The organism is Aliiglaciecola sp. 2_MG-2023 (assembly GCF_030548145.1).
GTDB lineage: Bacteria > Pseudomonadota > Gammaproteobacteria > Enterobacterales > Alteromonadaceae > Aliiglaciecola > Aliiglaciecola lipolytica_A.
In genome coordinates this window covers 57,672-115,342 of record NZ_JAUORY010000009.1, presented here as the reverse complement: position 1 = coordinate 115,342, position 57,671 = coordinate 57,672, and the positions used below count along the sequence as shown (strand labels likewise).

Below are 57,671 nucleotides of genomic sequence, written 5' to 3'. Positions count from 1 at the left end.
CAGCAATTTTATAGGCAATCAAACCCTGTTTAACATCTTCCTTATTGGGTAACCCTAAATGCTCTTTAGGAGTGACATAACACAACATGGCCACCCCATACCAACCTATCATCGCTGCGCCAATGCCAGAGGTAAAGTGATCGTAGCCTGGAGCTATGTCGGTTGTTTGCGGGCCAAGGGTATAAAAAGGCGCTTCGCTACAAATTTGCAATTGTTTGTCCATGTTCTGTTTGATCAATTGCATTGGAATGTGGCCTGGGCCTTCAACTATGGTTTGCACGTCATATTGCCAAGCTATTTTGACTAACTCTCCTAAGGTTTCTAACTCGGAAAATTGTGCTTCATCGTTAGCATCGGCGATACACCCAGGGCGCATACCATCGCCTAATGACAGAGAGACATCATAGGCGGCGCATATTTCGCAGATTTCCTGAAAATGCTCATATAAAAAGCTTTCTTGGTGATGGAATAAACACCATTTCGCCATAATCGAACCGCCCCGTGACACTATGCCCGTCAAGCGCTTCGCGGTCATTGGTACGTAACGCAGCAATACCCCAGCGTGGATAGTAAAGTAGTCTACTCCTTGCTCAGCCTGTTCTATCAATGTGTCACGGAAGACTTCCCATGTGAGGTCTTCGGCCACGCCATTTACTTTTTCCAGCGCTTGGTAAATAGGAACTGTGCCAATAGGGACAGGGGAATTACGAATAATCCATTCACGGGTTTCGTGGATATAGCGTCCCGTGGATAAGTCCATTACTGTGTCAGCTCCCCAGCGTGTTGACCAAACTAATTTTTCAACTTCTTCTTCGATGGAAGAAGTAACCGCAGAGTTTCCAATATTGGCATTCACTTTAACTAAAAAATTACGTCCAATGATCATAGGTTCGGATTCAGGATGGTTAATATTGGCTGGGATAATGGCACGTCCTCGTGCTACTTCTTGGCGCACAAATTCTGCGGTGATAGGTTGTCCCACTAGAGCACCGAAGGCATTACCTTGGGCTTTTTGACGCAAAACAGGGTCTGTTACATCTTCTCTGGCCATATTTTCACGGATTGCAATATATTCCATTTCTGGAGTAATGATTCCCGCTTTGGCATAGTGCATTTGAGTTACACGTTTGCCAGATTTGGCTTTTAATGGTTTCACTGAGCGGTTGAACCTCAAGTGCTCGAAACCATCGTCGGCGATGCGCTCTTGACTGAACTCAGAGCTGACTTGCTTTAACTGTTCAACGTCTTGCCGTTGCAGGATCCAGTCGCGACGCAGTTTGTTTAAACCTTGGTGTAAATTGATTTGAGCCTTAGGATCCGAATAGGGCCCTGTGCAGTCATACACCAGAATATCCGGATTTTGTTGGGTGATAGGGGCCTCTTTACTACCACCTAAAATCGTATCTGTTTGTGTTATTGCGCGCATACCCACACGAATATCGTGTTGCTTGCCTGATAAATATATTTTGTTCGAATTGGGGTAGGAAAAAGGTGTAAAGTTATCTATAAATTGTTTCGCATTAGCGCGAGTTTGACGACGATTTGACATTAGCAATCTCTCATATTGTTAAAAAATGAAGTTGCTTGTCTGGAGAGGTTTGGTGTTGAAAAGCGCCAATTATCTTAATAAGGGCAGATTGCGTCTAACAACCTAGAATAGCCCCCCAATTGGCAAAATAAGCGGTAAGATTAAGCCGCAATAAAAGCGCCTTAATGGTTACAGCGTTACGCTTGTTTCCTTCGCGGGTACTAGCCCGATCAGGTTCAACGGATCCCGAATAAACGGTCTCAGCCCACACAACTTAGTCAACTAAATCGTGCTAGCACTCCGACAAGAGTGCAGTAATATAAACACATTCATTTGATTTAACAAGTAGAACCAGCGAGTAATAAACTTCCCTTCCAAAAACAACGGCGAAGTTAGGGTTACGCTGTGTGAGCCGTCCTAAATACTGTTGACACTTTTCGAATTGGTTTGGGACAGTGCAATGAAATTCCCGTTAAGACTACTCGAGGTGACTATTTCCGCGGTTTTAAATTGGCGGTTGTCGACCAAATGGGAAAGGCGAATTATTACTCTACAAACCACAAAATCTCGAGCAAGCAAAGGTTATGCTGGCTGAACTTGTTGAGACATAGCATAGTCGACGACGACACTTGGCCGTTAAATACAAAACGCCCGATGAAATTCACCGGGCGTTTCAAATGAAATAAGAATCAACCTATTTCAGGACTAGTCACTTAATTATACAATTATTGAGGCGTTCTCAATACCATCAAACGTAGCTCTGTCATGTCTTCAATAGCAAAGCGAATACCTTCACGACCTAATCCAGACTCTTTAACACCACCATATGGCATGTTGTCTACTCGCCAGCTTGGAACATCACCAATTACGACACCACCAACATCTAACACATCCCATGCTTTATGCGCTTTATAGATATCTCGCGTGAAAACACCCGCTTGCAGGCCAAATTGGCTATTGTTAATTTCTTCTAGAGCATCGTCATAATCACTAAAAGGAGCGATAATTGACACTGGGCCAAAGGCTTCATCAGCGCTAATGCTGGCATCGCTTGGTACGTTTTCTAAGACAGTTGCCTGCAGCATAGCTCCGTCACGTTTGCCACCACATAATACACTAGCACCTTTAGATTTGGCTTCGGCAATCCAATCATCAAGACGAGTTGCTTCAGATTCTGAAATCATAGGGCCGATAAATGTATCTTCACTTAGCGGATCGCCATGCACCAAATTCGCGACTTTTTCGACGTAACGCTTTTTAAAATCAGCATAAATAGATTCATGCACTAATACTCGCTGCACACTAATACAACTTTGACCAGACTGGTAATAAGCTCCAAATACAATGCGTTCAATGGCATCATCTAAATCAGTATCATGATCAACAATACAACCAGCGTTACCACCTAGTTCAAGTATTACCGGCTTCTTGCCTGCGCGAGCTTTAAGATCCCAACCCACATCAGGAGAACCGGTGAAACTAAGTAACTTAAATCTGTCATCGGTTGTAAACAGATCAGCTCCGTCACGACTACAAGGCAAGATTGAAAACGCACCTTCTGGCAAATCAGTTTCAGCCAAGATTTCGCCAATAATCAATGCACCTAATGGCGTGCGACTTGCTGGTTTCAACACAAAAGCACAACCAACAGCCAATGCAGGAGCAACTTTGTGAGCCGCTAAATTCAACGGAAAGTTAAACGGGGAAATAAATGAACATGGACCAATCGGAACTTTTTTATACATCCCCTGATAGCCTTTGGCGCGAGGGGTAATTTCCAAATTCATCACTTCGCCACTGATTCTGACGGATTCTTCGGCCGCAATACGGAAAGTATCAATTAAGCGCGTCACTTCGCCTCGAGCATCTTTAATTGGCTTACCGGCTTCAATACACAAAGCATATGCCAGCTCTTCAAAGCGCTCTTCAAAACGTTTTATACAGTGATTTAATATCGCTTGACGCTCGTATGGCTTCATTGCCGTTAACGCAGCTTGGCTTTTATCTGCAGCTTCAATTGCTTGGTCAATCACATCAGCTTTGGCCATTGCCACTGTAGTAGCAGCTTCGCCTGTGTACTTGTTAGTTACAACTAAATCTTGATTGGCATAAACGGCTTTATTCGCTAAATAATAAGGATAAGCTTTTTGTAACATGGTTGTTCCTATAGTTTTTGGCTAAGTTCGCGAATGGTTTTATTTAATGTTTGGTCATTCAAAGAATAGTCAACAGGCACATCAATTAGATGTACAGCTGGCTCAGCTAAACAAGCCTGTACTCTTGGTAACAATTCTTCGGCTGAATCAATCCGCCAGCCTTTGGCACCATAGCTTTGAGCGTATTTAACAAAATCGGGATTACCGTAATCCAAACCAAAATTATCAAACTCCATATGCGCTTGTTTCCATTTGATCATTCCATACGCATCGTCACGTAAAATAATCACCACTATATGCAATTTAAGGCGCACTGCGGTTTCCATTTCTTGACTATTCATCATGAAACCACCATCACCACACACGGTAATAACCGATTTATCGGGGTTTACAATCTTAGCCGCCATAGCTGACGGCAGCCCTGCCCCCATTGTTGCCAAAGCATTATCAAGCAACAATGTATTGGGTAGATAAGCAGGATAGTTCCTAGCAAACCAAATTTTATATACGCCGTTATCGAGGGTCACTATGCCGTCTTTTGGCATTGCGGTACGAATATCTCGTACAAAACGTTCCGGCAATATAGGGAAACGGTCATCATCTTCTGACACTTTACGATGAGCAATGTATGCATCATGAACATCGCTATAAAAATCAAGTTTCCAATTATTGGATGGCGTAATTTTTTGTTTAATTTGCCAAATGCTATTGGCAATATCACCGACCACTTCCAATTGAGGGAAATACACAGGATCAACCGCAGCGGAGGCGAAATTAATATGAATGACTTTTTTGCCATCATTACCCATGAAAAATGGCGGCTTCTCTACCACGTCATGACCGACGTTAATGATCAAATCAGCGCGTGAAATCACTCGGTGTACAAAGTCACCATCGGATAATGCGGTATTGCCCATGAACAATTTACCGCTTTCATCTAAAACCCCTTTCCCCATCTGTGTGGTGATGTAAGGAATACCGGTTTTTTCAACAAACTCTTTGAGCATCTTAGCGGTGAGTTTACGGTTTGCAGCAGCACCAATGAGTAAAACCGGTGACTTAGCTGTCTCTATCATGTTAACCGCACCGTCAATCGACTTATCTTCAGCGATGGGACGTCTTACGGCGCTAGCTTTGATTAATTTTGCGTTGGTTTTTTCAGCGGCAATATCTTCCGGCAATTCAATGTGAACAGCACCAGGACGCTCTTCATGGGCCAATCGAAATGCTTCACGAACTATGGATGGAATGCGATCACCACTCACCACTTGGGTGGTGTATTTGGTTAAAGGACGCATCATATCAACCGCATCTATTACCTGAAAGCGACCTTGTTTACTGGTTTTAATTGGTTTTTGGCCAGTAATCATCAACATCGGCATAGCACCAAGTTGCGCATAAGCTGCTGGTGTCACTAGGTTAGTCGCACCAGGGCCAAGGGTGGATAAACACACACCGACTTTTCCAGTTAAACGGCCATATGTTGCGGCCATGAAGCCTGCACCTTGCTCATGTCTGGTAAGAATTAGTTTGATAGGTGACTTTCTTAAGGATTCTAATAAATCGAGGTTTTCTTCGCCAGGGATACCGAATACGTATTCGACCCCTTCCGCTTCTAATGCTTGTACAAATAAATCTGATGCTTTCATATTTTTCCCATTAGATTATTGGCAAGAACTACTAGTGTAAATCTTTAAAGATAGTCCATCATTCCCATCAAGCTAAATAACAGATATTTTCCAGCCATTCAGATTTAACGCTTTAAGGGTTCGAGATTGTTCAGCATAGCTGATTGATTGTCACTCGAACGACTACTCGTTATTTTGTAGTAGATCTCATTAAATGTTGGTTTTCGTAATTATTCTCAAAAACAAGATTGAGTGTACACACAGAACTGATTGAACTTAAATGTTTAAATGTGATTACTTTAATCGATTAATTATATCAAACGAAAAAAACCACAAAACAGATTGTCAGGCGAGTTACTTTGCGGTCTTAGGTGGATTGACTTTGACAGGTCCTGCACTTTTGTTTTTATCTCGATTGCCCATTAAGCCTATGTATCTAACAAATACATTGCTCAAGTACTTTTCGGAATTAAACCCTAGTCGCTTGGCCACACTAGTCACCTTTTGATCAGTGCGCATAAGCACCTTTTTCGCGTATTCCAATCGATAATGATAGACAAATGCACGAAAATTTCGTTTCAACACGAATCTGGTGGCCAATGCTAAGGCTGCGGGTTCTACTTGTGCTGCGTCTGCAACCTGTTTAATACGAAGTCCTTTGCGTTTATAGGCTTTATGCTGAATGATCGCTTTTTCCGCTTGTTTTAAAGTATGCCTGAGCTGATCCTCAGAGTAGTTCCCTTTATCCATTTGTGAATAGGCAAAAGGTGTGGGAGAGTATTTTCGGTTTTGCACCAGAAGTAATATCAAATACAAACATCCAGTCGCATTTAGCATATTCACTAAGGTTTGCCATTGCACAATGATAGGCAACAAATCAAAGGCGGCTAAGCCGATGACACAAATAGATAAAAATGCGGTAAACATTAATACATAACAGCCGTTGCTGGTAAAACGCATTTCGAAAATATCGATATCAACTACTTGATCTGATAAGTAATAATGATAAGAAGCAAGGTATTCAGCGGCGTGAACCGCAAAACTTAATGTCACGAAGGCGCTGAATAAATAGGTCGCATAGAACGGCCAATTTAGCAATATGTCACCCATCGGCGGCGACTGTAGCATCCCAATTCTGAGCTCCGTTGGTGCTAACCAAAGTGGTAACTGCCCAGCTAAAAGCAGCACTGTGGGTATAAAAAATAGGACATTATTATTGGCAAACTTTGCCAACGTAAGTTGTCGGATACTCAGTACTAAACAGGCAATGATTAACGCCGAAAAGAATGGCGAGGAGCCTACCAAAAAATTAAGTTGAGATTGATATCCTGATAACTTTAACCACTCGTCTAAAAGTAGCAATGGCCACACCAAGATGGCGGTTAAAATTAATTTGGCGTGGGGAAATTGCTCGTAACGAACCCAGACTAAAATAAGCCCAATAAACCAGCCAACTAGCATTGAGCTAATCGCGATTTGATAGAGACTCATATCACCCATTACGTATTCACCAATATGTTTCCATAGACATTGCCACTCCTTTACTTAACTCTATAACGGTCAGAAGACTGTTTTTCTTAACCTCACTCCATTGCAAAAGCTCAGATTTATCTTCCACATCTGAATCCAATAGCTTGGTTTGAAACACATTGAGTTTGCGTAATTCCTGTATGCCCTCCAACACATCGCTCCAAGGATCAAGAAATGGCTGGCGTCGATAGTTATCCAAACACGACCCTAACAGCAAATCAGTGTTTAACGCACTAAGTAACTGTTCATAATGTTGCAGATACTCTTCCATGCTGCCAACTTCGGCGTTGATACCAGCCAATACGCTCTGCCATTTTTGCTGCAAAACTGCCTCTGCATGTTCTTTTAGCGGTTTAGTGTGGGCATCAGATTTTTGTCGCCAAGGACAAGTCACAAGTAGTCGCGATAAACCAAGTTGCAATAACGAATTATCTTGGTGGGTAATTAAATAATGGGGACGAGATAGATTTAGTGTTCCATCTTGTAATCCTCGTAAATAACTGACCAATGCATCATGCTGAGCTAAACGTTTACTATACATTCCGCGTTTTGAACGTAACGCTCGAATACTTTTTAACTGTTCAATCCAAGCCCACTTATTTAACCGCAAGTTAAGCGCTCTGCTGAGATCTTCTATGGCTTTGCATTGGAGCGCTTTGGAATATATGTGCACACAATCTCTGGTTAATCGCAAACCTACGTATATATCAATTAAATCAGTGACTTTTTTGGTTTGCATGTAGCGATATTCAGCTTTTTGCCAGAACGACAACGCGTAGCCTAAGCCTTTAATAAAGCCGCTTTCACAATCATCCGAATCTGATAAAGTGACACTGCTAATTTTTTGAGGTTCTGGCGAAAGAGCATTACGGGCAAGGGTAAAGCCGCGCCCTGCTTTACTTAAATTACACAATTGACTAGGTGCTAAAGTTGCCATTTTTTCTGCGATATCAAATAACACGGCAACATCACCACTTTTCAGTTCCAACTCTATTTCACAAATGTCGGCGCTATTATCGGCAGTGCTTACTGAGCCTTTATCCAACACCAATTCTACATCAGTGCCGTCGGATAACCGCAGTAAATAGGCTTTACGTTTAAAGTCAGTGTGAAAAATCTGGATGATCTTTTCTTGTAGTTCAGCAACTGAAATATCTCGAGGCCAAATACTGGGATCAAATAATTCTAAAGAGGGAGACAATGAATCTATGGAAACATTATATTCAGGGCGCTGATGCAAACCGCCGATACTTTTGCCAGCAGTCTTAACCGTTTGTTCAATACCTTTATCACTACTTCGAACCCGTAACCCTATGCCATTCGCACTTAACAACCATTCAGGAGTATCAAAGTATTGATTAAACAAGGTAAATTCGGACGTTTCAATATTCGCTGAAAACTGTCCCAAGGTCGATAATAAGTCAGATTCGTCAATGCCATCGGGCAATAACAACTTTAATTCAATTTCTTTTTCCATTAAAACACATGTCCAATGAGAGGATAAATTAGCGGGTAATCAATGGCATAAACAATACTCCGAACAACAAACCAAGGCAATCAATCAAACCATGACTTGCCTTTGGGAATACAAGACCATACCATTTGTCTAAATTTATATTTAACATTGATGAATTATGGGCAAGCTTTCAACCACAATTTTTATTATTTTCACGTTGGCAATTAGCAACGTAAGTGCACAGCAAGAACCTAACGACAGCTCTGGTGATATTCGCTATATCACTGACGACCTATCTGCATTTATGCATACCGGTCCGACTAGGAATTACCGTATTCTAGGCTCGATTACAGCCGGTACACGTATTACGGTTTTACAAGAGAATAAAGAGACTGGATTCACCGAAGTGATCGATGATAAACAGCGCACTGGGTGGGTAGAATCTCAGTATGTTAGCAATGAACAAAGCATTCGTGAACTCGTTCCCGGACTGCAACAGAGTGCCAAACAATCTACCTCTCAAATTGCGCAACTTAACAAATCAAATGATTTATTGAGTCAGCAGCTTTCTGATTTAACTAGCCAAAACAAGGTGTTAGTTAAAGACTTAGAAAGTCAAAAGAAAGAAACTCAGAAACTGCAAAGAGAACTAGATATGCTAGATCAAAGTGCCCAAATGAAGTGGTTCACTCGAGGCGGCATTATCGCGTTAGTGAGTATTCTGCTGGGTGTAATCATTGCCTATTTACCGAAAAAGCGTAAACGCAGTGACCAATGGATGTAATTATTTAGTATGAAAAATGCACTCCTCAAACGGAGTGCATTGATGTTTGATCCCAACGCCAATCTTCAGCGTAATATCCTTTTAGTATCGAACCGACGCTTCTTCTTCCAAAGTGGTATAAACACGTCTACATTTTGACTGTATTTACACTCTATCAATCTATACACTCGCCCGATTATTAATCGCTAATCCCTTAACGGAGGTACAGTATGCTTTTTCAAGGTAATTTGGTTACTAGTTGTCCAATTCGACAAAAGATAAGAGATTTTTATCGTATAGACGAAAATTTGGCTGTGGATCATATTCTGCCTGATGCAGAAGTATCTGTCGGAGCCCGCAGTCGGGCTTGGGAACGTGCTCGAAAAATGGTTTTGCGTATACGCCGTGAACAAGAGGGACACGGCGGTGTAGATGCGCTGCTAAATGAATATTCATTGTCGACGGCTGAAGGCGTCGTGCTGATGTGTTTAGCAGAAGCACTATTGCGGGTGCCCGATAAAAAATCACAAGATGCGTTAATCCGTGACAAACTTTCAAAAGGTGCTTGGAGTTCACACTTAGGCACCAGTGATTCGATTTTTGTGAACGCTTCTTCTTGGGGCTTGTTGCTAACGGGCAACATGGTCTCATATACCGATCATCGTAAACGCAACAGCATCGGTCTATTGAAAAAAACCCTTGGAAAAATGGGTGAGCCGGTAATTCGTAAAGCCATGAACATTGCGATGAAGGTAATGGGCAAACAGTTCGTCATGGGTGAAAACATTGATGATGCATTGAAACGGGCAGCCGAAAAAGAACAACAAGGTTATGTGTATTCATATGACATGCTTGGTGAAGGGGCGCGCACCGCTAAGGACGCTCAGGCATATTACGATGCTTATGAAGAAGCTATTCATGCAATTGGTAAAGCTGCCAACAAAAAGGGGCCTAAGCGCAGCCCGGGTATTTCAGTAAAATTATCAGCCATTCATCCTCGTTATGAATTTACCAATCGTGAAGAAGTGTTGGAGGTCATTCCTAAACTTTTAAAACAACTATGTATGTTGTGCAAAGATTATGACATTGGTTTAACGGTAGATGCAGAAGAAGCAGATCGTTTAGATATCTCGTTAGATATCATTGAAAAAGTATTTTCAGATCCAGATTTAGGTGATTGGAGCGGCTTCGGTTTAGCTGTTCAGGCATACCAGAAACGCTCTTTATATGTACTTGATTGGCTCAGAGACTTAACCTTAAAAACGGGTCGCACTATGATGGTACGACTAGTGAAGGGTGCCTATTGGGATACGGAAATAAAAAATGCCCAACAAGCTGGTTTGGAACACTTTCCGGTCTTTACTCGTAAATCATCCACAGATGTTTCATACCACGCCTGTGCAAACCGCTTGTTAGCTTACAAAGACACCATATACCCGCAATTTGCTACGCATAACGCATACACAGCTTCGGTTATTCTAGAACTGGCTGGAGACGATAAAGAAGGTTTCGAGTTCCAATGTCTTCATGGCATGGGCGATAGTTTATATGACCAAATTGTGGTTGAAGAAAAAGTACAATGTCGTGTTTACGCTCCCGTTGGTGAACATGAAGATTTGTTAGCCTATTTAGTCAGAAGACTATTGGAAAATGGGGCTAACTCATCGTTTGTAAACGCCATTGTAGATGACAGCAAACCGGTTGAAGACTTGCTCGAAGATCCGGTTGAAAAAACCCAACGATTAAAATTCAAATATAACCAGCAAATTCTTAAACCGATAGATTTATACGGTGCTGAACGGGCTAATTCGAAAGGCCTAGATTTAACCGATATCAATCATATTGCGCCGCTTAAATTAGCCCTTGATCGTTGGCAGTCAGAAAATTGTGTTGCTCAGCCAGAAGAAAATGAGACCATCCATGTGGTTCGAAATCCAGCCAAGCAAGATGAAGCTATCGGCCACTTGGTGTATGACTCACCTGAGCAAATAAAACATAAGTTGGAATTAGCCGAACGCGCTTTTCAAAAGTGGTCAAACACGCCCGTCGAAACCAGAGCAGAAGTATTAAGACGCACTGCTGACGCACTTGAGCGTAACTCCGATGAATTAATGGCATTATGCTTAAAAGAAGCGGGGAAAATAGCCCAAGACGCCATCGATGAGATTCGTGAAGCCGTTGATTTTTGTCGCTATTATGCAGCAAGAGCTGAAGAGTTATCTGAAGATAATCGACTTAGCCCTCGGGGTGTAGTGCTGTGCATAAGCCCTTGGAACTTCCCGTTAGCCATTTTCTTAGGGCAAGTAGTTGCGGCTTTGGTTACAGGAAATACGGTACTCGCCAAACCTGCAGAACAAACCAGTTTGATCGCCATTCGAGCGGTGGAACTGATGGAAAACGTTGGACTTCCAAAAGGTACATTGCAAACCCTTGTGAATAAAGGTCCGGTTATTGGCGATGTGCTACTCCCTGATTCACGGATTAAAGCAGTGATATTTACCGGCTCAACGCAAACCGGTAGCTTAATCGCCAAAGAACTAGCTAACAGAGGCACTGAACAGGTGCCACTGATTGCAGAAACTGGTGGTCAAAACTGCATGATTGTTGATTCAACAGCGCTGCCAGAACAAGTTATTGATGATGTTATCGCATCTGGATTTCAAAGTGCCGGACAACGCTGTTCCGCATTGCGAGTATTATTTTTACAAGAAGACATTGCCGATACCATTATTGAAATGTTAATTGGTGCCATGCAAGAGCTAAGAGTCGGCGACCCATCCATGCTATCTACGGATATTGGTCCTGTTATTGACCAAAAAGCGCTAAACAGTCTGCAGCAGCATGTTATTGATATGCAAGGAAAAGCGAAGTTACTTTACGACGCACCTTTGCCGGAAGATTGTAAAAACGGTTTCTATTTCACACCTAAATTATATGAAATTGATAACATCGATGTGTTAACCCGAGAAGTGTTTGGTCCTTGTGTGCACATTGTTCGCTTTAAAGAAAAAGACACCCTTAATGTCATTCAACAAATTAATGGAACAGGCTTTGGCTTAACCATGGGCGTGCACTCAAGAATTGATGAAAAGGCCATGGAATTAGGTCGCTTGTCCCGTGCAGGTAATGTGTACATCAACCGCAATATGATTGGTGCGATTGTTGGTGTTCAACCTTTTGGCGGCAGAGGACTGTCCGGCACTGGACCTAAAGCAGGTGGCCCTAATTATCTACCTAGATTGATGATCGAAAAAGCCACTCCGTTGAAGAGTGAAGTCAAAGATGAATTACAAATTCAACAAGTTTTTGAAGCATCAGGGATTGATGAAAGCGGTGCGCTGAAAATAATGAATAATGCCGCAGAGGCAGAATTTGATTGGCGTTCGACTAATCTTACTTCTCGTATTTCTTGGGTTCGACAGCTACTTGCTAAGCTAGCAAGAGTCGATATTCTCGATGATTTGGCTGAAGATTTAGATCAAACTTTAGCGGTTTCTAGAGCTCAACTGATTAAAATTCAAAAAATGCTCAAAGCGCCTACTGAGTTGCCAGGACCAACAGGTGAATCCAATACCCTCTATCTAGAACCAAGAGGAGTGCTGTTATGTTATGCCGATGAGCAGGTAACATTTGAATATTGGGCATTATCTATTGTAACTGCGTTGGCTACAGGTAACGTAGTAATCGCGGTTGTTTCTGATTTGTTTTACGATGAAGCCACCGAATTCGTTAACAAATGGCGTTCAATTGGCGCACCAGAAGCGGTACTTCAGGTAGCTAAATTATCCCATTTGCAAGCGCTATTAGATGCGCCGCAACTTGCCGGTGTGGTAATAGATAGTCAAAGTCATAGCAAGGCGTATTTGGCGCAAAAATTGGCTCAGCGTGAAGGCGCTATTTTACCTGTCATCACTTCTGAGTATTCTGACAATCTTATTCAACGGTTATTAACTGAAAAAACCATTAGTATCGATACCACTGCATCTGGCGGTAACACTAAGCTAATGACCTTAGAAGAGTCAGATGATTAATTTGCTATTTGCGGCATAATTATCACAAAAAACAATGAACCCAAACCTGTGAGCCCTGTCTCACAGGTTTTCTGGGTTATTTTTACTCAGTTATTGCATTTTTAGCTTGGCTGCTATATTCACTCTAGTGACAGCCTAGTTTGTGTGATTGCACTTTCAATCGAAAATTATTATTCATACAAGGAGTTTGCACGTGTTTGTTTTCGCAAAATTATTGAAGGCCTTACATTCAGATGCCGGCCCTTGGTCCCTAGCCTTTGGCATTATGTTAGGAATGATTTTCGGTCTAACCCCACTGATTAAACTGCACAATCTGATCATTTTATTTGTGGTGTTATTTTGTCGAGTCAACCTTTCCACATTTATCCTTTCCTGGGGCGTGTTTTCAGCATTAGCGCTAATACTCGATCCGATGATGATGAACATCGGCGAAGCCATTTTAACCAGCGAAAATTTACAGAGCATATGGACGAGTTTTTATAACACTGGATTTGGCCGGCTAAGTCAGTTCTACAACACCTTGACCATGGGCAGTCTGGCGCTGAGTTTGGCATTATCACCTTTGGTACTTATTGTGAGTCGTATATTAGTCGTCAAATACCGTGAACACTTTTTAGCATGGGTCGAACAATGGCGAATATTACAAATCATCAAAGGTAGCCGTGTGTATCAAATGTATCAGCGCTTTGGAGGTTAATCATGAATAAAATTATTCGTTGGCAAGGACTGGTAGGCTTTATAGCGATAGTAGGCTTAATAAGCGCTATTTTGATTCTTTTTTTAGATACATGGATAAAACTGGCAACGACCATTGGTTTGGAAGAAGTCACAGGTGCAGAAGTGAATATCGAATCTGTATCTCACAGCTTTTCGCCATTTGGGGTTACTTTTGAAAATATACAATTAACCGATCCGAATCAACCTACTCATAACCAAGTTCAAGCAGACAAACTAACCGCACAAATCGAGTTAGCGCCGCTGTTATTAAACAAAATTATCATCGACGATATGACTATCTCTGGAGTGGCTTTTAGTCAACCAAGAGAAACTGAAGGTAGTGTTTATAACGTTTCACGTATTGAAGCGGGAGCCAAATCGATTGTTGATCCGCAAAATATTCCCAGTGTCGACGAAATATTAGCCCGTTCACCTTTGAAAACAGACAAAGCCATAGAAGAAGTTCAGAACTCATACGCTCTACACAGTGAAAACGTAAAAGCAAAATATGCTGAACTTCCTAGTAAAGAGAAACTTCAAGATTACAAAACTGAAATAGAGTCTCTTACCCAAACAGATTATAAAGATCCAATTAAACTTGCTGCCGCTAAAAAACAATTCGATGCCCTACGGGAAGAAATCAACCTAGATAAACAAAAGATTGAGGCCTTCAACGAGGCAGTAAAAGCTGCACAAAAAGATTTATCTCCCAAGTTAGCCGAACTGAAATCTGCTCCAGGACAAGATTATAAGCAATTACAAAATTTGATTGCCGGTGAGCAAGGCGCAATTCAAGACGTTACTCGAATGATCCTTGGCGATAAAGCCGCCGTTTGGAGCAACTATCTATTAAGTGCATACCAAATCGCCGCGCCATTAATGGGCAATGCTCAAAGCGAACAGCAGCAGCAGCGCGCCGAAGGTAAGTGGATTGAATTTGCTGATGCCGCTGAACTCCCAGACATCTGGGTTAAAAAAGCAGACATTTCCCTTACATGGCAACAAGAAACCATTGCTTCTAAATGGTTAAACATCACCCACCAACATAACAGAATAGGCCAACCAACTACTTTTAAGATTGATTCAAGCACGAGTTCGTTATGGCAATCGTTGAAAGTAGACGGAGATTTTGAATTTTCAGATCTCGGTATGGTTGCACGTCAGGAGTGGGATCTGAAAGGCATTAAACTGCAGGAAATTGCGCTGCTAGAAGAACAAAAGCTATCAACCAAAGTTGAAAGTGCGTTAATGGGCAGTAGCGGTAATTTAGCCGTTGCCAATGGCATAATGAAAGGCACGGGTAACATTGACTTCAAGCAATTGAGCATGGCCGCAACAGGCACCAATAACCTAACAAAAGTGATCGCAGAAACCCTAACCGGCTTGAGCAACCTTAACATTAATACCAAGATTGCTGGCAGTTTCGAGCATCCCGATGTTTCCTTTAGTTCCGATTTAGATCAGCAAATTGGCAAAACCATGTTAACCAACCTGACTGCTGACCAAACCTCTAAACTAGGAGAATTGCGCACTAAACTTGATAGTAAAGCACAAAATGTTTTAGGCGACAAAAATGCCCAATTAACTCAATGGATTGATTGGCAGAGTGTGTCGGATGGCGATTTGGGCAGCATGGAAGAAATGTTAAACGCGCAGTTTAATAACGTCCTTGAAAAACAAAAAGATAAGCTCAAAGATAAACTAAAAGATAAATTATTCGGCAACTAGTTATCATTCCATGGTGGGTTAGTGCTGGCTTTGGCTGTGGATTCTCGGCATAATATTGACATTATTGCAGTGGCGAGGGCAGACAAATATGAAATGGATCACGTTAATTCTCGTGAGTTTATGTTTATTACTGCAATATCGTCTTTGGTTCGGTAAAAACAGTATTCCCGATTATATTGAAATTAAACAGTTAGTCGAAGAACAACAAGCCAGAAATGCTGATTTAATCCAGCGCAACAATTTGCTTTTAGCCGACATTCACGACCTTAAAATAGGTGTCGATGCGATGGAAGAGCGGGCCAGAAATGAGCTAGGATTGATTAAACAAGGTGAGACATTTTACCGCATTCTGCCAGCTCAAGATTAAATGAGTTAAAGCAAAGCTGCCGACTCTAATTTATTGAAAATATAAAATTTGTTGGTTTGAAATCTACATAATAGATTTCAAACTAGTGCGAACTTAAACTGCAAACGACTTATGAATCCATGACTCAACATTTCCCCAGTTTTAGCGTAATTGTTCCTGCAGCAGGAGTCGGTAAACGCATGCAGGCAGACAAACCCAAGCAGTATTTGAAAATTGGCGATAAAACTGTGTTGGAACACACTGTTGAAAAGTTAATTACCCATCCTAGAGTCTCCCATATTGTTATCGCACTGGATCCGCAGGATCCTTATTTTGACTTGCTACCCTTAAGTCAGCAAGAATGGATAACGAGAGTGGACGGAGGTTCAGAGCGTGCAGATTCAGTGTTGGCCGGTTTACGCGCAGTCAATAATGCAGATTGGATTGCCGTTCACGATGCCGCTCGCCCTTGTGTAAGTCATGCTGATTTGGACCAACTTTTCAGTCTTTACGAGAAGAATAATGGTGGAGGCATACTCGCGAATACGGTTAAAGATACGATGAAACGTGCTCAACAAGCGCATCCAAATCGTGTCGCTAAAACCGTCGATAGAGATGGGCTATGGCATGCTTTAACACCGCAGTTTTTTGCACTTAAGCAACTTAGACAATCACTCACTGAAGCACTAGAGCAAGGTGTGACTATCACCGATGAAGCGTCGGCGATGGAATGGGCTGGATGGCCGGTTAATTTAGTTGAGGGAAGCGAACGCAATATTAAAATAACCCGTCCCAATGATTTAGCATTGGCGAGGTTTTATTTATCTCAGGAAAAATAGCAATGCGAATTGGTCATGGTTACGACGTACATAAATTTGGTGGTGAAGGCCCCATAGTCATTTGTGGTGAATTCATCGATTATGAAATGGGCTTGGTCGCACACTCCGACGGTGATGTTGCGCTACACGCTTTGTGTGATGCTTTATTAGGGGCCTGCGCCTTAGGTGATATTGGCAAGCATTTCCCCGACACAGACTCAGCTTATGCAGGTGCAGATAGCCGAGAATTACTAAAACATGTATATGACCTGATTCGCCAAAAAGGCTATCAATTGGCTAATTTAGATATGACGATTGTGGCACAAGCACCCAAAATGGCGCCGCATATTTCCGCCATGAGGCAGAATATTTGTAGCGATTTGCAAGTGGATATTGAACAAGTGAATGTGAAAGCCACAACCACTGAAAAACTCGGGTTTGCTGGTCGAAAAGAAGGCATAGCCTGCCACGCTGTAGTGTTATTGCAAGTAGCCAATACATGATTGCTTTGGGCACTGAGCACTGGCTGCATCAACAATCGGCACCAACCGCATCGGGTACAATTAAATCGAGTTTCGCTGATTTTGTAGTACGTGAAGAACTCGGATACGAACTGACAGGTGAAGGTGAGCATATTCATTTGTGGGTGCAAAAAGAAGGTTTAAACACCGCTTTTGTCGCGGAACAGTTAGCCAAATTTTGCGGTCTTCCTTTGCGCGCTATTACTTATGCTGGGCGCAAAGACAAACACGCATTAACCCAGCAATGGTTCGGTGTTCACGCCCCTGGGAAACAAACCTTTGAATGGCAAGACTTACAATTAGATGGTTTGCGTATCCTTGAATCTCAACGACACAACAAGAAGCTGCGAGTTGGGGCGTTAACAGGTAATCGCTTTGAACTAGTTGTACGCGAGATAACAGATACTTCACAGTTAACCCAAAGATTAGAGTATATTCAGCAAAATGGTGTACCGAATTATTTTGGCGCCCAGCGTTTTGGTGAATCTCGCCATCATCAGGCGGGGGGAAATTTATTACTAGCACAAACGATGCTAAACGGTGAAACCATTCGCAATCGAAATAAGCGCTCAATGGCAATTTCAGCGTTACGTTCTTGGTTATTCAACGAATTTATACACCAACGGTTATTGCAAAAAACCTATGCTACACCACTACCTGGCGAGGCCTGTATTTTAACTGGCAGCAATAGTTTTTTTATTGCCCGACAAATAGATCCCGAGACGCGGTTGCGCTTAGAAAAAAATGATATTGTATTATCTGCGCCAATGTGGGGAACCGGTGAGCTAACCACCGAAGGTCAAGTAAAAGAATTTGAGCAACAAGTCGCAAAGCAACAACTCAACGTATGTCAATTACTTGCGGCATTGGGCTTAAAACAGGAGCGTCGAGCTATTTGCTTGAAACCACAAAATTTACAGTGGCAAATTAGCTCAGATACGCTGAATATACAATTTTCGTTGCCTGCAGGATGCTTTGCAACGTCAGTATTAAGAGAGTTAATAAATGCAAATACTGCTGAGCAATGATGATGGTTTTTTTGCCGAAGGCTTAGAAACCTTATACGCCCATTTAAGTGAACTCTATGATGTAACAGTGATCGCGCCGGAGGAAAATTGCAGCGCGTTTAGTAATGCCCTATCGATACGAAAACCGTTGCGAATCGAAAAACAAAATAACGGATTTTACGCAGTTAACGGAACACCTTCTGACTGTGTGCATTTGGGCATTAACCAGTTTCTAGCAAAAGACCCCACCTTGGTTGTTTCTGGGATCAACCATGGCCCCAATTTAGGTGATGACGTTATCTATTCAGGCACAGTCGCGGCGGCAACAGAAGGGCGATTCATGGGTTTACCTGCTATCGCAGTGTCACTAGCAAGTCACGAATGTAAACACTTTGAAACAGCAGCCAAAGTAGTAGTAGAAATTATTCAGCGTTTGCACAAACATCCATTGCCGGCAGACCAAATTCTTAATATTAATGTACCCGATGTTCCCTACCAAGCTCTGCAAGGCATCGAAGTGACTCGTCAAGGGCGTCGCCATCGGGCTGAAAGCATGGTAAAAGATAAAGACCCTCAGGGTCAGGACGTTTATTGGTATGGCGCAATAGGCCAAGAACAAGACGCAGGCCCGGGAACCGATTTTTACGCTGTGGCGCAGAACCGTTGCTCTGTCACTCCCTTGAGTGTAGATATGACAGCTTACAATAGTCTAAATGACATGAAAAAATGGTTAGATATAGAAATCACATAACAATAAGATGAAGTACAAGGAATCACATGAAACGCGCCACTAGAAAAGGTCAATCTTTAGCTCAATTGATACATGCTGAAGGAATACAGGAACAACGAGTATTGCAGGCCGTTGCCGCAACACCTCGAGAATTGTTTCTGCCAGATGCATTGCATCATAAAGCCTATGAAAACACGGCATTACCGATTGGCCAAGGGCAAACCATTTCACAACCCTACATAGTCGCTAAAATGACCGAACTTTTGCTTAGTTCTGATGCTCAAAACCATTCAGTATTAGAAATTGGCACAGGCTCAGGATATCAAACCGCTATTTTGGCGCAATTGTTCAATAAAGTGTTTAGTGTTGAACGAATTAAAGCCTTACAGTTCCAAGCTAAACGCAGAATGAATCAATTGGATTTACACAACGTATCGATGAAACATGGTGACGGCTGGAAAGGCTGGGCAAATAAAGGTCCTTTTGACGGAATTATCGTTACCGCAGCGGCTAGTCATATGCCGACGGAACTTTATCAACAACTGAATGATGGCGGCATGTTAGTGATTCCCGTTGGAACCGACGATCAAAAACTACATGTGGTCGTGCGTAATAAAGATGAGTTCAATACCACGATTGTGGAATCTGTGCGTTTTGTTCCACTCGTCGCCGGCGATATCATTTAAGGTTTGTCAATTACCAAGGAAGTAAATTAGTGAAACCAATTAGTAGAAACACTAAGCAGTTTGTTGGCCTAGGGTTAAAAGGTGCTCTGATGGGAGCTGCAGACGCTATTCCAGGCGTGTCTGGCGGAACTATCGCTTTTATGACAGGCATTTATGAAGAATTAATCTATTCTTTGAAGCAATGTGGACCTGAAGCGCTAAGCATCTTATTTAAACAAGGAATCTTAGCCGCTTGGCAACATATCAATGGCGCTTTTCTAGCGTGTGTTTTTGGTGGCATTCTAGTCAGCGTGATTAGCGCCTCACACCTTGTTATATTTTTACTCGATAGCTACCCTAGTTTACTCTGGTCATTTTTCTTTGGCTTAATTTTGGCCGCAGTTTGGTCGGTAGTGCGACATATCGACAAATGGCGTGCTAGCATATTAGTTGCTTTTCTTTGCGGGGCTATCTCGGCTTTTTACATCACTACTATAACCCCAACACATGTTGAAGCTACCAGTCTTATGGTATTCCTATCAGGCATGATCGCAATTTGTGCAATGATACTTCCAGGCATATCGGGCAGCTTTATTCTATTATTGTTAGGCATGTACATGCCCATTCTTTCTGCCGTAAAGTCCTTTCAAATTGGTACCCTAGCCCTGTTTGCTGGCGGCTGTGTGGTTGGTCTATTGTCATTTTCTCGAGTTTTACACTGGATGTTTGAAAAACATAAAACGATGACATTGGCCTTACTTGGGGGCTTTATGTTAGGTTCTTTAAACAAAGTATGGCCATGGAAACTAGTTGTGGAGAGCGTGGTCAATCGTCACGGAAAAGTTATTCCTTTAGTAGAGAACAACGTGTTACCCGCCACTTATGAGGCTGCCAGTGGACTACCAGCGCAACTGATACCTGCAATCTCTTTGATGCTTATCGGCGCTATTATGGTTGTTTTTCTAGAAAAGTTGGGGACCAAACCGGATTAATTCAGATGCAGAAGCTGGCGAGTTTATGGGCAAATAACATAAGGCGAGAACATTTCTCAGCGCTAGCTTTCATCTTACCTCTTAGTCTAACAATTGTCTTTGTATCCGCCTGCTCCAACCGCTCTACCCCTGCCCCAGTGATCGAACTCTACCAAGGGAAAGATTATCGCGACTTTGAAAAGAACGGATTCACAGGCAGCAAGTATATTGTCCAAAAAGGCGATACTTTATTTTCAATCGCTTGGTTTTCTGGAAATGACTACAGAGATATCGCCTCACAAAACAACATAAGAAAGCCCTATGCAATTTATCCAGGGCAAGAATTAGTCTTAAAAACGCCACCTAAAGCAGTTCAAAAAAGAGTAAATAACCAACCTGGTCAGACCACCAAAACAAAAACAAACAGGACAGTTGACCCACCACGAAAGCAAGCGTATGGTGAAAGTAACAAAGATGTTAACAAACCTTACAAGCGGTCAGAAACCATTGAATTCCCTAGTAGAATAGAAAAATGGATTTGGCCTGCAAAAGGGAAATTAGCAACTAAATTTTCGCTTTCAGAGCAAGGCAGTCGGGGTATTGAAATCAGGGGTTCTAAAGGTGACCAAGTCGTTGCCGCCGCTGATGGCAAAGTTGTATACACTGGGAACGCTTTGAGAGGTTATGGTCAGTTGATCATAATTAAGCATTCTGAGTCTTTTTTGAGTGCTTATGCGCACAATGATGCTGTATTTGTAAAAGAACAACAGTGGATTAAGGCGGGGCAAAAAATAGCCTCCATGGGAAGTACAGGTACCGACAAAGTTAAGCTTCGTTTTGAAGTTAGGTACAGGGGCAAGTCTGTTGACCCATTGAAGTATTTACCTAGTAGATAATAACAATAAATAATAATTAGAAAGGCCTATAGGAGAAATGTGGACTAAATAAAATCTTTTAGGAGAATTGTATATGGGTGACAAAAATACCATCGTTGTAAATTTGGCTGAGCCGATTGTAAACGAAAAAGAACTCGACTCGGAATTAGCAGAAATTGAAGCCGATGATGAGAAAGATCCCATGGAAGAAATACTGGCTGGCCAAGAAGAAATCCAGAAAAACTTGGACGCCACGCAGTTGTATTTGGGTGAAATAGGTTTTTCACCTCTGTTGTCAGCAGAAGAAGAAGTGTATTTTGCACGACGCGCTTTAAAGGGAGACGAAGCCTCTCGCAAACGCATGATTGTGAGTAATTTACGTTTGGTCGTTAAAATAGCAAGACGTTACAACAATCGTGGATTGGCTTTATTAGATTTAATTGAAGAAGGTAATCTAGGACTAATTCGAGCTGTAGAAAAATTTGATCCTGAACGCGGTTTCCGCTTCTCAACCTACGCTACTTGGTGGATAAGACAAACCATCGAAAGAGCGATCATGAACCAAACCAGAACTATCCGATTACCTATCCATGTGGTAAAAGAATTAAATGTTTATCTCAGAGCATCACGGGAGCTCGCTCAGAAACTAGATCATGAACCTACTGCAGATGAAATTGCAGATTCACTTGGCAAACCCGTTGAAGACGTAACTAAAATGTTGCGATTAAACGAAAGAATCACATCTGTTGATACACCAATTGGAAGTGAGAATGATAAAGCACTACTAGATATCATTGCTGATGAAAAAGGTTACGGTCCAGAAGAAGATTTACAAGATAAAGATATCAAATGTAGCATCATTCGTTGGTTAGAAGAACTGAACCCCAAACAACGTGAAGTCTTAGCTAGACGCTTTGGATTGATGGGATACGAACCTTCTACATTAGAGGATGTTGGCGCTGAAATTGGTCTCACCAGAGAAAGGGTAAGACAAATCCAAGTTGAAGCATTACGACGCTTACGGGATATGTTAGGACACCAAGGATTAAATCTAGAAGCGCTGTTTAACAAAGATGATTAAACATCAAAATAGTAATTAAAAAGACGTCAAAATTGACGTCTTTTTTGTTTTCTGTCTCTTCGCTGTATTTCACTGCAGCTACTTAGCCATCATACGACGCCAAAGCAACTGCCTATAAGGACATTCTGTATTGCGGGGGGCTTATTCGTAGTAACCTACGAATTAACCTTAGAGCTAAAGATGCGGCCTGCAACGATTTGTTTCAGGCCGAAATTTTTCGCTTAACCTGCCCTTAAACACCGGCTTAGGGGTTGGTTAATTAACCAAACTATAGTGCTGCTAATGCCGCGTCGTAATCAGGCTCGTCAGTTGTTTCAGCTACTTGTTGAGTAAACATTACCGTACCATCAGCATCGATAACCACCACTGAACGAGATAATAAACCCGCTAGTGGACCCGTTTTAAATGCGACACCATAATCATCGCCAAAAGAGCCACGGAAACTAGAACCGGTAATAACATTTTCAATACCTTCTGCACCACAGAATCTAGCCGCAGCAAAGGGTAAATCTGCTGAAACACAAATCACTTTGGTGTTATCCAGATCAGCAGCTTTTTCATTAAATTTGCGAACAGAGGTAGCACATGTGCCAGTATCGACAGACGGAAATATATTTAGAATAACTTTACTACCCGCGTAATCCGCTAAGGTAGCAGATGATAAATCAACTTTAACTAAGTTGAAATCTGGTGCTTTGCTTCCTACTGCTGGTAATTCACCAACAGTTTCAAAAGAATTGCCTTGTAATGTAACAGTTGCCATCTAACTCTCCATTTTATTGAGGATTTATTTCACAATAGACTACAGTATAGTCATCTATTGAGGCAAAAGATCATTGCTATGAAATAGAAATATGATTTTGCAGGTCTAAGATTCCAACTAGCCGATAATACAGTTAGTAATGCACAGTCGAATTTATACGTGACTAAGGACTCATTCTTTGGTTTCGCACAAACAAAGGTTACCTATGTCATCAAATTTACGCTTAGTTTTATCTGCACTCATCTCTTTTGTGTTTTATTTTGCTTGGACCTATTGGGCCAACAATATGGTCTCTGAGGATTCTAGTTTAGTATTAAGGTCGGCTATCGTTCAGGGCACGCTGAGCGCGACTATCACCTTACTTTTCACCTTTGCATTAGAAAAATCAGTGCAGAAATTTGGACAAAGTAGTTTTTCGCTTATTTTTGTTGTACCAATTATCTGTACAGTACATTCTAAAACAACCCAGAACATTGCTATCTTTAAGACCTTTAACGCTGCATTGAATCTATCTGCGCAAAAAGCCAGTGGTACTATGGTACCAGGTACACTTTTAGCACCTATTCTTCCCTTATTGGTTCAGGCCACTATTGCTATAACAGTAAATTGGTTGAATCAAACTCCCAACCTGTGGTTAACCGTTGCCCCAAGTATTTTTTTTACTGGTGTATATGGTTACGTTTATACCTTCACGTTACTAAAAGACAGAGAAGCTTCCGTCTAAAATCCACTGCTGCTGTGCGGGTGATAAGCAGTTAAAGTATTCGTCGAACAAAAGTTGAACCAGCTGAAAAGCTGACGTAAGGTAGTCGAATGAATACTATAAATCCGACAAAAGTTGCCTTAATGGACTTGGCGCAAGAGATATTGCAAACCAAGTCATTTTCTAGTGTCTCCTTTCAAACGCTTGCCTTAGGTGTAGGGATTAAAAAAGGCAGTGTTTATTATCACTTTCAAACCAAAGAAGATCTGAGTGAAGCTATCATTGATCGCTTAATGAAAATGCTGCAACAAAGTTTGCTCGAGATTCAAAATGAACCGGTAGAAAATCAACTAAGCATCTACGTTAATTGGTTTGAAAACCATATTGGAGCGGCACAAAAACTATGCCCTGCAGCCAGTTTTGCTGCGACTTGGGACGCGGTTCCCGAACGGACAAAATCAAAAGTACAAGAGTTATATAATCTGCATCAACATTCCTTAGCCAAAATGATTCAAAATGGCAGAGACAAAGGCGTATTTGCTATAACGAATAAGTCTGCTGAAGAGTTAGCCATAATAGCATTTGCTTTGTTGCAAGGAGGTTTGGTGTCCTCCAGGGTATCTCAATCTAGATATGAATTTGAAGCATGCAAAGCGGCGGCGTTACACATGGTCAAAGCAGGCTAACGTCAATCCCCAATGTGGCGAATCAACAACCTTAAGGACAGGGTTGATAGAAGGTATTTTTTGATAGCTCAATTGCTTCTTCAATCACTAAACGCGCAGCAGCTTGCTCACCTAAGTTTCGCAGATTTTCTAACCAACTACGAAACAAACGTTGATCAAATAACGCTAAATTTGTCGCCTTATGAAAAAGAAAAATCGAATGTTCAAAATGTTTTTCCCTTCTTAGCTCTAGCTCCTTTAGTGCCAAATCATTACCCTCAAGTTCGTAAATCACTTCTTGATAAGCCATGCCGATATTTTGCGTAATATTAGTTTTCCCTTGAAATTCCATCGTCTGCCCTAAGGATAAACAAAGTTGTAAAAACTCAACATCCTGTTTAGGTTTGTCGGTACACAGCTTAGATATAATATTGAAAAAACTCGGTTGCGTTGCAGCGGCCCCAAAAGCAGAAAGCGCATTTCGTGTAAAATTTTCATTTGGGCGACCTTGTAAGCTATCTATATAAAGTCCGATATAATCTGCGAAACTTTCTTCGAATAGCGGAGCGCTATTAACTTGGCGAAGCGCATCTTTAACCAAATCAAGAGCATTTCTACTTGCGTGGAAATTAGCAACAGCGAACCACATTGCAGCGTTATCCCCTCCAACAGAAATCGCCTGTTCAACCAGTTGCTGATTGCAACCTTGATGACCTTTATTTTCTGTACATAAACCTAGAATTTGTTCCAGTGCTAGGGAATTATTGGGGAAACGTTGATTGAACGAGAATAACTTATCTAGTCGACTGGCTTGTTCTGACAAATCAGAGAATAACGCATAAGCCAACTGCTTGTGTTCTGACAAGGAACTGTCAAAACTGGCAAATATTTCCCCATTGCTCATGCCTTGATAGTCGGTGATTTGCTCCACATCGCATTCAACAATATAGTTGGGATCGGCTTCGGGCCCAGACTCGATTGAAGCAATTTGCTGTTCGGCAACTTGCTGAGTGTTTTTTTTCAACGGGGTAGCATTAGAGGAAGTAGTAAAGGCAATTTCAGGCTTGAGTGACGAAGTAACCTCGTCATTTTTTTGGATTTGCTTATTTGTAATGAAATCAAACAGAAAAAAACACAAAATAACCCCACCGATAAGTGAGGCTATTTTGGTTATCTTATTCATCGAATTATAATGGCTTATGACCCAAAACTACGCGCGACTGGTAAATTTTTGTTCAGCCGTATTAATTTTAATTTTTTCACCTGCTGCAATATATTCTGGTACTTGAACGACTAGCCCAGTTGAAAGTGTCGCTGGCTTAGTTCTCGCACTTGCCGATGCGCCTTTAATCGACGGGTCAGTTTCAGTAATGACTAGCTCAACAGACGCAGGTAGTTCTATCCCTACAGGTTTACCATCTACAATCAATATCTGTAGACCTTCAGTTTCCTCTGTAAAAAACAGCAACTCTTCAGCAATTGTATCTTTGTCCAATGAAAATGGTGTGTAATCTTCACTGTCCATAAACACGTATTCTGTACCGTCAACGTAAGAAAACATGACTTTACGACGGAAGAACTCAGCAGTATTGATCATCTCATCCGCTTTAAAACTTTCATCAGCTTTTGCCCCGGTAGAAACTTCATACAGACGCATACGGTATAAACTCGCACCAGCTCGACCACTAGGGGTAAGTTTGTTGATATCTTTTACAAGATAGACTTTACCGTTATGTTCAATTGCGGCATTCTTTTTTACTTCACTCGCTTTTGGCATTATTTTGCTCAACTTAAAAATTGCTTACTATTAAAGTATCACGAAGTGTAAAAACACAGAAGTAATTAGCACGCTAAAATACGATTTTTAGGGCTAATTTAAGGGTAAATATATATCTGTGATCATTTCTGTTTCTAACACTTGGGGTCCGAAGCTGACACGTTCGAAAAATAGCGGGAATTTCCCAGGGAGATTTTGCGTAGCATTAAGCCAGTGGGTGAACAAAAACTCTAAGCTATGGGACAATAAATGTTCTGGCCCTATGTGTCTAAAATAGGCGCATCGACAACTAGGAATGGTTTCAAAATGCATATTTTCAGCCAGAGCATACGAATTCGATTTAATTTCTACGCCTAATCCGAAACGATATTCAGTTTCAGTAGCCTGCCTAGGATCATTATAAATAATATTAAATGTACGACTGTTGACAGGCGAAAGCTGGTTGGCTTTTCGCCACGCAACGAAGTTTTGAATACTCAGCGGTAAAGTTCGCGGTGAGCCTCGATGGGTTAAAATGGCGATATCCAACTCGGCAAATTCAACAATTTCCACATCACTGAGATTAAGTTCTGGGCGCATATAATCTTCTAATTAACTCTCTACACGATTTAAGGTAAGAAATTGATAGTTATACTTATTTTTCTCATCGGCTAAGTGAGACTCCGTTTCTATAACTTCCCAATTAGCTGACTGATTATAATCAGGGAAATACGTATCTCCTGCCACGGCCAAGTCAATTTGAGTCAAATACAGGCGATGGCATAATGGTAAAAAATGACTGTAAATTGTACCGCCACCAATTATCATCAGTTCGTCTATATCGCCAGCGGCTTTGACAGCGTCCTCACAACTCGACACAACGATAGCATCTTCAAGCTGATACTCAGAATCACGGCTAATGACGATGTTTAATCTACCGGGAAGGGCTTTACCGATGGACTCATAGGTTTTCCTCCCCATCACTACAGGCTTACCCAAAGTCGTACGCTTGAAGTGACCTAAGTCTGCCGGAAGGTGCCAAGGCATACTGTTATCAGCCCCAATCACACGATTCTTTGCCATCGCAGCAATCATTGATATCACCATATAAATTTACAGCCTTTAAACAATACTAATTTAAAAAATGCGTAGCGCATTGGTTGTGTTAACTTGCTTCATTCTAACACTTTTAAATATCTAAATGTGTCGTGTAATAGTTACAACTTAGGTAAAATTTTCAGAACAACTCTCTGTAGTTTTTTAATCTAAAAGCCCTTAAGCCACTTGCAGTCTATGCTATACCAGCATTTTCCAATTTTGGTTCAGTTTTTGCTCTACTGACATAGATATCGTGATTCTTATAAACCATTTGAAGGAAGTAATTATGAAACTCACAAAACTATTGATTGCAAACATAATGGCGTTAACGCTTTTCAGCGGTTTGGTTCATGCCGAAGCAATTAGCTCTTCAAGCGTAATGCAAACTCAATCAACTCAATATAACAAACAACAAATTATTTCTATGTTTGATCGAGAAGAAGTGCAGAATAAACTCGTCGATTTAGGCGTTGAACAAAAAGACGCGCTAGCCAGAATTAATGCAATGACGGACAGTGAAATTAATCAACTGAATGCCCAGCTTAACGAAGCTCCAGCAGGTGGTATTGTAGGAACTATTGTGACTGTGCTTGTGGTTATTGCGGTATTAGATGTGTTGGGAATTACCGATGTTTATCCGTTCATTCGTCCAATCAACAGCTAACATAATATTTACCGGATGAAAAATATCACCTTGGTTGTGCAGTGGCTGCTATTGGTTGGCGCTTTCTGGCTAACCGGATGTCAATCGACGCCACAAGCGGACGCCTTGCAGGCGTCTGCGCCAACGGATATACCGAGTCAAAAGAATCTCGATGACGTTCCTTTTTATCCTCAGCAAGAATTTTACTGCGGGCCAACAACCTTATCTGAGGTGTTCGCCTATTATGGAGAGCAAGTCTCCGCTGAAGATATTGCGCCTAAGCTATTTATTCCTGAAAAAGAAGGCAGCTTGCAATTGGAAATGGTTTCAGCTGCTAGGCAGTATGGCTATTTAGCCTATTCTGGACGCGGAAATTTGGAACAATTACTTTATTCAATTGAGCATGATGTGCCTGTCATCGTTTTTCAGAACCAATCAATTTCTTGGTTGCCTATGTGGCATTATGCATTGGTCACTGGATATGATCTCGATAGTCAAACTATTCAGCTCCACACAGGGGTCACCGAAAGCCATACTATGTCATTTGAGCTTTTTGAGCGCCTATGGCAAAGGGGGAATTATTGGTATTTGATGCCCTTACCTGCGGGATTAACCCATAATAATTTGGACGCATTTAAATACACTAGTGCAGCATTTGACATGCTACAAACCGGCCAAGTGGAAGCCGGTTTAACAAACTTAATTGCTGCGACTAAACAGTGGCCTGAACAATGGCTGGGGTACTTTTTGCTTGCTAATCATTTCGCAGAGTTCGATTATCAACAGGCTAATCAATGGTTTTTCAAAGGTTGGCAGTATGGTAAAGATCAGGGTGCTTACCTAAACAATTACGCTTACTCTCTTGCCAATCAAGGATGCCCTGTACAAACGCGGCAACTGATGGAATACGCCTTAGACAAATTTCCAGATGATGATTTGCTAAAGCGCAGCTATGCTGAACTCTTAACAGAAACAACAGACACAAAAACGCCTGAAAATACTTCAGGCGCTCAGTGTCAATTACCTAGCTTAGTCGATTAAAAAATCTACTCTCTAGTGTAAACCACTTCTACATCGTAATCGTCATCGTCGTCATCAAAATCATCATCATCTTCTAAGTGATCATCTTGTTGTGTCTGACTGTGGTACGCATCCCATTTGAAGTTAACTTCTTCCTCAGACTCTTCCAAACTATCCATTTCATTTGGCAGTGTATCTAAGTAATTCATGACTTCGCGACAAACTTCGTCGGTGTTTTTCTTCTGGAATGCTGAGATTTGGAAACTTGGGCCATCCCAATCTAATGCTTCAATGATCTTATCGCAGATTTCTTTGGCTTCTTCTTCGAGCAACAAATCGATCTTATTGAAGACTAACCAACGTGGTTTAGCCGCCAATTTAGGACTGTATTTGTCTAATTCAGCAATAATTGCTTTGGCATTTTCTACCGGATCAGATTCATCAGCGGGTAATAAATCAATCAAATGTAACAGTACCCGACAACGCTCTAGGTGTTTCAAAAAGCGTATGCCTAAGCCAGCTCCATCTGCAGCTCCCTCGATTAATCCAGGAATGTCCGCTATCACGAAGCTACGTTGAGAATCCTGTCTTACTACCCCCAAATTAGGTACAAGAGTAGTAAAAGGGTAATCAGCAACTTTAGGTTTTGCAGACGATACCGAACGAATAAAGGTCGATTTACCGGCATTAGGTAACCCTAATAAACCAACATCGGCAAGCAACATCAATTCTAGACTTAACCAACGAATCTCTCCTGGAGAACCGTTAGATTTTTGTCTTGGGGCACGGTTGGTACTACTTTTAAAACGCGCATTACCAAGGCCATGGAAACCGCCTTGCGCCACTTTCAAACGCATACCGTGTTTGGTCAAGTCACCTAAAGCCTCACCAGTATCTTTATCGGTGGCTCTGGTACCTACGGGTACTTTAAGCTCTAAGTCTTCGCCTGCACGCCCTGTACAATCACTGCCTTGGCCATTTTTGCCACGTTCAGCACGGTGAAAACGTTCAAAGCGAAAATCAATTAAGGTGTTAAGGTTTTCATCTGCTACCAGATAAACGCTGCCGCCATCACCACCATCGCCTCCATCAGGGCCACCCCTAGGAACGTATTTTTCGCGGCGAAAACCGATAACGCCATTGCCGCCGTCTCCAGCTTCAACACGTATTTCAGCTTCATCTACAAATTTCATCTCACACCTCAATTAAGCTTACACGGGCCAAGTAATATATTACTCCGCCCCAACTTTTTTCTCTAGCAATAAAAAGCCCCGCAAGAGCGGGGCTTTTTCAATTTACTTGTTAGCTCGTCTTACTCTGCAACGATGCTTACATATTTGCGGTTCTTAGGACCTTTAACACCAAATTCAACTTTGCCATCAGACAATGCGAAAAGAGTGTGGTCTTTACCGATACCCATATTATCTCCAGGGTGGAAACGAGTTCCACGCTGACGAACAATGATATTACCAGCTAATACTGACTCGCCACCGAAACGCTTAACACCTAAACGTTTACTTTCTGAGTCACGACCGTTATTAGTACTACCACCCGCCTTTTTATGTGCCATTAGTTCGTACTCCTATTAAGCGTTTATACCAGTGATTTTCACTTCCGTGAACCACTGACGATGACCTTGGGTCTTACGAGAATGCTTACGACGACGGAATTTGACAATTTTAATCTTGTCACCACGACCATGAGAAACTACTTCAGCAGTTACTTTGCCGCCATCAACATAAGGCATACCAATTTTTACATCATCACCATTACTAACCATCAAGACATTATCGAACTCAACCGCTTCACCCGGTGCGACTTCGATTTTCTCAAGACGAACGGTTTGGCCTTCGGCCACACGGTGTTGTTTACCACCACTTTGGAAAACCGCGTACATATTTAACTCCGCTCTGCGCCCACGGCGCTACAATTCAAAAACAGGGCGCGAATTGTACGTGAACTGAACTATCGTAGCAAGCCTAAATCGTAATTATTTTGGTAAAAGCTCAGCTTTTTCCGTGAACAGCCATAATATTCGGTTACTTGACTAGATAGATCTGTGTTTTTATGTAGAATTGCACGCATATTAACATACCGTAAAAATGAGCCAATTAATTAATAATGGACTTAAATAACATACGCCGTCTTGCTGATCCTGACATGCAAGCTGTTAACGCCTTAATCCAATCCCAAGTGAATTCAGATGTGGCATTAATAAATCAATTGGGATTCTACATTGTTAACAGTGGCGGTAAAAGAATACGTCCACTTATTACGGTGCTTGCCGCCCGTGCAGTAGGCATTGAAAACCAGCAGCATCACACACTAGCAGCGATTATTGAATTTATTCATACTGCGACTCTATTACACGACGATGTAGTAGATGAGTCCACGATGCGAAGAGGAAGAGAAACAGCGAACGAACTTTTTGGCAATCAAGCCAGTGTGTTGGTAGGTGACTTTTTGTACACCCGTTCATTTCAAATGATGGTCGACTTAAAGCGTATGCGAGTGATGGAGATTCTTTCATCTGCGACAAATGTTATCGCTGAAGGTGAAGTCATGCAATTGATGAATTGCAATGATCCCAACACCAGTGAAGAAAGCTACATGGAAGTCATTTATAGTAAAACTGCACGCTTATTTGAAGCTGCTACTCTTTTAGCTGCCGTGATCACCGATCAAACGCCTGAAATTGAGCAAGCTATGCAAGATTACGGGCGCTACTTAGGCACAGCATTCCAGTTAGTTGATGATATTCTTGATTATGCCGCTGATAGCGACGAAATGGGTAAAAATGTAGGGGATGATTTGGCAGAAGGCAAACCCACTTTACCTCTGCTTTATGCTATGTGGAACGGTAATGAGAAACAAAAAGCCCTTATCAAAGAAGCAATTGAACTAAACAACGGCATGGAAAGTCTAGACGAGATTCTAGCCGCCATGGAACAAACTGGTTCATTGGTTTACACCAAACAAAAAGCGCTGCAAGCAGCTAATCAAGCAATTGAAGCCTTAGCGCCATTGCCTGATTCAGATTACAAAAAAGCACTTATTGGTTTGGCAAATATATCTGTAGAACGCGCCGCTTAACAATAGCGGCGTTTGCTCTAACAAAGATTTAAAGACTAATTTAAGCCCATTTCTCTGGTCATATTTTCATTCCGGTCGCGATGCACAATTATATTGTCCTCAATACGAATTCCACCGAAGGGTCTAAAAGCATCAATCACATCCCAATTTAGGTATTTGGACTGTTCAGTAGCACGTAAATCTGCCAACAAGCTATCTATGAAATATAAACCAGGTTCAATTGTGAAGACTTGTCTTGATTCGATAATACGAGTAGTACGAAGGAATGGATGCGCTTCAGGAGGAGGATTAGGCGTACCGCGATCATCCGCTACATGTCCAGCTACATCATGAACTTGTAACCCCAAAAAGTGGCCAATACCGTGGGGGAAAAAGGTCTTGGTTATGCCATTTTGCAAAATATCGTCTGCAGACAAGTTAACAATATTAAAACGGTTCAACAACTCAGCAATGTACTTGTGGGCAGCTAAGTGCACTTCAGTATAAGCCACACCTGGCTTTAATAGGTCAACCAATTTGAGAGTAACCTCATCCATTGCAGCGACTAACTCGGCAAAACGATCATCTTGTTGACTGTAAGTACGTGTAATATCTGCAGCGTACCCATGGAAACTTGCACCCGCATCAATTAAAAATGAACGAGATTTAGTGGGGGCAGCGGTTTCTTGCTCCATATAATGCAATATCGCGGCGTTTTCATTTAGCGCGACTATGTTGTTATATGGCACTTGATTGTCGCCTTGTTTCACCGCCTTTAAGTAAGCTTGATTAATATTAAACTCAGACATGCCACCTCTAAACGCCTGTTCAGCAGCTAAATGCCCTTTAACGGCCATTTGATTAGCTTGGCGCATACACAGCAATTCATAATCTGTTTTATAAGCACGATAATAATGTAAATAATGTAAGACTCTATCAGGGTTTACCATATCAAAGCCTAACGCTCTGGCGACCTCTAAATATTCCCCAATGTAAGCATACTTCTTCTTGTCGTACGGCAGATGTTTTTCTACGGCATCCGCCTGAGTCAATAACACTATATCAAATTCAGACGCCCAAAAGGCAGTAGGTTCTGGTGGCACCTTATGCCAGAAATCTTTAGGTCGATAAAAAATCAACTTGGGCTTATCGACACCATTTACGACCAACCAACAGTTTGGATTATCAATTATCGGCACCCAAGCTTTAAATTGAGGGTTAACATGAAATGGGTAATGATTATCATCCAAAAACATTCGCTTGCTTTGACCAGAGTGGATAATCAAGCCATCTATGCCCTCACGCAGCAAAGCTTCTTTAGTTCGCTTTTGCATTTCAATAATGTGGCTGGGATATAATTCAGAAAGTGTATGCATAGTATTTATCGGACTTCATATAGATTAGATTCAATGCAGCTAGATTAACATATACCAAAGGGAACTGGTCAACAAAGGCGGCGAAAGTTAATCTCTAAAATGTAAATCAATTTACACATTTATAACGTTTGCCCACCCAGTTGCATATTCGCTAGTTCATTGAATAATGGTGACTTTTTACCTAACTGCATTGCATAAATTTGCTGATACGCTAAAACTGCTTTCACATAGTTGCGGGTTTCTTTATAAGGTATGGTTTCAATCCAAACATCCATATCTACACTGTGATCTTTGGGGATCCATTTCTGCACTCGTCGCCAGCCAGCATTGTAAGACGCTGTGGCAAGCACCGGATTATTATCCATTTTGTCCATTAAGTAACGTAAATACTGAGTGCCATAGCCGGCGTTAATATCAGGATCAAAAAGCACGTTGGTTTTGAGTTGTTTTTTTGCCAAATAACGAGCCGTACCAGGTAATAGTTGCATCAGTCCTTTTGCGCCAGCACTGGAGTTCGCGTCTGCCATAAACGAACTTTCCCTGCGGGCAACGGCAAACGCCCAAGCAGGATCAACTTGATTGGCCTCAGAATGATTAACTAACTCCTCGCGATAGGCCATTGGAAAACGTCGTTTAATATCATCTAAATACCCGGTATTAGAAAAACCATAAATGGCCCGGTCATGCCAGCCCCAACTATCGGCTAAAACCGCAGATACCAGTTTTTGCTGTTGATTTAGCTGCGATTGCAGATGAAACCATTCTCGACGTGCAGAAGTAAAGCGTTCCAATTGAAGAAACTCGTAAGCCCGTTTCGCCGAATCCATATTGGCAATATGGTTTAAGGTTTGTTTATCAAATTCCAACGGACGATCTATAATTTGCGGTGTTTGCGCTAACTTACCACTAGCTAAAAAACCGTAATAATGGCGTTGCTTTGCCAACCATTGGTAATTTTGATTCGCACTTTCAAGGGCATTCATTTTTTCCAAAGCTCGGGCCTGCCAATATCTAGCACTCAGTTCAGTGCTATTTTTTTCCGGCATCTGTTCTATCACTTCCAATGCATGTTGCCAATTTCCGGTTTTCAACACGTGCGCTAAGTGCCAGCGAAATAACTGTTCGTCGGCATTTTCATGGCTGGCTTTTTCGAGCCACTCATCGGCTTTTTGATGTTCAGAAATCGCTAAAGCCACCGCAAATTTGCCAGCAAGATCATACTGCCGACTTTGCTCAACATCGAATTTTTTGAGTACCGATTGCCAAGTTTTAATCGCAAGTTCTTCATCTCGCCAAATTAGGCGTCCTAAACCATACTGAATAATATCCAGTTCTAATTCTGGGTGTTTTTTAGGGAATTTAGATAAATGGCTAACATAGTTGGGCGAGCGACGGACCCGTAACCACAAGTCAGCTAAATATTGCTGTTCAACCGGTAACAGCGTCTTTAAGTAAGGAATCAGGGTATGACTACCGCCATTTCCAGCCAACGCCAACCGCTTCAAAACCCGTTCTTGGGTTCTAAAACCAGCTTGCGTCCAAGCAGCAAAAACCTTATCACATTCATTTGGCTGTGATTTACCCACTACCCAAAGTTCAGATGCTTTTTTAAATACGCTTTCACGATTCGCAGGATCGGCTAATTGATACGTTAAATACTGACAGGTGAGCTCCACATTCGAGGTGGGTCGAAAATACTGCATGTATAAATCAGCATAATTTTTATTTTTTAAATAGGTTAACCATTTATAACGCAACGATCGGTCTAAAGGAGAACCTTCATATTGGGCTAAAAAAGTATCTATTTTGTCTTGATTAGCTAAATATGGATGGGCTTTGAGAGTTTGCTGCTCAATGTAAGGTTCTAACGGATAGCCTTTTAATTGTTCCCTTAAACGGCGATATTCCGCAGAGTTAGGTTTGGCCACCATATTTTCTAGCGCTTTAAACACGTTTCGTTGATGCGCTAAAGCATCGTCAACGGCAGACGCCGACGTTTGTGCTTGCAGGTGAGTGCTGAAAACCAAAAAAACGGCGAGCACTAAAAAGACATTTCGGAAAAAATAGTTCATAACAGTTGTCATAACTCCGAACAATAAATTACCTGTACAAAGCATGGCAAGTACTAACATGCTTTGTTCAAAAAATATTAATACATAAATAAATTGAATAATAGAGATCCGACCACATGTTATTATGAGCTCAGATTAGAGTTGAGAATAACTAGATCTTCGACAACAATTTACTGCTTAAGTGCAATAAATTACACAATTATAATTAGATTTAAAAACCCTACTAAATGGCTTTAAGTATTTTAGACGATTTATTCTACTTAACGAAAGCCATTTATTCTGCCTTAAACTGAAGGAGATAACGATGATTTTTGAAGGCAAAAGCCTTTGCGCGAAATTACTGGAAAATGGCCTCGCAGAACTGGTGTTTGATGCACAAGGTTCTGTGAACAAGTTTGACCAGCAAACCGTAAATGAATTAGATCAAGCAACCCAAGCATTAGCTAAAAATAGTGATATTAAAGGTCTTCTAGTTCGTTCAGCCAAATCTACTTTTATCGTTGGTGCAGACATCACCGAATTTACTAGTTTATTTGATATGCCCCAAGAAAAAGTGCTTGATTGGGTAGCTAAAACTTCTCAAGTATTTGATCTATTTGAAGATTTACCTTTCCCTACAGTCGCAGCAATAAATGGTTTCGCACTAGGTGGCGGTTGTGAAATGACGTTAGCTTGTGACTTACGTGTTGCCGACACCACAGCCAGTATAGGTTTACCGGAAGTAAAATTAGGGTTAATGCCTGGTTTTGGTGGCACGGTTCGCCTGCCACGTCTGATAGGCTCAGATAACGCCCTTGAATGGATGACCACAGGTCGCGACAGAAAAGCAGCGAAAGCCTTAGCTGAGGGAGCTGTTGATAGCGTAGTGGCACCAGAGCATTTAATTGAAGCAGGTAAAAGTATTTTATTAGATGCGATTGCTGGCAAATTTGACTGGCAAGCACGACGAGCTCAAAAGAAAGCACCACTTACACTTGGTAAAAATGAAGCCCTAATGAGCTTCTCAACGGCTAAAGCCATGGTCGCCGCCCAAGCAGGGAAACATTATCCTGCACCTCATATGATGGTTGATACGGTAACTAAAGCCGCAGGCCTTGACCGCGAAGGTGCGTTGAAGCTTGAAAATGAAGGTTTCACTCAGTTAGCAAAATCTGATGAAGCAAAAGCACAAGTTGGAATTTTCCTTGCCGATCAGTTAGTAAAAAGTAAAGGCAAAAAACAAGCAAAAGCTTCTACTAAAGAAATTAAACGAACAGCGGTATTAGGTGCAGGTATCATGGGTGGCGGAATAGCTTACCAGTCTGCAGTTAAAGGCACGCCTGTGATCATGAAAGACATCGCCCAACCGGCATTGGATCTAGGCTTAAATGAAGCAGCCAAAATCTTAGGTAAAGGTATGCAACGTGGCAAAGTCGATGCTGCCAAGATGGCCTCAACCTTAAACAATATCGTGCCTACACTAGAATACTCAGCCATTAAAGACGTGGACTTGGTAATAGAAGCCGTTGTTGAGAATCCTAAGATCAAAGGCATTGTATTGAAAGAAACAGAGCAAGCAGTAGCAGACGATGCGATCATTTGTTCTAACACTTCAACAATTTCGATCAACCAATTAGCCAAGAGCTTAGACAAGCCTGAACGCTTTTGTGGCATGCATTTCTTTAATCCAGTGCACAAAATGCCATTGGTTGAGATCATTCGTGGCGAAAAAACCTCTGAAGAAACCATTAATACAGTTGTAGCTGCCACTCTAAAAATGGGTAAAACACCCATTGTGGTTAATGATTGTCCAGGATTTTTAGTCAATCGTGTTTTATTCCCGTACTTCGCAGGTTTCAGCAAAATTGTCCTCGATGGGGCTGATTTTGTTGCCGTTGATAAAGTAATGGAAAAAATCTTCGGTTGGCCAATGGGTCCAGCATATTTGTTGGACGTTGTTGGTATGGACACTGCTGACCACGCCTCAAGTGTGATGTCAGACGGTATACCTGAACGTATGCAGAAAATTGGCGATGATCCAGTCACTGTTATGTATAAAGCTGAGCGACTTGGGCAAAAGAACGGCAAAGGTTTCTATAACTTTGGCGTAGATAAACGTGGTCGCCCTAGTAAAACACCAGCACCAGAAGCCTATGAGTTAATCAAACCTATTTGTGCCGAAACAAAAGACTTCGACAAAGATGAGATCATTGCGCGCTTAATGATTCCAATGGCCAATGAAATGATTCGTTGTCTAGAAGAAGGCATAGTAGGCAGTGCAGCTGAGGCTGATATGGCACTACTTTACGGCTTGGGCTTCCCACCGTTTAGAGGTGGCGTGTTCCGCTACATTGAAACAATGGGATTGAGTAATTTTGTTGCCTTAGCGGATAAATACGCGCATTTAGGGCCGATTTACCAAATCACTGACGGCGTTCGCGAAATGGCCGCTTCTGGTAAATCTTACTTTCAACTTTCAGCCTAAACTGACCCAAGGAGACTTAACATGAAAGACGTTGTTGTTATTGATTGCATTCGTACCCCTATGGGTCGTTCTAAAGGCGGTATTTTCCGTAACGTAAGAGCAGAAACTTTATCTGCTCATTTGATGACGAAATTATTGGAGCGCAACCCTGGTGTTGACCCAAGTGAAATTGAAGACATCATTTGGGGATGCGTACAGCAAACCAAAGAACAAGGTTTTAACGTTGCTCGTAACGCGCAACTATTGACCCAAATACCACGCACAACGGCTGCTGTGACAGTAAACCGTTTATGTGGTTCATCGATGCAAGCTCTTCACGATGCCGCTAAAGGTATCATGACTGGCATGGGCGATGTGTACATGATTGGTGGTGTTGAACACATGGGTCATGTCCCCATGAACTTCAACCTAGATTTTCACCCTGGCTTAGCCAAATATACTGCCAAAGCATCTGGCAACATGGGTATGACAGCTGAATTACTAGGTAGACAAAACGGCATTACTCGTGAAATGCAAGATGCCTTTGGTGCTCGTTCGCATCAGTTAGCACATAAAGCGCACTTAGAAGGTCGCTGGAATGAAATTGTGGCAACTGAAGGCCATGACGCTAATGGAGTATTGAAACTCATTGAGGCTGATGAAGTGATTCGTCCAGATTCCACTATCGAAACTATGGCGGCACTTCGCCCGGTATTTGATCCCGTAAATGGAACCGTTACAGCTGGTACTTCATCAGCGATATCGGATGGGGCCTCTGCGATGTTACTTATGTCTGCCGAACGCGCTAAAGCCCTTGGTTTAACACCTAGAGCTAAAATTCGTTCGATGGCAGTAGCTGGCTGTGATGCAGCGATTATGGGCTTTGGTCCAGTTCCGGCAACCAAAAAAGCACTTCAGCGTGCCGGTATGACCATGGACGATATTGAATTGGCTGAATTTAATGAAGCCTTTGCAGCCCAAGCACTGTCATGTATTAAACAGTTGGGTTGGATCGATACTTACGAAGACAAAGTTAACCTTAATGGTGGTGCAATCGCACTAGGTCACCCTCTTGGTTGCTCCGGTTCACGTATTTCCACAACCTTGCTTAATCTAATGGAAGCTAACGACAAGTCTGTTGGTCTAGCCACTATGTGTATTGGCCTTGGTCAAGGTATAGCTACTGTGTTTGAACGGGTTTAACACCCTAATAAACAAACCTTAGTATTGATTAAAAAACACCTAATGGGTTAGGCCCATTAGGTGTTTTTTTATGTCACTTCAACCCTTTGGGTTGTTGGAATTGTACAAACTCAATTACTGAATCAAGTTTACTTGTTGATTAGCCGTATCAGTTTGTAATCCAAAATGCCCTAACATATAGGTATAACTTGCGTCTTCATTCCAAATACTGCTGCTATGAACGCCCCCCACAGAACAAACACCTGTGCTACACACTATCTGATCGATGTTGCTTTTTATGGAGTATACTTTAGCACCTAAAGGCGTACCGTAGAGGCTATCTAGAAACGGACTTTGCACCGACAACCCATAATATCCGCAAGTAGAATTCCAAACATTAAATGGATAAACGCCGCATGACCAAAGTCCACGCACAGCTCCTGCAATACCAACAAATGTATCTACACTGCTCGATACCGCTAATTTAGAAATCTGTTGAGCTGCTAATGTGACTCCCATGGAATGGCCAATAACATCAATTTTCCCCGTACAAGAACTTGCTATGGCATTGGTGATGGCTTGATTCACTGGTGTTTCTTCACTCCCAGAGTGATTATTACAAACTGCACAGGATTTTGATCCCCAATCTGGGCGAAATATTTCTGACGATGAATAACCAGCATCGAGCAACAGCTCATAGGTATTGTCCCAGCTATCCGGAGACGCAGTATTTCCATGCACTAGCACAACAGCATCTTTGCAACTGCTTGCAAATGTATTAAAAGTGGCAAACGACATTAACATTACGAACAAAGTAAAATGAATTTTCATAGTTAGAACTCGTGAGTTAGTAGAGCCTCTATTTTTAGTTAATGAAATGTTAATTGGCTATAGTACTTTAGTGCAGCGCGGAAAAAACATTTTAAAATATGAGGTCTCATATGTTGCAGCCAATGGGCACTTGACCGAGCTTTAAAGTGAGCTCTGCATCGGGAAATATCAATAAAGCCAAACATTTTGTAAAGCATGCTTGACCTCAGCATAAAAGACATCTACACTTTCCATAAAGTAAAGTGTAATTTACTATATATCAAATGAGGCATACATATGAATTCCATAAAAAACGACTCTCAAAATATTAAGCAAAGAGGGAAATCAGCGACAAAGCAACTTTTCGTTTGGACATCTTGTTGGGTATTAAGCTTGGCGTTAGTGGCATTTGGCCCCAAATTTTTTTGGGATTATGCAACTACTTTCACGCTTATTGCTATTTTCATCAACCTTGGATTTGGTTTCAAAATGATAATCGCAAATAAACAACATTTAATCTGTATGGATGAAATGCAACGGAAGATACAATTGGAAGCGATGGCAATCTCATTGGGTGTAAGTATGGTCTTTGGAGCCATGTACGGATTGTTAGAAGCAGTACGCCTAATATCTCACTCTCCTAACCCGTCTAATATTTTATTTGTCATGGGGATAAGTTACGGCATTGCAGTGGCCATTGGTTATAGGAGATACATGTGAAAAATCGTCTAAAAGTATTGCGGGCTGAGCGTGACTGGACGCAAGCTGATTTAGCCGATGCATTAGATGTATCTCGGCAGACTATAAACGCAATTGAGAAAGGTAAATTTGATCCCAGTTTACCTTTGGCGTTTAAAGCTGCGAGGCTTTTTAGTATGCCCATTGAAGAAATATTTGATGATGAATATTCAGATTAACGCTGCTAGGTGCTGCCAGTTAACTTAGGGTTTAATATAGGTAATTTAGCTGCACCTTTTAGATAAATGAAGCACTAAAAAGTTAGTGCTTACATACCTATAAAATACCTTTGATACCCAATTTTTGAAAAGAAACGATATTTTCCAAAGATGGAAAAGCACTTAGTCGTATTTATCCATGTATTTTAATTAAGCGACACCATGAGAATTGGAGCACCAATTTATAATTTTGGGACATGAACTTATAATTTTGGGACAAGCAAAGTATTAAAATTGGGACAAAAAATTGTAATTCTGGGACATTATTAGCGTTTGCCAATGCATAGTTACATCTTATATACAGTCCGTTTACCCTAGTGTAAAGAGTCGTAAAGAAAGCGATACTTAAACGGTCAAAATTCCACCGCATCATAATCTCTTCAAGCTTTTAAGCTGAGCTAATTGCGGTACACTTGCGGCAAATTCCAGAACCCCCATTGAGAAAAGGAAAACCATCAGCTATGCCATTCCCTACACACCGATTCTACGAAGATGTTTTGGCACTTTTCAGTGCAGGTATATTCGTATCCTTAGGCGTTGTATTTTTCGGAACTCAGGGAATTTTAACGGGTGGTAGTGCCGGAATCGCAATCATAGGAACACATTTTGTACCCTTTAGTTTTGGTGTTGTGTTCTTTGTCGTCAACATCCCTTTTTATTTTTTAGCATGGACAAAGCTCAGTAAACGTTTCACCGTCAATACCTTTATCTCGGTAACTTTGGTGTCGCTAATGACAGAATATATGGATCACTTTATTGTCATTTCTGATCTTAACCCAGTGTTTGCGGCAACTGTAGGCGGCATGCTCATCGGTATTGGCATGTTGATCATGTTTAGACATAAATCAAGCCTAGGTGGGCTGGGAATTTTAGCTCTTTATCTGCAAAATAAATTTAATCTTCGAGCGGGTCACATTGGTTTAGTGGCTGATTGTATTATTCTGTTGTCATCGCTGTTGATGTTTGAATTCAATATCGTTGTATTGTCAGTTTTAGGCGCAGTTACGTTAAATATTTTAATCGCAGTAAACCACATTCCAGGTCGATACACTGCGACTAAAAAGGTAAAGAAGAAACAACCCGAAGCGACTGCTCAGCAAGAACTCATGTTTGATGAGACAATACAGTCTTCAGGTAATTAGTTTTACTATTTAAACCGCAAACAATTGTTGTAAATCATTAAACGCCTTAAATTCTAAAGCATTGCCGCTAGGATCAAGAAAGAACATTGTAGCTTGTTCGCCAACTTGACCGGCAAATCTCACGTATGGCTGAATAACGAAATCGGTATTGTGTTGTTGCATTCGCTCAGCTAATGCGTGCCAATCTTGCATACTCAACACCACGCCAAAGTGCGGTACAGGAACGGATTTATTATCCACTTCATTGGGTTTGGCTGCTGAGGGCATATTTTCAACCAAATGTGTAACCAACTGATGTCCAAAAAAATTCCAATCTATCCATTGTTCGCTTTGCCGTCCTTTCGAGCAACCAATAACCTCCCCATAAAAACGCTCAGCTTGTTGCAAATCGTCGACCGGAATAGCTAAATGAAAGGGACGGATATCACTGTCGTTCATTATAAAATCCTTTTCAAAATTGATAATTTGAATTTACTAAAAGGTGGGTAACGCAAACTAACATCAAATTTAAAACTACGCTCCATCACCGTTTTCAAATGGCTTAAACGGTCAAAGCCAGATTGACCATGATAACTTCCCATCCCACTATTACCGACACCGCCAAAAGGTAGGTCAGGATTGGTCATAAACATAAATCCATCGTTAACACAGACATTGCCAGCTGACGTCTGATGCAACACTTTTTGCGCATAATCATCGTTGTTTGTGTACACGTACAAAGCCAGAGGTTTAGATCGCTCGTTAACAAAAGGAATCGCTTGGTCAATTGAATCTAATGTGACTATAGGTAAGATTGGTCCAAATATTTCTTGTTGCATTAGCTCACTGTCTAACGGCGGATTAAGAACCAAAGTCGGCTCGAAGTAACCCGTTTGAATGTTTTGCTTGCCACCAAAAACCACATTTTGACCTTCTAAATAATTAGCTAAACGCTGAAAATGTCGTTGGTTGATAATTTTGCCATAATCTTTACTCGTTTCAGCTGCCGCCCCATAAAACGCCGTTATTTTTCTCTCAATCGCCACCAACAATTGGTCTGCTATGCTCTTATCAACCAGAACATAGTCAGGTGCCACGCAGGTTTGCCCGGCATTCATCCATTTACTCCAAACTATTCTCGCCGCAGTAACGTCAATATTCGCCGAATTATCGACAATGCAGGGACTTTTCCCTCCCAGTTCGAGTGTGACTGGCGTGAGGTGTTTAGCCGCAGCTGACATTACTATTTTCCCTACCGCTTCACCGCCGGTATAAAAAATGTGGTCAAATCGTTGGGCTAATAATTCTGTGGTTTCATCAACAGCCCCTTCCACCACCGCAAAGGCATTATTATCAAGGTATTCAGGAATGAGTTCAGCTAAGAGTTTAGACATGTTAGCGGCTAACTCTGAAGGTTTTAGAACGGCACAATTACCCGCTGCTATCGCTGCCACCAAAGGTGCAAGAAGCAATTGAAAGGGATAATTCCAAGCACCAATGATTAAAATAGTTCCAAGGGGTTCAGGCAAGATATAACTTTTCCCCGGTTGCGCCCCCAGTGGAGTAGATTTCTTTCGGGGTTTCATCCATTTTTTTAAGTGCTTAAGAGTATGTTGAATATCTCCTAGCACAAAGCCTAATTCAGATATCCATGCTTCTGTTTTACATTTCCCCAAATCTTGTTCTAGGGCTGCAAGTAAAACATCCTGTTTCTCATGGATTAATAACTCCAGTTGCTTGAGCTGCTCTACTCGCCACTGATACTCTTTACTGTAGCCACTGGCAAACACTTCACGTATTCCCAACACTAAGTCCTGAATATCGCTAGATTGCGCAGGTTTTCCAGTATCTTGACTGGCAGTATTCATAAGCACCTCATAAAATTTTCAAGTATCTATAACTACACATGTAGCTATAACCGAATTATGCAATGGTTATGATGAATTATTGTTAATAATTGCGCCATAAAAAAAGCCGCTTAAAAGCGGCTTTATGATAGCGAACAACAAGGTTTATGCAGAAAATGGATGACGTAAAATAATCGTCTCGTTTCTGTCAGGGCCTGTTGAAATAATATCTATTGGTACCCCAGTGATTTCCTCAATACGCTTAATGTATTTTTGCGCAGCGTCTGGTAAATCATCATAGTTGGTTACACCATAGGAGTTTTCGCTCCAACCTGGCATAGATTCATAAACAGGTGTGATCAATTCGTAATCATCTGCAGCCATAGGAGGCACGTCTTTTACTGAGCCATCAGCCTGTTTGTAACCAATACAAATCTTCAATTCTTCTAAACCATCAAGCACATCTAGTTTGGTTAAACAGAAACCTGTAATTGAGTTAATTTGAACAGCACGTTTCATGGCTACAGCGTCAAACCAACCCGTACGACGTTTACGACCTGTAGTCGCACCAAACTCGTGGCCTTTGATACCAAGATGTTGACCAACTTCACAATCTAATTCAGTTGGAAAAGGCCCTGAACCAACTCGAGTGGTGTAGGCTTTTACGATACCTAGTACATAATCTAGATTAAGAGGACCAAAACCAGAACCGGTTGCCACACCACCGACAGTGGTGTTCGATGAAGTCACATAAGGATAGGTACCGTGATCGATATCGAGTAAAGTTCCTTGTGCCCCTTCAAACATAATGGCATCACCACGCAATCTGGCTTTATCCAATACGTCAGTGACATCAACAACCATTGATTTTAATACGTCGGCTACCGCTAGGGCATCTTTTAATACGGTATCAAAATCCACAGGTTCAGCTTTATAATACTGAGTCAGTACAAAGTTGTGATATTCAAGAATTTCTTTCAGTTTAACAGCGAAGTCTTCAGCATTAAACAAATCTCCCACACGTAAGCCGCGACGAGAAACCTTGTCTTCATAAGCTGGACCTATACCACGACCAGTTGTGCCTATTGCTTTAGCTCCGCGCGCTTCTTCTCGAGCCATATCTACAGCTATATGGTAGGGAAGAATTAACGGGCAGGCTTCACTGATAACCAAACGCTCTTTTACCGGGATTCCTCGGTCTTCAAGCATTTTCATTTCTTTAAATAACGCTTCTGGACTCAACACCACACCATTACCTATGACACAGGTAATATTGTCGCGTAAAACACCGGAAGGAATTAAGTGAAGAACGGTTTTTTCGCCGTCGATTACGAGCGTATGACCTGCATTATGTCCACCTTGATAACGGACAACATAGGTCGCTTGATCTGTGAGTAAATCTACTACTTTACCTTTACCCTCGTCACCCCATTGGGTACCGAGCACTACAACATTTTTAGCCATTGAAGAAAAACTGTCAGGAAATTAGGCGTGGATTCTACCAAAATTTGTGTTGATAAATCATCCGTTTTTTCAATTTCTCTGGGGTTTATTGCTAACTTATCGTAATTTTTCAGTAAAAAGATGTTTGCAGCGTCTAAAAACAACAAATTTACACACTTTTCGCCATTTTATTTTTCAAGTAGGAAGAACAGGCTGACTACACCTATAGTCACCATCACACCACCAATAGTGCGAAGTTGTTCATTTGGTTGAGTGGCAATTTGATAGATATAACTTTTCCAACGTTTAGGAAACAACATAGGTCCAATACCCTCTATCACGAGGACTAGCGAAAAAGCGATAAGTATAGTGTTGCCCAAAGTCACTTCCCTATGAATTAGTTAATCTTTAAGAATTGACATTGCGCTGATAAAAAAGGGTCAAAGGTAAACAGTGTCAATAATTTGCGACACCTAGTATGCCTTATATTGACTAAAATTAAACGACGTAATCATATTAAATTGGAATTAAAAAACATTTACTTATATTTATAAATCAATTGTTTGTCGCATATTTATGGACACCTTCAGGGTTAAATTTGTAACCGACGCCCCAAACAGTTTGCACAATTTGCGGGGAAGTAGCATCTTCTTCAATCTTAGCTCTAAGACGGTTTATATGAGAATTCACTGTGTGTTCATAACCACTGTGATGGTATCCCCAAACTGACTCAAGTAACTGACTGCGACTGAAAACCTGATTTGGGTGACTGGCCAAATGAAAAAGTAACTCAAATTCTGTAGCGGTGAGATCCAGGGCTGCATTATCAAACAGTACTAAGTGATTTTTTTGATTAATCACCAAACTACCTATGGTCAATGGTTTATCAGTTTCAGGTTCGATGTAACGACCGGCATCAGCTAGCAGTGCGACTTTTCTGAGCTGCGAACGCACCCTTGCTTGTAATTCCCTAACGCTGAAAGGTTTTGTCATGTAGTCATCGGCACCTAGCTCCAACCCTAATACACGATCAGTTTCTGAGTTTTTTGCCGTTAACATGATAATCGCTTGTTGAGGTTTCTTATCTCTGACCTGACGACAAATATCCAATCCACTTATCTGTGGCAGCATGACATCTAAAATCATTAACGAATAATCATCGTTAAGTGCACACTCTAAGGCAGCTTTACCATTATCAATATGCGTAGTTTCAATGCCTAATTCGGATAAATTAAGTCGAATCAAATTTGCAATATCGTTATCGTCTTCTACCAAGAGCACATTATCTGTCATTTTACACTACCTAAAAAATACAAAGTTAACTCTAGCATCTTGCAATTTACTAGAGCTCGATTGACTAGAGTTAACTGAGTGTAGCCCTATTATTCGATTCGAGTCACACTAATACTGATTACAGGGTTGTCGAATTTATGTTGAGAATCCAACACCGATGTGGCTAAGTTATCAGCTGAAGTAACCACTCCAGGATGCATTGCTACGTAATCAACATCGTCGCGCGCATCTTCAAAACCGACACCACCATCAGCAGGTCCAGGAATAGTCCCAGCAGCTTCAGAATTACCTTCAGTGCCCGCGTCATATGCAGCCATTGCGCCTTTCCAAGTATCTCCAACAGCTAATTGAGATAAATCCCAAGCATTAAGACCGGTAAAAGCATCATTTGTATTCACTAACATTGTCGCAACGGTTAGTTTAGCATCGGTGACGTCCTCTATATTCACTTCAAAGGTTTCACTAACACCAGGACCTACAGGTGCATCACCAGAGGCAGAAGCTAAAACCATGGGTAAACCAAGCAGGCTTGAGTTGTCGCCAGATTCAGCCATAGTTTCTAACTCAACTGACGCAGAATCACCAATCATCCAAAGGTTATCATCTGAGTGCAGTATTACAGCAATCGGTGATAGTGGCTGTCCATTGGTTAGATTAGTTACCGTAACTTGATAAGTCACATCCACGGCCACAGGCGGTAATGGGGTTTCAGGATCATCGTCATCATTACAGGCAACTAAACCAAGAGTAATAGAGGCAAGAATAGCCAAACGTAGCGGCTTGTTTTTAAATAATTGCAACATAACAGCCTCCTAGTTTACGGTTACAGTAACTTTGGCAACCGGGTTTAACCAACGATGAATGCTATTCACTATATCGCTTGTACCACCATCCGTTTCTGCATCCCCGATATTACCTCGGTGAACGTGAACGGTACTGTTCGACTCTTCACTCGTCACTCCAGAACCATTGCTGCCTAATAGCGGGTCAAGTGGAGGAGGCACAGGCATACTAGTACGCAATTCGTCATTTGCTTCTGTACCAGCATCATAAGCATTTAAGTAGAAAGTATAGGTTCCAGCTTCGCTAGGAATAGGCCAATTATCGAGTCCAACAAACCCATCATTGGATGGCAAAATCATTCCGGTAATAGATAATACTGTATTGGAATCATCAGTAGTAAGAGCTGTGCTTATAGATAATGATGGGGCGAGTAAACCACCAGCGGGGTCGGCTACCATATTGGCATTAACCGAAGTTCCGATACTCATTAGCCCGTCTAAACTTCCCATCTCAGCCATAGCTTCAATTTCAGCAGAAGCAGTTTCACCTAATTCAAACAGACTAGCTTCAGGCGTATGCGCAGCTACTAGTAAAGGAGTGAAATAGATACCTTGGGTAAGATTTTGGATTTCAACGGTAAGGTCAGCAGACCATGCAGGTTGCATAGCAACGGTCAGTAGGCTAGCGGTAAGCATTTTAGTACTTGTTTTCATAAATTTTCCTCGACAATAAGTTAGTTGACGAGAAGAATTCTGGACGGAAATTATCCCGAAAGTATCACGAAAGAATGACGAAACCTTCAAATCATCATCAAATGCGAGAAATTTCCAGTGAATTACGGTTTTTTACAAATAGCAGTTTTTATTCAAACCAGTTAGTTGGTTTATTTTGCAAACACCACTCAATCATATCTTCAACCGCTATCGGCCTACAAACATGGTAGCCCTGCACCCAATCACAGCCCCACTTTCTTAATAATTTAAGGGTTTCTTGGTTTTCGACTCCCTCGGCAATAACACCTAAGTTAAAGTTATGCGCCAATTCCAATATCGTTTGTACAATTTGTTGATCACTGCTTTGATCTGCCAAGTTTAAAACAAAGCTCTTATCAATTTTGAGTTCGGAAACCGGCAATTGTTTCAAATAGGCCAGTGAAGAATAACCAGTACCAAAATCGTCGATCGCTAATGAAAACCCGACTTCTCTGAATTTATTTAATTCTATTACTGCTTTTTGTGGATCGGCGACCAAATCACTTTCTGTGATTTCAAATGACAATTGGCTTGCTGCCACTTTATAGTGTTTTAAATGACGCTCGACAGCACCAAGTAAATTTGGATTAAGGATATCTTTAGCAGACAAATTAATGGCAATACAAATATCCAGCCCACTCTCAGACACCCGCTTTGCATCCATTATCGCCGTGCGAATCACGTAGTCGGTTACCTGTCCAATAAGGCCTGCTTGTTCTGCAATACCAATGAATTCATCGGGCGGCACAAATCCTAACGACTTGCTGTTCCAGCGAATCAATGCTTCGGCGTGGGTTACCTGACCTGTTTTTAAGTCTAATTTTGGTTGGTAAACCATGTTTAACTCAGATTTAGCCGACACCAGTGCATATTTTAGTTCTGATATTATGGCTAATCGTCGGGTATAACGTTTTTCAAAATCGTCTTGGTACTTAACGAGTAAGCTAGGAGATATACGCGCTTCATCCAATGAAATATTGAGTCGTTTAAACACACTTTCGGTATCGTCACAGTTTTCGGGACAACACAACATGCCCATTGCCAATTTAATATTCATCACAACTTCATCAATTATGATCGGCAATTCGATTTCTTTTTGGATATCTTTTAGTTTTTCCAGTGACAAAGGAGTTTCAGGGATCCACAAAAACTCCCCACCATTCAATCTTGCACTTTCGCCACCGAGTTGTTTAAAACGACTGGCAATGGTCTGTAGACAGTCGTCGCCACTTTGATAACCGAAAATATCGTTAACACCTCTAAAACCTATAATGTTGGCTCCAATAACTTGAAACTGTTGATTGGTCGCAAACTTTTTAGCTATCACATCTCTGATCTGGTACCTATTTTGTAAATCTGTCAGCAAGTCATGGCTGGCTTGATAACTGATTTGTTTTTGCCGTTCATGAATATTGGCTTGCATAGTTTGAAAGGAAGACGCCAACTCATCAATTTCAACGGTGTTAGCCTTTATATCAATGGGCTGTTCATAATTTCCGGCCGCGATTTTGTGTGCCACGAAAGACAACTTCCCCAAAGGCTTGGATAATTTTCGTGCCACCAGCGCACCAAGTATTAAAGCTAAAAGCACACTTAACAATGCAATAACGCTTACTTTGATTTGCAATTGATTGAATTCGCCAAACAATCGTTCAGAATCTTCTGACATCATGGCCCATATCTGACCGTTTTCTCGTTCCTTCAGCAAAAATGACTTAGATATGATTTGATGCTCTGGCATAAAAGACAATTTAAACCAAGAAATATCCTGGTTTTCAAACATTACACTAGCGTCAACAGCTTCTTTAGCTAAGGTGGAGGTGACAAACACTTGTTGTTGGTCACGATAGACTTTGATGGTGGCATCTAACTGGGTAATACTTTTCATCAAATCCAGTACACTTCTATCTATTTCAAAGCCCACCAGAGCGACAGCTGGTGCCCCAGGAACTCTTACCCGCAATAGTATTGCTTGATATAATTTATCATTTATCAGCAAAATTTCGCTAGCACCACCTTCATAAACAGCTTGTTCTATAAATTGCGGAAAAGGAAATTCATTGCCTACAATTAAACGCCCAGAGGTACTGTTGGTAACAGTGCCGTCAAGAGATATCAGGGCCATTAAATCTGCTGAAATACGCTTTGTATGATTACTCAGAACACTATCAATAGTTGGACTATCTTGACTACCTATAGCAGTTTTGAATCCATAATCAGAAGTGAGTACCTCAGCTGAACTAATCAACAGGTCCTCTCTGGCATCAAGTACTTGGGTAAATACTGATTCGGCGACTTTAAGATTATTTGCTAACTGCAACTTCGCTTGGTCAATCGTTGATATCCAAACGTTGGTCAGAATGGCGATCGCACACAGCAACACCAACCCACTTGATAACCTAAAAATATGTTGTTTTAACGATTTAACCGACATCAAATAACCACTTTTCCAAAGTTTCCAGCGCCAAATATACGCGAGGCTCCCTCGGTTTACTTAATAAATAAATAGCAACAATTGTGTTTTCAGCACTAACAGCAATTTCCAAAGCCATTCCTGCAGTGCATCATAGCGCAAAACTGAACGCCAACTGACGGGCAGTTTGCATTACGGATTAGTTCCAAGCAAATACTCTTCCCCAGGATTTACCACTAATCGCCCACTCATAGCTTCTCGGCCTAACAACATCAAATAGGTCATCTCCGAACGGTCAGTAAGGCTAAGATGAATTTTCCAAGACGCACCGGCTATTTCTAAAAGCGTTTCAATTAAGTAACGACGTTCTCGTGTTGCAGTAGAGCTTTTTACTTTACGCACAGCCTCCACTTTGGCTTCCCGCCTAACAATGTCATTTACATCGTGTATGTCTGGATGAATGTTAAAACTCACCCAGGTTTCACCGTCTTTTTCAAACTCTTCAATATCATCAACATGCAAAGAAGAGGTTGTCGCGCCGGTATCCACTCGAATATTTAAATTCTGAATAGCTAATTCAGGTAAGTTACAAAGCTCTAAAGCACCAATTACTGGCATATTTTGGTATGTCTGCATATTTTAACGTTCCCGTTTAATAAACCATTGGGGCTTCATTCAATACTAAGTTGTCTTGTAGCAATTCAACATTTTCAGCGACTGTATCCGGCTTTTTAAAATAGGCAACGTGATACATGGCTTCACCTTCTTGGGCCAATGGAATATTTTGCTTACCGATAACAATGCCTTCAGCTGGGCACAGTAGCGTGCCTAATTCATTGCCAAAGGGATCGGCAATTCTGGCTAAAGGGTCGCCCTTTTCTACATGATCACCAAGCTGCGCAATATGCTGTACAAAGCCACTTTCATGGGCTCTTACCCAGCCACTTTGGCGAGCTATAAAAGGCTCAATATCATGTTCTTTTTTCGAGCTACTTTTATTCAACATGCCGATGTCGCGCATTATATTGATAATACCTTTGACGCCCGCACGAATAGAAAATTCATCGTATCTAAGTGCCTGACCAGCTTCGTATAATACCACTTTTACACCTAAGTCAGCGGCAGCTTGACGCAATGAGCCATCGCGGATATCAGCATTGAGCATGACTGGTAAACCAAATGCCTTACACATATTTAGCGTGTCTTCATCATCCAAATTAGCGCGAACTTGGGGTAAATTACTGCGATGGATTGCCCCTGTGTGCAAGTCTATCCCGACATCACACTTTGCCACTACTTCTTTCAAAAAAGTGTGCGCGATTCGGCCGGCCAGAGAGCCTTTTTTGCTACCGGGGAAACTACGGTTCAAGTCACGTCTATCGGGTAAATAACGGCTTTGATTCAAAACGCCATAAACATTCACCATAGGCACAGCAATTAAGGTGCCGCGTAAATTTTTTATTGAGCGATTGCGAATCAAGCGACCAACAATTTCAATCCCATTTAATTCGTCACCATGAATTGCGGCACTGACGAAAATAGTTGGTCCCGGTCGTCTTCCTCTTTGCACATATACGGGAATAGACATATTGGTATCGGTATAAAGAGGTGGCATTTCAATATGTACGTGCTTTTTCTCACCCGGTAGAATTTCAACGCCACCTATAATGAGTTGCTCCATTAGCCCTTACCTTTGGTTCTAGTGCTATTGGGCTTGGCATTGGTTTCGAGAAACTCAATGATCATGCCAGCAATATCTTTGTTGGTTGCCTTTTCAATTCCTTCGAGTCCTGGGGACGAGTTAACTTCCATCACAACAGGGCCATTGTTAGAACGCAACAAATCAACGCCACACATATTCAATCCCATGGTTTTAGCTGCATCTACCGCTGTTTTGCGTTCTTCGGGAGATAATCTGACTATTTTCGCTGTTCCACCACGATGCAGATTTGAACGAAACTCGCCATCGGCCGCCTGACGTTTCATGGCGGCTATCACTTTTCCACCCACCACTAAACAACGAATATCTGAACCGCCTGCCTCTTTAATAAACTCTTGGACTAAAATACTGGCGTTGAGTCCCATAAAAGCTTCGATAATCGATTCCGCTGCTTTTTGAGTTTCAGCTAGCACCACCCCAATACCTTGGGTTCCTTCTAGCAATTTAATGACCACTGGTGCGCCACCAACGTTTTTAATCAAATCGTCGATCCGGTCTGGATGATTAGCAAAACCTGTTCTTGGCATCCCAATACCCTTGCGAGATAACAATTGCAATGAGCGTAATTTATCTCTAGAACGACTAATCGCAACGGATTCGTTTATGGAAAACGTGCCCATCATTTCAAATTGTCTTACAACCGAAGTACCGTAAAAAGTAACAGACGCGCCAATTCGAGGAATAACCGCATCATACTTAGGTAAAGCACGACCTTTATAACGAACTGATGGTCGACTACTGGTGACATCCATATAACAATGCATGGTATCGACAATATCAACTGTATGTCCCCGCGATTCGCCGGCCTCCTTTAGTCTTTTGGTAGAATAAAGGTTAGGATTTCGCGATAATATAGCGATACGCATTGTAAAACTCCGTATAATAAACTGGGCCCTATAGTACTTAGCTTTAGCTAAACTACAAAGCACTTTTAATGGGCTGATGGCGTGATTTAAACACCCCTTTGACGAATTAAAAGAATAGTCTCTAAAAGGCATAAAAACATTCTAAATTTGAATGTCTATTTTTCCTCTTTGAAGGTGCAATAAATAAACGTTTTGTACTAATCCGCAGTGTCATGTAGCCTAGCAGTTATAATTTCGGTACGCCTGCAAACCGTAAAACTGCATAAACCAAGGATAATTCATTCTCAATATGATCGAATTGATTTACCAACATCGTTTAATTTCCACTTTGGCGGTTGCCATTGTGTTGATTTCTCTCAAATACCTGTTAGTTAGCTTAGTGCGCTCTAGGGCCAAGAAAAAGCGTCAAGATAAACGCTATTTAGTAAGTAATATTAAAAACTTACTGAATTTCATTTTGATCGTATTACTACTCAGCTTTTGGATAAATGAAATTCAAAATTTTGCTCTTTCCATCGCTGCATTTGCTGTGGCAATTGTGATTGCAACGAGAGAATTTATTCAGTGTATTATTGGATTCTTTTACGTGATGTCTACGCGTCCGTTTAGGATTGGCGATTGGATTCAAGTTGACGGTTTCGCTGGTGAAGTATCAGCCATCGACTGGGTTAAAACCACTATGTTGGAAGTGGACATCGATCGTTATCAATACTCAGGTAAAACCTTGTTTGTACCGAACAATAGGTTGATTAGCAGCCCTATCAAAAACCTAAACTTCTTAAAGCGCTATGTTACTCATCACTTTACCATTACCCGTGATGAAGACATTAACCCTTACTTAATCATTGAAAATTTGCGAGAAAAAGCTCAGCAACAATGCGCAGATTTCTACGAAGTGGCAACCCGTTACAATCAAATAATTGAGCGAAGACTAGATGTTAAAATACCTGGGCCAGAACCTGTCATTGAAGTGTCCACCAACAATGTAGGTCACACTGAAATTCGCTGTACTATTTTTTGTCCCACAGAAAGAGCGATAGAAATCGAACAAAAGATCATGCAAGAGTTTATGGAATTATGGTTTATTGAATTTAATAAAATTCAACCTTCAAGCAGTTAATTGAAGAGCCTAAATTCGTCGCGATATGACGTTATAGGCAACAATCTGATTCAGTCAATACTGCACAGATTGTGCGATTAAAAAGTAATAGCTAATCCCTGCGGGGTAATATCAACATCTTTTGGAGCTATCTCACCAAAGCCCATTTTAAGTTGATTGAAGTCCACCAGCATAATCTCTGGTAAATTACGTCCAATAGTTTGTTTAATAGTTCGCACAGCATGCTCACTATCTTCGAGTTGATTTTCAATCATTTTGAAATCTTTGAGAATGGGTTTTTCGATTCTGAGGTGTCGATTTAACGGATCATAGTCAAACTGGCCCTCGATGGTGCCACGGGCAATAAACAATTTACCATCCTGTAAGCCTTTTATTGTGGTAGTGATATCGACGGTTTTGTCCAGTGCGTCTAATTTTACACTAGGATCATAAAACGTTGCTTCCACGCCCTGATATTCGCGAACAATGGGGAAACTCAGCAAAAGCACTGCATTTAGTTGTTTTTCTGAAATGGTAAAAACAAACGCGGAACTTTTGAACGAGGTTAGAAACATCATTAGTCCCAGTATCACAAGCAACCTTAATTTCACGACTTTTCCTTAAACCTATTTTATTCTGTTTGAGCACAGTAAAAGTTAATTTTGTTTGCTGTTTTAGGCGATTTTATTGCGCATTCCTAATCCACAATCAAATAGTCTCGTAAGACTGCATCTAAAGCCACAAAATATATTGTTATTATATGCCTAATAGAAGATGATCGCGCGACTATAATTAACCTATTGAACTCCACTATTTATCACCTAGGTAGATGTAGATAAGCAGAAAGCATGTTCGATTTAATGTCGACAAATATTTATTCTGCACAAGGTTGAAACAGCCTTCTCACAAATGGACGTTTGTATTGTGGGCACTATCACGTTGTAGCGAAGAAGCTGTAAAAGGAGAAATAAAGATGTCTAACCACAGTCAACTTGATTCATCACAAACGAGTCTCATTTGGTCACTATTTGTTGATGAAAAAGGGGTTAGTAGTGATGGGAAAACTGCCGATATATTCACGCCAGAGATCAGCGCTGGTTACAACTGGGTTCATCTCCAAGCTGACACCCTTGACGCATGGGATACCATGAAAGGGCTAGGCTTATCTGATGTGATATGTGACTCATTGTCTGCATTAGAAACTCGTCCAAGAGCGTTGTTACAAGACAATGGTATTTTGATTTATCTACGTGGCATAAATTACAACCCAGATTCCGAATTAGAAGACATGGTGTCACTGCGCATTTGGTTTAATGATCATCATGTTGTTACGGCTCGTCGCAGAGACCGCATATTATATTCAGTCCAAGATACCAAGAGTATGATTGAAAGTGGCGACGCGCCAACCGATACTGCTGACTTTATTTTATTGCTCATAGGTAAAATCGCCAGTCGAATTAGTGAGGTCGTTGAAGCGCTAGACGAAGAGCTGTCAGCATTTGAAGCGGAAGGTGGACTCGAAAGTTCTGACCGTTATGCACTGAGCATGGTGCGCAGAAAATCAGCGGCCGTCAGACGTTATCTAGCGCCACAACGTGACGCATTAGACAACTTATACAGAATGGCTAAATTCTTTAGTCAAGAGCAAGCCTATGAACTAAGAGATTTGACCGATCGCATGACTCGCTATGTTGAGGATCTCGATTTAGCTAAAGAACGTTCAATGGTACTGCAAGATGAGCTTCGTAACCGCATCGCTGAGCAGCAAGGAATGCGTATGTATGTTTTATCCCTAGTGACTGCGATTTTTCTTCCGCTGTCATTTTTAACTGGGATATTTGGTATGAATGTAGCGGGGTTACCAGGTACTGAGAATCCAGAAGCGTTTAATTATTTAGCGTCGTCAATGGTGATAGTCGCAATAATTATGTTGGCAGCCATGCTGTGGAAAAAATGGTTATAAATTAAGGTGAAGTAAAATGGCAGATCAAATTTCCGATTTAATCCACGAAGCCGTCAATCTCGATGATGAATCCGATAGCGAGATAATACATAGTAAAATAGCAGTTCAAGATGAGGCTGATATAGCACTGCTATTGGAGTCTCTGCCGCTGGAGCAACGCATTAGCGCGTGGCATGCTTTGCCCCGACATAAGCAACTCGATGTATTGGTAGAAATGCGTGGCGATCCAAGGGAAACCTTACTCGCGGCCACTCCTGATGAAGAATTAGAAGCACTATTCACCGACGTTGATGCTGAATCCCTACTAGAGCTATCAGATTCTTTGCATAGCCGATTATTGGATCTCGCGTTAGAGGCGATGGATAAGAAGCAAAGACAATTATACGAAGGTGCAAATCAATATTCAGAAGAGCAAATAGGCCATTGGCGCAACCCAGAAAACTTGATTTTACCCTTGTCTGCAAAGGTCAGCGATGCGAAACGATTTTTACGCAGAGAAATTCCTGATTATGCAGATTGTATTTATTTGGTAAACAGAGCCGGGCAATATTCTGAAGCGGTGAAGCTTTTCAAAATTTACTCGACTCCAGAGCACACTCCCCTGGCAGATATAGCCGAGGATGATATTACCATTGTTAAAGCCAGTGATGATTGTAATAGCGCCGCACTTAGCGTTCAACGTTCGGGTTTTACCAGCCTGCCATTGGTAGATGAAAACTTTAAGTTTCTAGGGCGGGTCGATATTGGTTCAGCATGTGAATTATTAAATGAATCATATGAGCGCCAATTAATGGCCGGCGCAGGTATGGATGAAGATGAGGATCTTTTTTCTTCGGTTAAAAAGAGCGCTAAAAATCGGGCATTGTGGCTAGGCATTAATTTACTTACGGCCTTCTTGGCGTCATGGTTTATTGGTTTATTTGAAGCCACTTTGCAACAAGTAGTGGCACTTGCGGTCTTAATGCCAGTAGTAGCAAGTATGGGTGGAATCGCAGGTAGTCAAACTTTAACTTTGATTATTCGTGGATTAGCACTTAAGCAAGTAAATGCTGCAAACCTGAAGGCGTTGTTGATCAAAGAACTAAAAGTCGGCGGCTTAAATGGGGTTATTTGGGCAATAGTCATTGCCACTGTCGCGTCATATTGGTTTGGTAGTGGAATGTTAGGGCTGGTAATAGGTTGTGCAATTTTAGTCAATATATGTGCCGCTGCTCTGGCTGGCGTAGGGGTTCCTGTGCTGTTAGATAAGCTAAAGTTAGAT

General features: G+C 41.5%; 54 protein-coding genes, 1 pseudogene and 1 riboswitch (2 of these 56 cut by a window edge). Of the genes and pseudogenes, 27 read left to right on the top strand and 28 right to left on the bottom strand.

Annotation, left to right across the window (positions count from 1 at the left end; translation table 11 throughout):
- Positions 1-1,549: the 5' portion of a phosphomethylpyrimidine synthase ThiC gene (thiC, locus tag Q4567_RS11435; RefSeq protein ID WP_216049038.1), read on the bottom strand. 416 nt of this gene lie to the left of the window's left edge; 1,549 of the gene's 1,965 nt are visible here — the first part of the coding sequence; the start codon lies at positions 1,547-1,549; its stop codon lies beyond the left edge, outside the window.
- Between the two features lie 169 nt (positions 1,550-1,718).
- A riboswitch (TPP riboswitch) is annotated at positions 1,719-1,841 on the bottom strand.
- Positions 1,842-2,055: 214 nt separating this feature from the next.
- On the opposite strand from thiC, the pseudogene Q4567_RS11430 reads away from it, so the two are divergent.
- Positions 2,056-2,214 (top strand): annotated as a pseudogene (locus Q4567_RS11430) (IS3 family transposase); the annotation flags it as partial.
- Between the two features lie 39 nt (positions 2,215-2,253).
- Here Q4567_RS11430 and Q4567_RS11425 read toward each other — a convergent pair.
- From Q4567_RS11425 to Q4567_RS11410, 4 genes are all read right to left on the bottom strand, one after another.
- The gene (locus Q4567_RS11425) at positions 2,254-3,684 is read right to left on the bottom strand and encodes an aldehyde dehydrogenase family protein (protein WP_216049039.1); all 1,431 of its coding nucleotides are present in this window, start codon (positions 3,682-3,684) and stop codon (positions 2,254-2,256) included.
- An 8-nt stretch (positions 3,685-3,692) separates the two neighbouring features.
- Positions 3,693-5,333 (bottom strand): acetolactate synthase large subunit, encoded by a 1,641-nt coding sequence (locus Q4567_RS11420; RefSeq protein WP_216049040.1) that lies wholly within the window; start codon positions 5,331-5,333, stop codon positions 3,693-3,695.
- Positions 5,334-5,666: 333 nt separating this feature from the next.
- Positions 5,667-6,812 (bottom strand): helix-turn-helix domain-containing protein, encoded by a 1,146-nt coding sequence (locus tag Q4567_RS11415; protein WP_216049041.1) that lies wholly within the window; start codon positions 6,810-6,812, stop codon positions 5,667-5,669.
- A 7-nt stretch (positions 6,813-6,819) separates the two neighbouring features.
- A complete protein-coding gene (locus tag Q4567_RS11410) occupies positions 6,820-8,319 on the bottom strand; it encodes an inorganic triphosphatase (protein WP_303500471.1) in 1,500 nt (499 codons plus the stop codon).
- A 157-nt stretch (positions 8,320-8,476) separates the two neighbouring features.
- Between Q4567_RS11410 and Q4567_RS11405 the strand changes: the two genes are divergently transcribed.
- From Q4567_RS11405 to rpoS, 13 genes are all read left to right on the top strand, one after another.
- Positions 8,477-9,082 (top strand): TIGR04211 family SH3 domain-containing protein, encoded by a 606-nt coding sequence (locus tag Q4567_RS11405; protein WP_216049043.1) that lies wholly within the window; start codon positions 8,477-8,479, stop codon positions 9,080-9,082.
- Positions 9,083-9,291: 209 nt separating this feature from the next.
- Positions 9,292-13,092 (top strand): bifunctional proline dehydrogenase/L-glutamate gamma-semialdehyde dehydrogenase PutA, encoded by a 3,801-nt coding sequence (gene putA, locus Q4567_RS11400; RefSeq protein ID WP_303500470.1) that lies wholly within the window; start codon positions 9,292-9,294, stop codon positions 13,090-13,092.
- A 193-nt stretch (positions 13,093-13,285) separates the two neighbouring features.
- Positions 13,286-13,789, top strand: a complete 504-nt coding sequence (locus tag Q4567_RS11395) for a TIGR03546 family protein (protein WP_216049045.1) — start codon at positions 13,286-13,288, stop codon at positions 13,787-13,789.
- 2 nt (positions 13,790-13,791) lie between these two features.
- Entirely contained in the window at positions 13,792-15,537 is a 1,746-nt protein-coding gene (locus Q4567_RS11390) for a TIGR03545 family protein (RefSeq protein WP_303500467.1), read from the top strand.
- Positions 15,538-15,625: 88 nt separating this feature from the next.
- Positions 15,626-15,904, top strand: coding sequence for a cell division protein FtsB (gene ftsB / locus Q4567_RS11385; RefSeq protein WP_216049047.1), 279 nt, complete (start codon positions 15,626-15,628; stop codon positions 15,902-15,904).
- Positions 15,905-16,023: 119 nt separating this feature from the next.
- Entirely contained in the window at positions 16,024-16,722 is a 699-nt protein-coding gene (gene ispD, locus Q4567_RS11380; protein WP_216049048.1) for a 2-C-methyl-D-erythritol 4-phosphate cytidylyltransferase, read from the top strand.
- Between the two features lie 2 nt (positions 16,723-16,724).
- A complete protein-coding gene (gene ispF, locus Q4567_RS11375) occupies positions 16,725-17,204 on the top strand; it encodes a 2-C-methyl-D-erythritol 2,4-cyclodiphosphate synthase (protein ID WP_216049049.1) in 480 nt (159 codons plus the stop codon).
- Complete coding sequence (gene truD / locus Q4567_RS11370) at positions 17,201-18,250, top strand: tRNA pseudouridine(13) synthase TruD (RefSeq protein WP_303500465.1); 1,050 nt, start codon at positions 17,201-17,203, stop codon at positions 18,248-18,250. Before ispF ends, truD begins: the two co-directional genes overlap by 4 nt.
- Positions 18,228-18,980 (top strand): 5'/3'-nucleotidase SurE, encoded by a 753-nt coding sequence (gene surE, locus Q4567_RS11365; RefSeq protein ID WP_303500463.1) that lies wholly within the window; start codon positions 18,228-18,230, stop codon positions 18,978-18,980. The genes truD and surE overlap by 23 nt, the downstream gene beginning before the upstream one ends.
- A gap of 26 nt (positions 18,981-19,006) precedes the next feature.
- Positions 19,007-19,645 carry a protein-L-isoaspartate(D-aspartate) O-methyltransferase gene (locus Q4567_RS11360; RefSeq protein WP_303500462.1) on the top strand — a complete coding sequence of 213 codons (639 nt, stop codon included), beginning with the start codon at positions 19,007-19,009 and terminating at the stop codon, positions 19,643-19,645.
- Positions 19,646-19,674: 29 nt separating this feature from the next.
- Positions 19,675-20,616, top strand: a complete 942-nt coding sequence (locus Q4567_RS11355; protein WP_303500461.1) for a DUF368 domain-containing protein — start codon at positions 19,675-19,677, stop codon at positions 20,614-20,616.
- 5 nt (positions 20,617-20,621) lie between these two features.
- On the top strand, positions 20,622-21,491 hold the full coding sequence (locus Q4567_RS11350) for a peptidoglycan DD-metalloendopeptidase family protein (protein WP_303500460.1): 870 nt from the start codon (positions 20,622-20,624) through the stop codon (positions 21,489-21,491).
- Between the two features lie 73 nt (positions 21,492-21,564).
- Positions 21,565-22,551, top strand: coding sequence for an RNA polymerase sigma factor RpoS (gene rpoS, locus Q4567_RS11345; RefSeq protein WP_303500459.1), 987 nt, complete (start codon positions 21,565-21,567; stop codon positions 22,549-22,551).
- Between the two features lie 268 nt (positions 22,552-22,819).
- Here the strand turns inward: rpoS and tpx are convergent, their stop codons facing one another.
- Positions 22,820-23,314 (bottom strand): thiol peroxidase, encoded by a 495-nt coding sequence (gene tpx / locus Q4567_RS11340; protein ID WP_303500457.1) that lies wholly within the window; start codon positions 23,312-23,314, stop codon positions 22,820-22,822.
- A gap of 205 nt (positions 23,315-23,519) precedes the next feature.
- Between tpx and Q4567_RS11335 the strand changes: the two genes are divergently transcribed.
- Together Q4567_RS11335 and Q4567_RS11330 are read left to right on the top strand one after the other, a co-directional pair.
- Positions 23,520-24,038 (top strand): hypothetical protein, encoded by a 519-nt coding sequence (locus Q4567_RS11335; protein ID WP_216049056.1) that lies wholly within the window; start codon positions 23,520-23,522, stop codon positions 24,036-24,038.
- Positions 24,039-24,127: 89 nt separating this feature from the next.
- Positions 24,128-24,703 carry a TetR/AcrR family transcriptional regulator gene (locus Q4567_RS11330; RefSeq protein ID WP_216049057.1) on the top strand — a complete coding sequence of 192 codons (576 nt, stop codon included), beginning with the start codon at positions 24,128-24,130 and terminating at the stop codon, positions 24,701-24,703.
- A 31-nt stretch (positions 24,704-24,734) separates the two neighbouring features.
- Here Q4567_RS11330 and Q4567_RS11325 read toward each other — a convergent pair whose 3' ends face one another.
- From Q4567_RS11325 to folA, 4 genes are all read right to left on the bottom strand, one after another.
- Positions 24,735-25,865 (bottom strand): hypothetical protein, encoded by a 1,131-nt coding sequence (locus Q4567_RS11325; protein WP_216049058.1) that lies wholly within the window; start codon positions 25,863-25,865, stop codon positions 24,735-24,737.
- Between the two features lie 27 nt (positions 25,866-25,892).
- The gene (gene yeiP / locus Q4567_RS11320; RefSeq protein WP_216049059.1) at positions 25,893-26,459 is read right to left on the bottom strand and encodes an elongation factor P-like protein YeiP; all 567 of its coding nucleotides are present in this window, start codon (positions 26,457-26,459) and stop codon (positions 25,893-25,895) included.
- A gap of 93 nt (positions 26,460-26,552) precedes the next feature.
- A complete protein-coding gene (locus Q4567_RS11315; protein ID WP_216049060.1) occupies positions 26,553-27,038 on the bottom strand; it encodes a GyrI-like domain-containing protein in 486 nt (161 codons plus the stop codon).
- 12 nt (positions 27,039-27,050) lie between these two features.
- Positions 27,051-27,533 (bottom strand): type 3 dihydrofolate reductase, encoded by a 483-nt coding sequence (gene folA, locus Q4567_RS11310; RefSeq protein ID WP_216049061.1) that lies wholly within the window; start codon positions 27,531-27,533, stop codon positions 27,051-27,053.
- Between the two features lie 289 nt (positions 27,534-27,822).
- Between folA and Q4567_RS11305 the strand changes: the two genes are divergently transcribed.
- Together Q4567_RS11305 and Q4567_RS11300 are read left to right on the top strand one after the other, a co-directional pair.
- Positions 27,823-28,200, top strand: coding sequence for a PA2779 family protein (locus Q4567_RS11305; protein WP_216049062.1), 378 nt, complete (start codon positions 27,823-27,825; stop codon positions 28,198-28,200).
- 15 nt (positions 28,201-28,215) lie between these two features.
- Complete coding sequence (locus Q4567_RS11300; protein WP_303500453.1) at positions 28,216-29,220, top strand: PA2778 family cysteine peptidase; 1,005 nt, start codon at positions 28,216-28,218, stop codon at positions 29,218-29,220.
- A 5-nt stretch (positions 29,221-29,225) separates the two neighbouring features.
- Here the strand turns inward: Q4567_RS11300 and cgtA are convergent, their stop codons facing one another.
- From cgtA to rplU, 3 genes are all read right to left on the bottom strand, one after another.
- Positions 29,226-30,392 carry an Obg family GTPase CgtA gene (cgtA, locus tag Q4567_RS11295; protein ID WP_216049064.1) on the bottom strand — a complete coding sequence of 389 codons (1,167 nt, stop codon included), beginning with the start codon at positions 30,390-30,392 and terminating at the stop codon, positions 29,226-29,228.
- A 119-nt stretch (positions 30,393-30,511) separates the two neighbouring features.
- Positions 30,512-30,769, bottom strand: coding sequence for a 50S ribosomal protein L27 (gene rpmA, locus Q4567_RS11290; RefSeq protein ID WP_216049065.1), 258 nt, complete (start codon positions 30,767-30,769; stop codon positions 30,512-30,514).
- A 15-nt stretch (positions 30,770-30,784) separates the two neighbouring features.
- The gene (rplU, locus tag Q4567_RS11285) at positions 30,785-31,096 is read right to left on the bottom strand and encodes a 50S ribosomal protein L21 (RefSeq protein WP_216049066.1); all 312 of its coding nucleotides are present in this window, start codon (positions 31,094-31,096) and stop codon (positions 30,785-30,787) included.
- Between the two features lie 224 nt (positions 31,097-31,320).
- Between rplU and ispB the strand changes: the two genes are divergently transcribed.
- Positions 31,321-32,292 carry an octaprenyl diphosphate synthase gene (ispB, locus tag Q4567_RS11280; RefSeq protein ID WP_216049067.1) on the top strand — a complete coding sequence of 324 codons (972 nt, stop codon included), beginning with the start codon at positions 31,321-31,323 and terminating at the stop codon, positions 32,290-32,292.
- A 35-nt stretch (positions 32,293-32,327) separates the two neighbouring features.
- Here the strand turns inward: ispB and pepQ are convergent, their stop codons facing one another.
- Positions 32,328-33,647, bottom strand: coding sequence for a Xaa-Pro dipeptidase (gene pepQ, locus Q4567_RS11275; protein ID WP_216049068.1), 1,320 nt, complete (start codon positions 33,645-33,647; stop codon positions 32,328-32,330).
- Positions 33,648-33,766: 119 nt separating this feature from the next.
- Positions 33,767-35,719 (bottom strand): lytic transglycosylase domain-containing protein, encoded by a 1,953-nt coding sequence (locus tag Q4567_RS11270; protein WP_216049069.1) that lies wholly within the window; start codon positions 35,717-35,719, stop codon positions 33,767-33,769.
- Between the two features lie 304 nt (positions 35,720-36,023).
- Between Q4567_RS11270 and fadB the strand changes: the two genes are divergently transcribed.
- Positions 36,024-38,183, top strand: coding sequence for a fatty acid oxidation complex subunit alpha FadB (fadB, locus tag Q4567_RS11265; RefSeq protein ID WP_303500449.1), 2,160 nt, complete (start codon positions 36,024-36,026; stop codon positions 38,181-38,183).
- A gap of 21 nt (positions 38,184-38,204) precedes the next feature.
- Complete coding sequence (gene fadA / locus Q4567_RS11260; protein ID WP_216049071.1) at positions 38,205-39,365, top strand: acetyl-CoA C-acyltransferase FadA; 1,161 nt, start codon at positions 38,205-38,207, stop codon at positions 39,363-39,365.
- Positions 39,366-39,479: 114 nt separating this feature from the next.
- Here fadA and Q4567_RS11255 read toward each other — a convergent pair whose 3' ends face one another.
- Positions 39,480-40,175 carry a triacylglycerol lipase gene (locus tag Q4567_RS11255; protein WP_216049072.1) on the bottom strand — a complete coding sequence of 232 codons (696 nt, stop codon included), beginning with the start codon at positions 40,173-40,175 and terminating at the stop codon, positions 39,480-39,482.
- A gap of 276 nt (positions 40,176-40,451) precedes the next feature.
- Here Q4567_RS11255 and Q4567_RS11250 point away from each other — a divergent pair, with 276 nt between their 5' ends.
- The 3 genes from Q4567_RS11250 to Q4567_RS11240 all read left to right on the top strand — a co-directional run bounded on the left by Q4567_RS11250 (position 40,452) and on the right by Q4567_RS11240 (position 42,252).
- Positions 40,452-40,874, top strand: coding sequence for a DUF2178 domain-containing protein (locus Q4567_RS11250; protein ID WP_216049073.1), 423 nt, complete (start codon positions 40,452-40,454; stop codon positions 40,872-40,874).
- Entirely contained in the window at positions 40,871-41,071 is a 201-nt protein-coding gene (locus tag Q4567_RS11245) for a helix-turn-helix transcriptional regulator (protein WP_216049074.1), read from the top strand. The genes Q4567_RS11250 and Q4567_RS11245 overlap by 4 nt, the downstream gene beginning before the upstream one ends.
- A gap of 500 nt (positions 41,072-41,571) precedes the next feature.
- Entirely contained in the window at positions 41,572-42,252 is a 681-nt protein-coding gene (locus Q4567_RS11240; protein ID WP_216049075.1) for a YitT family protein, read from the top strand.
- A 9-nt stretch (positions 42,253-42,261) separates the two neighbouring features.
- Here the strand turns inward: Q4567_RS11240 and Q4567_RS11235 are convergent, their stop codons facing one another.
- The 11 genes from Q4567_RS11235 to rimK all read right to left on the bottom strand — a co-directional run bounded on the left by Q4567_RS11235 (position 42,262) and on the right by rimK (position 53,348).
- Positions 42,262-42,690, bottom strand: coding sequence for a VOC family protein (locus Q4567_RS11235; protein ID WP_216049076.1), 429 nt, complete (start codon positions 42,688-42,690; stop codon positions 42,262-42,264).
- Positions 42,690-44,099 (bottom strand): aldehyde dehydrogenase family protein, encoded by a 1,410-nt coding sequence (locus tag Q4567_RS11230; RefSeq protein WP_216049077.1) that lies wholly within the window; start codon positions 44,097-44,099, stop codon positions 42,690-42,692. Before Q4567_RS11230 ends, Q4567_RS11235 begins: the two co-directional genes overlap by 1 nt.
- A 144-nt stretch (positions 44,100-44,243) precedes the next feature.
- On the bottom strand, positions 44,244-45,542 hold the full coding sequence (locus Q4567_RS11225) for an adenylosuccinate synthase (RefSeq protein ID WP_216049078.1): 1,299 nt from the start codon (positions 45,540-45,542) through the stop codon (positions 44,244-44,246).
- 167 nt (positions 45,543-45,709) lie between these two features.
- Positions 45,710-45,901, bottom strand: coding sequence for a DUF2065 domain-containing protein (locus tag Q4567_RS11220; RefSeq protein ID WP_216049079.1), 192 nt, complete (start codon positions 45,899-45,901; stop codon positions 45,710-45,712).
- A 175-nt stretch (positions 45,902-46,076) separates the two neighbouring features.
- Entirely contained in the window at positions 46,077-46,814 is a 738-nt protein-coding gene (locus tag Q4567_RS11215) for a response regulator transcription factor (RefSeq protein WP_216049080.1), read from the bottom strand.
- An 89-nt stretch (positions 46,815-46,903) separates the two neighbouring features.
- Positions 46,904-47,617: a spondin domain-containing protein gene (locus Q4567_RS11210; protein WP_216049081.1), complete on the bottom strand. Its 714-nt coding sequence runs from the start codon at positions 47,615-47,617 to the stop codon at positions 46,904-46,906.
- A 9-nt stretch (positions 47,618-47,626) separates the two neighbouring features.
- Entirely contained in the window at positions 47,627-48,310 is a 684-nt protein-coding gene (locus Q4567_RS11205) for a spondin domain-containing protein (RefSeq protein WP_216049082.1), read from the bottom strand.
- Positions 48,311-48,458: 148 nt separating this feature from the next.
- Positions 48,459-50,783 carry an EAL domain-containing protein gene (locus Q4567_RS11200; protein ID WP_216049083.1) on the bottom strand — a complete coding sequence of 775 codons (2,325 nt, stop codon included), beginning with the start codon at positions 50,781-50,783 and terminating at the stop codon, positions 48,459-48,461.
- 171 nt (positions 50,784-50,954) lie between these two features.
- Positions 50,955-51,398, bottom strand: a complete 444-nt coding sequence (locus Q4567_RS11195; RefSeq protein WP_216049084.1) for an ATP-dependent zinc protease — start codon at positions 51,396-51,398, stop codon at positions 50,955-50,957.
- A gap of 16 nt (positions 51,399-51,414) precedes the next feature.
- Entirely contained in the window at positions 51,415-52,443 is a 1,029-nt protein-coding gene (locus Q4567_RS11190) for a succinylglutamate desuccinylase/aspartoacylase family protein (protein WP_216049085.1), read from the bottom strand.
- Positions 52,443-53,348 (bottom strand): 30S ribosomal protein S6--L-glutamate ligase, encoded by a 906-nt coding sequence (gene rimK / locus Q4567_RS11185; protein WP_216049086.1) that lies wholly within the window; start codon positions 53,346-53,348, stop codon positions 52,443-52,445. The genes Q4567_RS11190 and rimK overlap by 1 nt, the downstream gene beginning before the upstream one ends.
- Before the next feature lie 289 nt (positions 53,349-53,637).
- Here rimK and Q4567_RS11180 point away from each other — a divergent pair, with 289 nt between their 5' ends.
- Positions 53,638-54,468, top strand: a complete 831-nt coding sequence (locus Q4567_RS11180) for a mechanosensitive ion channel family protein (RefSeq protein WP_216049087.1) — start codon at positions 53,638-53,640, stop codon at positions 54,466-54,468.
- Between the two features lie 77 nt (positions 54,469-54,545).
- Here the strand turns inward: Q4567_RS11180 and Q4567_RS11175 are convergent, their stop codons facing one another.
- Positions 54,546-55,058: a hypothetical protein gene (locus Q4567_RS11175; protein WP_216049088.1), complete on the bottom strand. Its 513-nt coding sequence runs from the start codon at positions 55,056-55,058 to the stop codon at positions 54,546-54,548.
- A gap of 362 nt (positions 55,059-55,420) precedes the next feature.
- On the opposite strand from Q4567_RS11175, the gene Q4567_RS11170 reads away from it, so the two are divergent.
- Positions 55,421-56,410, top strand: coding sequence for a zinc transporter ZntB (locus tag Q4567_RS11170; RefSeq protein WP_216049089.1), 990 nt, complete (start codon positions 55,421-55,423; stop codon positions 56,408-56,410).
- 16 nt (positions 56,411-56,426) lie between these two features.
- A protein-coding gene (locus Q4567_RS11165) for a magnesium transporter (RefSeq protein ID WP_216049090.1) crosses the window boundary here: on the top strand, positions 56,427-57,671 show its 5' portion. The gene runs 93 nt beyond the window's last position; the window shows 1,245 of its 1,338 coding nt (coding positions 1-1,245); the start codon lies at positions 56,427-56,429; the stop codon falls past the right edge of the window.

Excerpts from the sequence above, each read along its gene's own strand:
- Q4567_RS11300 (WP_303500453.1), top strand. The coding sequence starts at position 28,216 with ATGAAAAATATCACCTTGGTTGTGCAGTGGCTGCTATTGGTTGGCGCT.
- Q4567_RS11270 (WP_216049069.1), bottom strand. The coding sequence starts at position 35,719 with ATGAACTATTTTTTCCGAAATGTCTTTTTAGTGCTCGCCGTTTTTTTG.
- fadB (WP_303500449.1), top strand. The coding sequence starts at position 36,024 with ATGATTTTTGAAGGCAAAAGCCTTTGCGCGAAATTACTGGAAAATGGC.
- Q4567_RS11335 (WP_216049056.1), top strand. The coding sequence starts at position 23,520 with ATGTCATCAAATTTACGCTTAGTTTTATCTGCACTCATCTCTTTTGTG.
- cgtA (WP_216049064.1), bottom strand. The coding sequence starts at position 30,392 with ATGAAATTTGTAGATGAAGCTGAAATACGTGTTGAAGCTGGAGACGGC.
- Q4567_RS11205 (WP_216049082.1), bottom strand. The coding sequence starts at position 48,310 with ATGAAAACAAGTACTAAAATGCTTACCGCTAGCCTACTGACCGTTGCT.
- Q4567_RS11425 (WP_216049039.1), bottom strand. The coding sequence starts at position 3,684 with ATGTTACAAAAAGCTTATCCTTATTATTTAGCGAATAAAGCCGTTTAT.
- putA (WP_303500470.1), top strand. The coding sequence starts at position 9,292 with ATGCTTTTTCAAGGTAATTTGGTTACTAGTTGTCCAATTCGACAAAAG.
- Q4567_RS11180 (WP_216049087.1), top strand. The coding sequence starts at position 53,638 with ATGATCGAATTGATTTACCAACATCGTTTAATTTCCACTTTGGCGGTT.
- Q4567_RS11195 (WP_216049084.1), bottom strand. The coding sequence starts at position 51,398 with ATGCAGACATACCAAAATATGCCAGTAATTGGTGCTTTAGAGCTTTGT.
- Q4567_RS11235 (WP_216049076.1), bottom strand. The coding sequence starts at position 42,690 with ATGAACGACAGTGATATCCGTCCCTTTCATTTAGCTATTCCGGTCGAC.
- Q4567_RS11350 (WP_303500460.1), top strand. The coding sequence starts at position 20,622 with ATGCAGAAGCTGGCGAGTTTATGGGCAAATAACATAAGGCGAGAACAT.
- ispF (WP_216049049.1), top strand. The coding sequence starts at position 16,725 with ATGCGAATTGGTCATGGTTACGACGTACATAAATTTGGTGGTGAAGGC.
- fadA (WP_216049071.1), top strand. The coding sequence starts at position 38,205 with ATGAAAGACGTTGTTGTTATTGATTGCATTCGTACCCCTATGGGTCGT.
- pepQ (WP_216049068.1), bottom strand. The coding sequence starts at position 33,647 with ATGCATACACTTTCTGAATTATATCCCAGCCACATTATTGAAATGCAA.
- rplU (WP_216049066.1), bottom strand. The coding sequence starts at position 31,096 with ATGTACGCGGTTTTCCAAAGTGGTGGTAAACAACACCGTGTGGCCGAA.
- Q4567_RS11325 (WP_216049058.1), bottom strand. The coding sequence starts at position 25,865 with ATGAATAAGATAACCAAAATAGCCTCACTTATCGGTGGGGTTATTTTG.
- Q4567_RS11255 (WP_216049072.1), bottom strand. The coding sequence starts at position 40,175 with ATGAAAATTCATTTTACTTTGTTCGTAATGTTAATGTCGTTTGCCACT.
- surE (WP_303500463.1), top strand. The coding sequence starts at position 18,228 with ATGCAAATACTGCTGAGCAATGATGATGGTTTTTTTGCCGAAGGCTTA.
- rpmA (WP_216049065.1), bottom strand. The coding sequence starts at position 30,769 with ATGGCACATAAAAAGGCGGGTGGTAGTACTAATAACGGTCGTGACTCA.
- Q4567_RS11315 (WP_216049060.1), bottom strand. The coding sequence starts at position 27,038 with ATGCGCCCAGAACTTAATCTCAGTGATGTGGAAATTGTTGAATTTGCC.
- rpoS (WP_303500459.1), top strand. The coding sequence starts at position 21,565 with ATGGGTGACAAAAATACCATCGTTGTAAATTTGGCTGAGCCGATTGTA.
- Q4567_RS11420 (WP_216049040.1), bottom strand. The coding sequence starts at position 5,333 with ATGAAAGCATCAGATTTATTTGTACAAGCATTAGAAGCGGAAGGGGTC.
- Q4567_RS11230 (WP_216049077.1), bottom strand. The coding sequence starts at position 44,099 with ATGAATACTGCCAGTCAAGATACTGGAAAACCTGCGCAATCTAGCGAT.
- ispD (WP_216049048.1), top strand. The coding sequence starts at position 16,024 with ATGACTCAACATTTCCCCAGTTTTAGCGTAATTGTTCCTGCAGCAGGA.
- Q4567_RS11405 (WP_216049043.1), top strand. The coding sequence starts at position 8,477 with ATGGGCAAGCTTTCAACCACAATTTTTATTATTTTCACGTTGGCAATT.
- Q4567_RS11390 (WP_303500467.1), top strand. The coding sequence starts at position 13,792 with ATGAATAAAATTATTCGTTGGCAAGGACTGGTAGGCTTTATAGCGATA.
- rimK (WP_216049086.1), bottom strand. The coding sequence starts at position 53,348 with ATGCGTATCGCTATATTATCGCGAAATCCTAACCTTTATTCTACCAAA.
- Q4567_RS11415 (WP_216049041.1), bottom strand. The coding sequence starts at position 6,812 with ATGGGTGATATGAGTCTCTATCAAATCGCGATTAGCTCAATGCTAGTT.
- Q4567_RS11250 (WP_216049073.1), top strand. The coding sequence starts at position 40,452 with ATGAATTCCATAAAAAACGACTCTCAAAATATTAAGCAAAGAGGGAAA.
- Q4567_RS11240 (WP_216049075.1), top strand. The coding sequence starts at position 41,572 with ATGCCATTCCCTACACACCGATTCTACGAAGATGTTTTGGCACTTTTC.
- folA (WP_216049061.1), bottom strand. The coding sequence starts at position 27,533 with ATGATTGCTGCGATGGCAAAGAATCGTGTGATTGGGGCTGATAACAGT.
- yeiP (WP_216049059.1), bottom strand. The coding sequence starts at position 26,459 with ATGCCAAAAGCGAGTGAAGTAAAAAAGAATGCCGCAATTGAACATAAC.
- Q4567_RS11200 (WP_216049083.1), bottom strand. The coding sequence starts at position 50,783 with ATGTCGGTTAAATCGTTAAAACAACATATTTTTAGGTTATCAAGTGGG.
- Q4567_RS11305 (WP_216049062.1), top strand. The coding sequence starts at position 27,823 with ATGAAACTCACAAAACTATTGATTGCAAACATAATGGCGTTAACGCTT.
- ispB (WP_216049067.1), top strand. The coding sequence starts at position 31,321 with ATGGACTTAAATAACATACGCCGTCTTGCTGATCCTGACATGCAAGCT.
- Q4567_RS11210 (WP_216049081.1), bottom strand. The coding sequence starts at position 47,617 with ATGTTGCAATTATTTAAAAACAAGCCGCTACGTTTGGCTATTCTTGCC.
- Q4567_RS11225 (WP_216049078.1), bottom strand. The coding sequence starts at position 45,542 with ATGGCTAAAAATGTTGTAGTGCTCGGTACCCAATGGGGTGACGAGGGT.
- truD (WP_303500465.1), top strand. The coding sequence starts at position 17,201 with ATGATTGCTTTGGGCACTGAGCACTGGCTGCATCAACAATCGGCACCA.
- Q4567_RS11215 (WP_216049080.1), bottom strand. The coding sequence starts at position 46,814 with ATGACAGATAATGTGCTCTTGGTAGAAGACGATAACGATATTGCAAAT.
- Q4567_RS11170 (WP_216049089.1), top strand. The coding sequence starts at position 55,421 with ATGTCTAACCACAGTCAACTTGATTCATCACAAACGAGTCTCATTTGG.
- Q4567_RS11330 (WP_216049057.1), top strand. The coding sequence starts at position 24,128 with ATGAATACTATAAATCCGACAAAAGTTGCCTTAATGGACTTGGCGCAA.
- Q4567_RS11190 (WP_216049085.1), bottom strand. The coding sequence starts at position 52,443 with ATGGAGCAACTCATTATAGGTGGCGTTGAAATTCTACCGGGTGAGAAA.
- Q4567_RS11410 (WP_303500471.1), bottom strand. The coding sequence starts at position 8,319 with ATGGAAAAAGAAATTGAATTAAAGTTGTTATTGCCCGATGGCATTGAC.
- ftsB (WP_216049047.1), top strand. The coding sequence starts at position 15,626 with ATGAAATGGATCACGTTAATTCTCGTGAGTTTATGTTTATTACTGCAA.
- tpx (WP_303500457.1), bottom strand. The coding sequence starts at position 23,314 with ATGGCAACTGTTACATTACAAGGCAATTCTTTTGAAACTGTTGGTGAA.
- Q4567_RS11360 (WP_303500462.1), top strand. The coding sequence starts at position 19,007 with ATGAAACGCGCCACTAGAAAAGGTCAATCTTTAGCTCAATTGATACAT.